This is a genomic window from Pseudoalteromonas luteoviolacea (assembly GCF_000814765.1).
Classification (GTDB): domain Bacteria; phylum Pseudomonadota; class Gammaproteobacteria; order Enterobacterales; family Alteromonadaceae; genus Pseudoalteromonas; species Pseudoalteromonas luteoviolacea_H.
This window is the reverse complement of the sequence record NZ_JWIC01000004.1, coordinates 288,358-346,028: the sequence shown is the minus strand read 5'-3', so window position 1 is coordinate 346,028 and position 57,671 is coordinate 288,358. Positions and strand designations below refer to the sequence as shown.

52 protein-coding genes (2 of these 52 only partly in view) are annotated in these 57,671 nt (G+C 43.0%); 23 read left to right on the top strand and 29 right to left on the bottom strand.

All coding sequences use genetic code 11. The annotated features are described in order from the left end of the window. Both purD and JF50_RS04635 read left to right on the top strand, forming a co-directional pair. Positions 1–1,240, top strand: the 3' portion of a protein-coding gene (gene purD / locus JF50_RS04640; RefSeq protein WP_039608329.1) for a phosphoribosylamine--glycine ligase. The gene continues 44 nt to the left of window position 1, outside the view; only the last 1,240 of its 1,284 coding nucleotides appear in the window; the start codon falls outside the window, past its left edge; it ends in the stop codon at positions 1,238–1,240. Between the two features lie 193 nt (positions 1,241–1,433). After that, a complete protein-coding gene (locus JF50_RS04635; protein WP_039608328.1) occupies positions 1,434–2,246 on the top strand; it encodes a DUF2797 domain-containing protein in 813 nt (270 codons plus the stop codon). Here JF50_RS04635 and JF50_RS04630 read toward each other — a convergent pair. Next, the gene (locus JF50_RS04630) at positions 2,222–4,738 is read right to left on the bottom strand and encodes an EAL domain-containing protein (RefSeq protein WP_039608327.1); all 2,517 of its coding nucleotides are present in this window, start codon (positions 4,736–4,738) and stop codon (positions 2,222–2,224) included. The genes JF50_RS04635 and JF50_RS04630 overlap by 25 nt on opposite strands. Before the next feature lie 77 nt (positions 4,739–4,815). Here JF50_RS04630 and JF50_RS04625 point away from each other — a divergent pair, with 77 nt between their 5' ends. Beyond that, positions 4,816–5,118, top strand: coding sequence for a hypothetical protein (locus JF50_RS04625; protein ID WP_039608326.1), 303 nt, complete (start codon positions 4,816–4,818; stop codon positions 5,116–5,118). 5 nt (positions 5,119–5,123) lie between these two features. On the opposite strand, the gene JF50_RS04620 is transcribed toward JF50_RS04625, so the two are convergent. The 5 genes from JF50_RS04620 to JF50_RS04600 all read right to left on the bottom strand — a co-directional run bounded on the left by JF50_RS04620 (position 5,124) and on the right by JF50_RS04600 (position 9,628). Further along, positions 5,124–6,041 carry a histone deacetylase family protein gene (locus JF50_RS04620; protein WP_039608325.1) on the bottom strand — a complete coding sequence of 306 codons (918 nt, stop codon included), beginning with the start codon at positions 6,039–6,041 and terminating at the stop codon, positions 5,124–5,126. Between the two features lie 98 nt (positions 6,042–6,139). After that, positions 6,140–7,711: a serine hydrolase gene (locus JF50_RS04615; protein ID WP_039608324.1), complete on the bottom strand. Its 1,572-nt coding sequence runs from the start codon at positions 7,709–7,711 to the stop codon at positions 6,140–6,142. A gap of 6 nt (positions 7,712–7,717) precedes the next feature. Continuing rightward, entirely contained in the window at positions 7,718–8,218 is a 501-nt protein-coding gene (locus JF50_RS04610) for a gamma-glutamylcyclotransferase family protein (RefSeq protein WP_039608323.1), read from the bottom strand. Positions 8,219–8,226: 8 nt separating this feature from the next. Next, positions 8,227–8,850 (bottom strand): LysE family translocator, encoded by a 624-nt coding sequence (locus tag JF50_RS04605; RefSeq protein ID WP_039608322.1) that lies wholly within the window; start codon positions 8,848–8,850, stop codon positions 8,227–8,229. Beyond that, complete coding sequence (locus JF50_RS04600; RefSeq protein ID WP_039608321.1) at positions 8,843–9,628, bottom strand: hypothetical protein; 786 nt, start codon at positions 9,626–9,628, stop codon at positions 8,843–8,845. The genes JF50_RS04605 and JF50_RS04600 overlap by 8 nt, the downstream gene beginning before the upstream one ends. A 194-nt stretch (positions 9,629–9,822) precedes the next feature. Between JF50_RS04600 and JF50_RS04595 the strand changes: the two genes are divergently transcribed. From JF50_RS04595 to JF50_RS04580, 5 genes are all read left to right on the top strand, one after another. Next, positions 9,823–10,152 (top strand): 5-carboxymethyl-2-hydroxymuconate Delta-isomerase, encoded by a 330-nt coding sequence (locus JF50_RS04595; RefSeq protein WP_039608320.1) that lies wholly within the window; start codon positions 9,823–9,825, stop codon positions 10,150–10,152. Positions 10,153–10,199: 47 nt separating this feature from the next. After that, entirely contained in the window at positions 10,200–10,910 is a 711-nt protein-coding gene (gene rsuA, locus JF50_RS04590) for a 16S rRNA pseudouridine(516) synthase RsuA (protein WP_039608319.1), read from the top strand. 147 nt (positions 10,911–11,057) lie between these two features. Beyond that, positions 11,058–12,689 carry a methyl-accepting chemotaxis protein gene (locus JF50_RS04585; protein WP_039608318.1) on the top strand — a complete coding sequence of 544 codons (1,632 nt, stop codon included), beginning with the start codon at positions 11,058–11,060 and terminating at the stop codon, positions 12,687–12,689. A gap of 348 nt (positions 12,690–13,037) precedes the next feature. Continuing rightward, the gene (locus JF50_RS27115; RefSeq protein WP_160290451.1) at positions 13,038–13,193 is read left to right on the top strand and encodes a hypothetical protein; all 156 of its coding nucleotides are present in this window, start codon (positions 13,038–13,040) and stop codon (positions 13,191–13,193) included. 25 nt (positions 13,194–13,218) lie between these two features. Beyond that, entirely contained in the window at positions 13,219–13,833 is a 615-nt protein-coding gene (locus JF50_RS04580; RefSeq protein ID WP_200890376.1) for a hypothetical protein, read from the top strand. Positions 13,834–13,839: 6 nt separating this feature from the next. Here the strand turns inward: JF50_RS04580 and JF50_RS04575 are convergent, their stop codons facing one another. The 8 genes from JF50_RS04575 to queA all read right to left on the bottom strand — a co-directional run bounded on the left by JF50_RS04575 (position 13,840) and on the right by queA (position 23,088). After that, a complete protein-coding gene (locus JF50_RS04575; protein WP_235423397.1) occupies positions 13,840–14,637 on the bottom strand; it encodes a substrate-binding periplasmic protein in 798 nt (265 codons plus the stop codon). 215 nt (positions 14,638–14,852) lie between these two features. Then, positions 14,853–16,631, bottom strand: a complete 1,779-nt coding sequence (locus JF50_RS04570) for a bifunctional diguanylate cyclase/phosphodiesterase (protein WP_200890384.1) — start codon at positions 16,629–16,631, stop codon at positions 14,853–14,855. 193 nt (positions 16,632–16,824) lie between these two features. Further along, positions 16,825–17,355, bottom strand: a complete 531-nt coding sequence (locus JF50_RS04565; protein WP_039608824.1) for a hypothetical protein — start codon at positions 17,353–17,355, stop codon at positions 16,825–16,827. A gap of 161 nt (positions 17,356–17,516) precedes the next feature. Then, positions 17,517–18,458, bottom strand: a complete 942-nt coding sequence (gene secF, locus JF50_RS04560) for a protein translocase subunit SecF (RefSeq protein WP_039608315.1) — start codon at positions 18,456–18,458, stop codon at positions 17,517–17,519. Between the two features lie 8 nt (positions 18,459–18,466). Further along, positions 18,467–20,326 carry a protein translocase subunit SecD gene (gene secD / locus JF50_RS04555; RefSeq protein WP_039608314.1) on the bottom strand — a complete coding sequence of 620 codons (1,860 nt, stop codon included), beginning with the start codon at positions 20,324–20,326 and terminating at the stop codon, positions 18,467–18,469. A gap of 21 nt (positions 20,327–20,347) precedes the next feature. Next, positions 20,348–20,686 carry a preprotein translocase subunit YajC gene (gene yajC, locus JF50_RS04550; RefSeq protein ID WP_039608313.1) on the bottom strand — a complete coding sequence of 113 codons (339 nt, stop codon included), beginning with the start codon at positions 20,684–20,686 and terminating at the stop codon, positions 20,348–20,350. A 32-nt stretch (positions 20,687–20,718) separates the two neighbouring features. Beyond that, positions 20,719–21,849 (bottom strand): tRNA guanosine(34) transglycosylase Tgt, encoded by a 1,131-nt coding sequence (gene tgt, locus JF50_RS04545; protein WP_039608312.1) that lies wholly within the window; start codon positions 21,847–21,849, stop codon positions 20,719–20,721. 204 nt (positions 21,850–22,053) lie between these two features. Then, positions 22,054–23,088 (bottom strand): tRNA preQ1(34) S-adenosylmethionine ribosyltransferase-isomerase QueA, encoded by a 1,035-nt coding sequence (gene queA, locus JF50_RS04540; protein ID WP_039608311.1) that lies wholly within the window; start codon positions 23,086–23,088, stop codon positions 22,054–22,056. A 269-nt stretch (positions 23,089–23,357) separates the two neighbouring features. Here queA and JF50_RS04535 point away from each other — a divergent pair, with 269 nt between their 5' ends. After that, complete coding sequence (locus tag JF50_RS04535; protein WP_039608310.1) at positions 23,358–25,865, top strand: EAL domain-containing protein; 2,508 nt, start codon at positions 23,358–23,360, stop codon at positions 25,863–25,865. 153 nt (positions 25,866–26,018) lie between these two features. Beyond that, the gene (locus JF50_RS27495) at positions 26,019–26,216 is read left to right on the top strand and encodes a hypothetical protein (protein ID WP_080760141.1); all 198 of its coding nucleotides are present in this window, start codon (positions 26,019–26,021) and stop codon (positions 26,214–26,216) included. 30 nt (positions 26,217–26,246) lie between these two features. On the opposite strand, the gene JF50_RS04530 is transcribed toward JF50_RS27495, so the two are convergent. From JF50_RS04530 to JF50_RS04500, 7 genes are all read right to left on the bottom strand, one after another. Continuing rightward, positions 26,247–27,152, bottom strand: a complete 906-nt coding sequence (locus tag JF50_RS04530) for a hydrogen peroxide-inducible genes activator (RefSeq protein WP_039608823.1) — start codon at positions 27,150–27,152, stop codon at positions 26,247–26,249. 74 nt (positions 27,153–27,226) lie between these two features. Further along, positions 27,227–28,495: an inorganic phosphate transporter gene (locus JF50_RS04525; protein WP_039608309.1), complete on the bottom strand. Its 1,269-nt coding sequence runs from the start codon at positions 28,493–28,495 to the stop codon at positions 27,227–27,229. Positions 28,496–28,672: 177 nt separating this feature from the next. Then, complete coding sequence (locus JF50_RS04520; protein WP_039608308.1) at positions 28,673–29,350, bottom strand: TIGR00153 family protein; 678 nt, start codon at positions 29,348–29,350, stop codon at positions 28,673–28,675. Between the two features lie 131 nt (positions 29,351–29,481). Continuing rightward, entirely contained in the window at positions 29,482–30,183 is a 702-nt protein-coding gene (gene phoU, locus JF50_RS04515; RefSeq protein WP_039608307.1) for a phosphate signaling complex protein PhoU, read from the bottom strand. A gap of 68 nt (positions 30,184–30,251) precedes the next feature. Then, complete coding sequence (gene pstB / locus JF50_RS04510) at positions 30,252–31,079, bottom strand: phosphate ABC transporter ATP-binding protein PstB (protein ID WP_039608306.1); 828 nt, start codon at positions 31,077–31,079, stop codon at positions 30,252–30,254. A gap of 29 nt (positions 31,080–31,108) precedes the next feature. Continuing rightward, positions 31,109–32,758, bottom strand: a complete 1,650-nt coding sequence (pstA, locus tag JF50_RS04505; RefSeq protein ID WP_039608305.1) for a phosphate ABC transporter permease PstA — start codon at positions 32,756–32,758, stop codon at positions 31,109–31,111. Positions 32,759–32,770: 12 nt separating this feature from the next. After that, positions 32,771–35,005 carry an ABC transporter permease subunit gene (locus JF50_RS04500; RefSeq protein ID WP_039608304.1) on the bottom strand — a complete coding sequence of 745 codons (2,235 nt, stop codon included), beginning with the start codon at positions 35,003–35,005 and terminating at the stop codon, positions 32,771–32,773. 270 nt (positions 35,006–35,275) lie between these two features. Between JF50_RS04500 and JF50_RS04495 the strand changes: the two genes are divergently transcribed. The 3 genes from JF50_RS04495 to JF50_RS04485 all read left to right on the top strand — a co-directional run bounded on the left by JF50_RS04495 (position 35,276) and on the right by JF50_RS04485 (position 39,524). After that, on the top strand, positions 35,276–35,782 hold the full coding sequence (locus JF50_RS04495) for a glycine cleavage system protein R (protein WP_039608303.1): 507 nt from the start codon (positions 35,276–35,278) through the stop codon (positions 35,780–35,782). A gap of 165 nt (positions 35,783–35,947) precedes the next feature. Further along, positions 35,948–38,035, top strand: a complete 2,088-nt coding sequence (ppk1, locus tag JF50_RS04490; RefSeq protein WP_039608302.1) for a polyphosphate kinase 1 — start codon at positions 35,948–35,950, stop codon at positions 38,033–38,035. A gap of 1 nt (position 38,036) precedes the next feature. Further along, a complete protein-coding gene (locus JF50_RS04485; protein ID WP_039608301.1) occupies positions 38,037–39,524 on the top strand; it encodes a phosphatase in 1,488 nt (495 codons plus the stop codon). A gap of 31 nt (positions 39,525–39,555) precedes the next feature. Here JF50_RS04485 and JF50_RS04480 read toward each other — a convergent pair whose 3' ends face one another. Both JF50_RS04480 and JF50_RS04475 read right to left on the bottom strand, forming a co-directional pair. Continuing rightward, on the bottom strand, positions 39,556–40,836 hold the full coding sequence (locus JF50_RS04480; protein WP_039608300.1) for an EAL and HDOD domain-containing protein: 1,281 nt from the start codon (positions 40,834–40,836) through the stop codon (positions 39,556–39,558). Between the two features lie 117 nt (positions 40,837–40,953). Beyond that, complete coding sequence (locus JF50_RS04475; protein ID WP_039608299.1) at positions 40,954–41,790, bottom strand: 23S rRNA (adenine(2030)-N(6))-methyltransferase RlmJ; 837 nt, start codon at positions 41,788–41,790, stop codon at positions 40,954–40,956. A gap of 227 nt (positions 41,791–42,017) precedes the next feature. Here JF50_RS04475 and JF50_RS04470 point away from each other — a divergent pair, with 227 nt between their 5' ends. The 7 genes from JF50_RS04470 (at position 42,018) to JF50_RS04440 (ending at position 47,219) form a co-directional block, all read left to right on the top strand. After that, entirely contained in the window at positions 42,018–42,245 is a 228-nt protein-coding gene (locus tag JF50_RS04470) for a hypothetical protein (protein ID WP_039608298.1), read from the top strand. Further along, positions 42,245–42,532: a cell division protein ZapA gene (locus JF50_RS04465; protein ID WP_039608297.1), complete on the top strand. Its 288-nt coding sequence runs from the start codon at positions 42,245–42,247 to the stop codon at positions 42,530–42,532. Before JF50_RS04470 ends, JF50_RS04465 begins: the two co-directional genes overlap by 1 nt. Before the next feature lie 2 nt (positions 42,533–42,534). After that, a complete protein-coding gene (locus JF50_RS04460) occupies positions 42,535–43,509 on the top strand; it encodes a hypothetical protein (protein WP_039608296.1) in 975 nt (324 codons plus the stop codon). A 90-nt stretch (positions 43,510–43,599) separates the two neighbouring features. Beyond that, positions 43,600–45,099: a transglycosylase SLT domain-containing protein gene (locus JF50_RS04455; RefSeq protein ID WP_039608295.1), complete on the top strand. Its 1,500-nt coding sequence runs from the start codon at positions 43,600–43,602 to the stop codon at positions 45,097–45,099. A gap of 48 nt (positions 45,100–45,147) precedes the next feature. Then, the gene (locus JF50_RS04450) at positions 45,148–45,642 is read left to right on the top strand and encodes an FKBP-type peptidyl-prolyl cis-trans isomerase (protein ID WP_039608294.1); all 495 of its coding nucleotides are present in this window, start codon (positions 45,148–45,150) and stop codon (positions 45,640–45,642) included. 9 nt (positions 45,643–45,651) lie between these two features. Continuing rightward, positions 45,652–46,380, top strand: a complete 729-nt coding sequence (locus JF50_RS04445) for an SDR family NAD(P)-dependent oxidoreductase (RefSeq protein WP_039608293.1) — start codon at positions 45,652–45,654, stop codon at positions 46,378–46,380. Next, positions 46,380–47,219 carry an amidohydrolase family protein gene (locus JF50_RS04440; RefSeq protein ID WP_039608292.1) on the top strand — a complete coding sequence of 280 codons (840 nt, stop codon included), beginning with the start codon at positions 46,380–46,382 and terminating at the stop codon, positions 47,217–47,219. Before JF50_RS04445 ends, JF50_RS04440 begins: the two co-directional genes overlap by 1 nt. On the opposite strand, the gene JF50_RS04435 is transcribed toward JF50_RS04440, so the two are convergent. The 5 genes from JF50_RS04435 to JF50_RS04415 form a co-directional block, all read right to left on the bottom strand. Then, complete coding sequence (locus JF50_RS04435) at positions 47,216–47,998, bottom strand: YggN family protein (RefSeq protein WP_039608291.1); 783 nt, start codon at positions 47,996–47,998, stop codon at positions 47,216–47,218. The genes JF50_RS04440 and JF50_RS04435 overlap by 4 nt on opposite strands. Before the next feature lie 124 nt (positions 47,999–48,122). Beyond that, the gene (locus JF50_RS04430; protein WP_039608290.1) at positions 48,123–48,659 is read right to left on the bottom strand and encodes a DUF1566 domain-containing protein; all 537 of its coding nucleotides are present in this window, start codon (positions 48,657–48,659) and stop codon (positions 48,123–48,125) included. Next, complete coding sequence (locus JF50_RS04425) at positions 48,649–50,355, bottom strand: DUF1566 domain-containing protein (protein ID WP_039608289.1); 1,707 nt, start codon at positions 50,353–50,355, stop codon at positions 48,649–48,651. Before JF50_RS04425 ends, JF50_RS04430 begins: the two co-directional genes overlap by 11 nt. A gap of 32 nt (positions 50,356–50,387) precedes the next feature. After that, entirely contained in the window at positions 50,388–50,720 is a 333-nt protein-coding gene (locus JF50_RS04420) for a hypothetical protein (RefSeq protein ID WP_039608288.1), read from the bottom strand. A 17-nt stretch (positions 50,721–50,737) separates the two neighbouring features. Further along, the gene (locus JF50_RS04415; protein WP_039608287.1) at positions 50,738–51,445 is read right to left on the bottom strand and encodes a DUF2982 domain-containing protein; all 708 of its coding nucleotides are present in this window, start codon (positions 51,443–51,445) and stop codon (positions 50,738–50,740) included. A 228-nt stretch (positions 51,446–51,673) separates the two neighbouring features. Here JF50_RS04415 and JF50_RS04410 point away from each other — a divergent pair, with 228 nt between their 5' ends. Genes JF50_RS04410 through msrA form a run of 3 tightly spaced genes read left to right on the top strand, consistent with a single transcriptional unit; the run spans position 51,674 to position 56,367 of the window. Then, a complete protein-coding gene (locus JF50_RS04410; RefSeq protein WP_039608286.1) occupies positions 51,674–52,723 on the top strand; it encodes an efflux RND transporter periplasmic adaptor subunit in 1,050 nt (349 codons plus the stop codon). A 3-nt stretch (positions 52,724–52,726) separates the two neighbouring features. Next, complete coding sequence (locus tag JF50_RS04405; protein ID WP_039608285.1) at positions 52,727–55,837, top strand: efflux RND transporter permease subunit; 3,111 nt, start codon at positions 52,727–52,729, stop codon at positions 55,835–55,837. Then, on the top strand, positions 55,834–56,367 hold the full coding sequence (gene msrA / locus JF50_RS04400; protein WP_039608284.1) for a peptide-methionine (S)-S-oxide reductase MsrA: 534 nt from the start codon (positions 55,834–55,836) through the stop codon (positions 56,365–56,367). The genes JF50_RS04405 and msrA overlap by 4 nt, the downstream gene beginning before the upstream one ends. A gap of 33 nt (positions 56,368–56,400) precedes the next feature. Here the strand turns inward: msrA and JF50_RS04395 are convergent, their stop codons facing one another. After that, positions 56,401–57,671 carry the 3' portion of a TonB-dependent receptor domain-containing protein gene (locus tag JF50_RS04395; RefSeq protein ID WP_039608283.1) on the bottom strand. The gene runs 586 nt beyond the window's last position, so the window shows 1,271 of its 1,857 coding nt (coding positions 587–1,857); its start codon lies off the right edge, out of view — the gene reads right to left on this strand; it ends in the stop codon at positions 56,401–56,403.

Below are 57,671 nucleotides of genomic sequence, written 5' to 3'. Positions count from 1 at the left end.
TGCGTTCAAAGCCGCTCAAAACCCATCAGTAAAAACTGTATTTGTAGCACCTGGTAACGCAGGAACCGCTTTGGAGCCAAAGTTAGAAAATGTTGCTATTGGCGTTGAAGACTTGGATGCGCTAGTTGCATTCGCCAAAGAAAACAAAGTTGAGCTGACCATTGTAGGCCCTGAAGCACCGTTGGTTATTGGTGTTGTTGATCGTTTCCGCTCTGAAGGTTTGGCCATTTTTGGCCCGACTCAAGCTGCGGCGCAGCTAGAAGGTTCAAAGTCATTTACCAAAGACTTTTTAGCCAGACACCAGATCCCGACAGCTGCTTACCAAACCTTCACTGACATTGAGCCTGCAATTGCTTATGTCAAAGAGCAAGGTGCCCCTATTGTTGTTAAAGCAGATGGGTTAGCAGCTGGTAAAGGCGTTATCGTCGCAATGACCGAAGCAGAAGCAGAAGAAGCAATTCGCGATATGCTTGCAGGTAATGCATTTGGTGATGCGGGTAGCCGTGTGGTGATTGAAGAATTCTTAGAAGGTGAAGAAGCGTCATTTATCGTTATGGTTGACGGTAAAAACGTATTGCCTTTTGCCACCAGCCAAGACCATAAACGTGCATACAATGGCGACCAAGGTCCAAATACAGGCGGCATGGGTGCATACTCTCCAGCGCCAGTTGTGACCAAAGACATTCACGACCGCATTATGAATGAAGTGATTCACCCAACAGTAGAAGGGATGGCGGCAGAAGGCCACCCTTATACTGGCTTCCTATATGCGGGCTTGATGATCACGGCTGATGGCACACCTAAAGTTATCGAGTATAACTGTCGTTTTGGTGATCCTGAAACACAGCCGATCATGCTGCGTTTACAATCAGACCTTGTGTCATTGATTGAGGCTGCAAACCGTCAAGAACTAGATCAAACTGAAATACAGTTTGACCCTAGAGCCGCTGTCGGTGTTGTATTGGCGGCAAAAGGCTACCCTGCTAGCTATCCAAAAGGCGATGCGATTTCAGGTCTTCAGGTCAATTACTCTGAAGGTGAAAAAGTATTCCATGCAGGTACTAAACAACAGGGCGATGACGTCGTGACAGCCGGTGGACGGGTGTTATGTGCAACTGCACTGGGCCATACTGTAACAGAAGCACAGAAGCGTGCTTATGCGCTGGTTAAAGACATTAACTGGGATGGCGTAGAGTACCGTACAGACATCGCTTATCGTGCCATTGCACGTGAGCAATGATCTTTAATCGGAAGACATTGATAAAACGGCTCTCCATGAGCCGTTTTTTATTTAAGATACCAAAACGCAAATAAAAACAAAAACCAATATCAATTTCAAATTATTGAAATATATAATTTTTTTAACTTTACCATTGGTATTTTCAAACTGACTTGCTAGGATCTCCTTTTGTATCATCTTTAGGGGCGTAAAGATGCAGGGCACGTTAAGTAAACTAAAAGCCAGCCTTACCAATCCAATTCAGTACCAGCTGCCAATTGGCGACGAGCTGGTTAATCTCAATGACTATTTTGACAAAGAAATTACCTTAACTTTTACAGGTAATATCTATTGCTGCAGTTGCGGTAAAAAAACCAAAAAGAGCTATTCTCAGGGCCACTGCTTTGTATGTATGAAAAAGCTTGCTAGCTGCGATATGTGCATCATGAAGCCTGAAACGTGTCACTATGATCAAGGCACATGCCGAGAGCCCGAGTGGGGAGAGGCCAATTGTATGATCCCGCACTATGTCTATTTAGCCAATACATCAGGACTCAAAGTCGGTATCACACGACATACCCAGATCCCAACTCGCTGGATAGATCAAGGCGCAACCCAAGCTCTACCTATTTTTAAAGTGCAAACACGCCTGCAATCAGGCTTAGTGGAAGTGGCCCTTGCCAATTTCATCGCAGACAAAACCAATTGGCGCAATATGCTAAAGGGCATTAATCCTGAATTAGATTTGAAGCAAAGTGCACAAGTGTTAATTCCTCAGATCCAAGAAAAGCTCGACGAGCTGGCTGAGCTATTTGGTGCAACTGCGATTGAGCGTTTAGATGAAGAAGTTGTAGACTTAACCTTCCCTGTTGAGAACTACCCAACAAAAATAAGTTCCTTTAACTTTGATAAAGAGCCGACCGTCAGCGGCGTATTAAAAGGGATTAAAGGGCAATATCTCATTTTTGAAAAAGGCGTCATTAATATTCGTAAGTTTACTTCCTACGAAATCAATTTCTCCGCTTGATAAAATTCATACCAAGCCGCTTGCGAAAGCGGCTTACAATACAAATACCCCTGCATCGCATGACAACCCAGTTTTTGTAAAAACCGCATTTGCTCGTGCTTTTCGACGCCTTCAGCGACAACATGTAACTTCAATGCTTTGGCCATTGCCACAATCGCACTGACAATTTCACTGTTGCCATACTCATCAGGTATTTTGGCTATAAAACTGGGATCAATTTTTAAAATGTCGATTGGTAATTTAGTAAGGTAACTCAGTGCAGAGTAGCCGGTGCCAAAGTCATCCAACGCGATACTGACTCCCATTTTTTTCACTTTACTCAGTACCTCTTTCGCTCGTTGGAAATTACTGATGAAGCAGCCCTCTGTCAGCTCTAATTCAATTTGATGTCCATGCAGATCATATTTGGCTAACGCTCGATTGAGTGTCTGTACTAGATCTCCCTGAGTTAGATGCTGAGCCGATACATTAATAGCCAAGTGCCTGACATCAATATTTAATCTCCTCCAATGAGCAAGTTGAGCACACGCCCTATCAATTACCCACTCATCAAGCTTCACAATTAAGCCTAATTCTTCAGCCAATGGAATAAACTGAGCAGGAGAGATCATGCCTAAATTGGGGTCATGCCATCGCAACAAACATTCTAAACTAGTGATGCGACCGCTAACCAGACATTTTAAAGGCTGAAAATAGAGCTCAAACTCACCATTTTCAAGTGCGCTTTGAAATCGGCTTTGCATGGACAACCGCTCAAGTGAACGTGCATTCATAGACGCTTTATACATTTGAAAAGAATTACGTCCTAGCTCTTTTGAACGATACATGGCCACGTCCGCGTGTTTTAACAAGCTCTCACTGTCAAGACCATCATCTGGGTACATCGACGCCCCCAATGACGCGGTAGCGGCCACTGCGATATTGCCAAGATCAAAAGACTTATTAAATTGTAATAGCAATTTATCAGCAAACGACACCACCGAATCCATATCGGCAACTTCGGTCAACAGCACTACAAACTCATCACCTCCTAAACGAGCTAACGTATCCCCTTCTTTTAAAATCCCCTTAATGCGATCGCTCACCTGAGTCAGCAGCTTATCGCCAGCACTGTGACCCAATGTATCATTCACTTCCTTAAAACGATCTAAATCGATAAACATAACGCTGAGTTTATGCTGATCACGATGTGCTGATGCCAAAGCCATAGACAATCTATCATAGAATAACCGTCGATTAGGTAGCCCAGTCAGCTCATCAAAATAAGCTAAACGTGCTATTTTTTCTTCTGCATTTTTACGCTCTGTAATATCACTGAATATCGCGGCATACAGCGTTTCATCGCTATAAGGGTCGTTAATTTCAATGATTGTAAGCCATTCAACATAGATGTCTCCGCTTTTTTTCTTATTACAGATCTCTCCCTGCCACACCCCTTTCTCTTTTAATGCAGCCCACATTTTGTCGTAATAATTTTGATCATGCATGCCTGAACTGAGCAAGCTGGGCTTTTTACCGATGACTTCATAGTCTTGATAACCAGTTAATGCACTAAAAGCCGGGTTAATTTGAATGATTTCCCCGCTCCCTCTTGTGATCATAATACCGTCAAGGGAGGCATCAATAATTCGATTAGCAAGGTACAAATTCTTCTCTGATTTACGCAGGGCAATATCTCGCTGCGCTAAAACATTCTCTAACTCGCTGCAGTAAGCAGTTTCTATTTCAGTCAGTACATTTTTAAGTGCCAATAACCCTGCCACAGCATTTGACACTTTGTCTCTCACCACCAAATGCCGAATAGATTTAGCTGTCATCTTACGATAGGCATCAAATAAACTTTCGTCTGGTGTCATGGATAGCATAGGATAGCTCGCAAGTTCCCAACATGGCATTTGCCACTGCGGATCTAAAATTGCGTATGCAATATCTCGCTGTGTAATTATGCCGTACTCTTGTTGCTGACGATGATAGACCAGCACTGCCGTGGCTTTATTACGGCGCATCTGTTCAATCGCTTCACTCACACATTGCGAACTGTCAAGCACACTCACAGTCTTATCAAAATGATCCTCAATGGGACGAAAATGTAAGTAGTGATCTAATCCCTGATTGCGAACAATGTCAGACAAAGATACAACGCCTGCTGGTGTGTTGTTTAAATCTTTCACGAGTAAGTGACGGATCCCAAGTTGATGCAACTTGATAGTGGCTTCACTGAGGGTCTTATCCAACGAGATATCGTAAACCGGAGAAGTCATTACCTCACCAATGGGCAGCTGAGCGAGGTTAATGTGCTTAAGATCAAGCTTCACACAATCGGATTCTGTCCAAATACCAACAATGTCTCCAGCATGTGTAATAAAAATGGAACTAACACTGTGTTGACGCATTTTTATCAACGCATCATATAAGCTAGTAGACTCATCACACGATAATAAGCTAGCCGAAAACACGTCTTTAATTTTCAGTTGACGTGAATCACCTATCATAAGCACTTTCCTCGCAATCTAACTACCATCTTGAGTATACTTAGGTGCTTGTGGCTAACTTTGACTGAGAACAAAAAATGACGATTAATTCATACCCATTAGTGCTGATATTCGACCAAAGTATAGAATACATTGACAGTGAGGAAGAAATGCAAGAAAGCCTCTTTTACTTGTCTGAAAATCAAATTAAAACAGCTACCTGCATCTTACTTGACGGAACTTTTAAAGCACTTGATGGCGCGCAAAAAACACCTTACAGCTATGATGATTTAACGCTTTTAGTGCAACAAAAGCTTGTCTCTGAAGGACAGTGCTGTACGGCAAAAATACAAATTACAAATATAGAACAAGTGTTTAGCTTGATGGAAGCGACGTTATGAGCCAACTAGAATTCGGCTAAAGTTCGGATATGCGTTTCGACACTACGCCCGAGAGAAGATAAATCATACCCCCCTTCTAAATAAGAAATAATGCCCCGGCAATTAAGCTCATTGTTTAACAGGGCAATTTGTTGGGTTAACCAGGCGTAGTCACTTTCCACAAATTTAAGCCCGCCCATGTCATCTTCCAGATGCGCATCAAATCCGGCACTAATAAATATCAGCTCAGGTTGAAACTGTCGTAACTTAGGAAGCCATTGCTGAGAATATAACGCTCTAAGATCAGCACCATCACTAGCCACAGGCAACGGAGAGTTCACGATCGTATCGGTGTTTTCAATCTCAGTATTGGGATAGAAAGGATATTGAAACAAGGAGCAAAAAAGCACATTAGGATCTGATTTCACAATCGCTTGTGTTCCATCTCCATGATGGACATCAATATCTAAAATAGCGATGCGTTTAACCCCTTTGCTTTGAGCGTATTTAGTGGCAATCGCTACATTATTAAAGACGCAAAACCCGGCAGACTTACCTTTATCCGCGTGATGTCCTGGGGGCCTGACGGAGCAAAACGCCGCATCAAGACGACCATCAAGCACTTCATCAACAGCCATAATACCCGCACCTACAGCACGCTCGATGGCCTTCAAAGAGTCTTTGCATAAAGAGGTATCACCGTCCAAGTCTATCAACCCTTGTTCAGGTATCGACGTTAATACTTGCTCGATATGCTGAGCATCATGTACAAGCGCATAGTGCGATTCATCCGCTTTTGGCGCCATCAAGTGCGTCACTGCAATGTCTAACCCCGATGCCAAAATGCGGTCAGAGATGGCATCCAAACGCTGAGGGCACTCTGGGTGCTCAGCAGTCATTTTATGCCTACGACAAAGCGGGTGAGATATAATGGCTGTGCGCATATCGCTGTCCTTAAAATCCTGAATTGACAGTGTATCAAAGCACTGTATTGAGTGCCTTGATACTTTGGTTTGATATTTTTAGTCAATAAACGGCCACATTACTGTGTTGGCGCCACGGCCACTAACCCTAAGTTATGAAAATCGAAACTAAAATCTGTAATTTTAGGATTTACCCATTCCATATCAGCACTTTTGATTTGTTGTTTATCATCTAATTTAAAATGAATATAAGCATCTGCTTCTAGCAATTTTTCATGCCACTTCACCACAAACGTATTGCCGTCATGATGGTGTAATATACCTTTGAGCGCCTTTGTGTGAGTAAAGTCAATATGTAGCTGCCCTGAGATTTCCTCCACGATAACATCGCCATACCACGGACTTCTCAAAGTACCCGTGTAATGGTTAAGTGGTAAATTTGCGACTTTGGACTCTACCTTTTTTGGACCCAAATCAGCGTATAATGATGTACGCTTTTTGTGATACGCTTGATAACTTTGCGCAACCCACTCTTGTGGCTCCAATCCAAGTGCTTGCTCAAAGACTTCATTGGTGATGGCGCGAATGGCAGGGTAAGCATGCTGATTAGATAAAATCACCACACCTAAGCCTTTTTCTGGGATCATCGCAACCTGTGAGCCCATCCCTAAAATCCCCCCCATATGACCGACACGTTTATAACCAAAGTAACTTTCAACTGCCCAGCCTAGCGCATATCCTTTGAAATCTTGCTCAAATGCGATGCGATCGGCTTCTTTTGGTATACGCATAATTTGTGGATGCCATAGGTACTGGTGTGTATCGCGGCCTATTAACTGCTTACCTATCGGTGTTTGACCTTCATTAACCTGTGTTTGTAACCACTTAGTCATATCCGAGACATTAGACGCGATGGCGCCAGCACCACGAAAGTCTTCTAAATAGTCGCCCACAAACTCTTCTAGCTGACCGTCATACTTAATTGTTCCGGTCGCAAAATTTTTATTCGCTTTATCAATACGAGAAAATGACGCATAGGAATTTTTAATCCCTACTTGGGGGAAAACTCGCTTTTCAATAAACTCTTGCCAGCTGAGACCGCTTACCCTCGCAACCACTTCACCGGCGACCACAAACATCAAATTGTTATAGTGATACTCAGTACGCAATGGTGCGATGGGTTTAATGTGCTTTAGTCCAGCGAGTATTTCTTTTATAGACTTGTCCGTGTCTGGCCAGATCATGAGATCGCCAGCACCTAAAGCAAGACCACTACGATGACTGAGTAAATCACGGATAGTCATTTGTTCTGTGAGCTGTTCGCTATACAGTTGGAATTCTGGTACATGAGAAATAACAGGATCCCCCCAGTTCAATTTACCTTCCTCAACCAACATCGCCAAAGCGGTTGCTGTAAATGCTTTACTGTTAGAAGCGATACCAAATAAGGTATGCTCATCCACCTCGCCAGCCTTACCAAACTGCCTTATGCCATACCCTTTGGCTAAGACGACTTTCCCGTTATTTACAATCCCAATCGCCAACCCGGGGATTGCAAAGCTATCCATGGCTTGTTGCACTGACTTCTCTACTTCAGCCAACTGAGGTGCCGTTAAAGCGACCACGCTACTACTCATCAACAAAGTCGTTGCACAGCACAATGTGCGCCAAAGAGCTTTTTTCATATCCATATTGCCTTATCTGTTATAAATATTTAACTCTGATGCCTGTTTATCTTTATTTGCATCTTTAGTGCTTTTTTGCGCCCTGATATGTTCAATATAAAACTCAGGGAAATCCTGTTCTTGAGCACCGACAAGAACATGGTTTAGATACCAATCAAAAGGTAATTCATCACTTATAAATGTATTGGCCACATAGCAGTATACCTTAGCCGCGCTTGCGTTCTGCATAGTCACATCTAATTCAACACGCTCATATCGCGTACCTTCAATAGCATCTAGTTGATCCATTTCAAATTGAGTGAACTTATACACTGCACCATAAACAATATCCTCTTGTGTTGCTTTTACGATATTGCACTTGGCCGAACCATCAGTACTCAACATATCAAAGGCCAGCCGATACCCATGTAATACTGCACTTGCGACTAAACGAACATGGGGCAGACGCGCCTTAAGTCTAAGTGATGATAGGTTGGAACCATAAGCAAAATATAAATATTCTTTCGCATTCATTAACACACCTATAAAACAACTCGCACAGCCAAAAGCAATAACACCACTCCAATACCACGGTCAAACCAATGTCCTGCACGATGGAAAAAACGTCGAACTTGAGGCTTAGACAAAACCACAGATAAGAAAGAAAACCAGATCCATGTCGCCATCGCCATGTACAACCCATAAAAAATTTGTACTGCCTGTGGTGTGTCTGGATCAATCATCAGGGTGAACAAGGAAAGGAAAAACAAGGTCGCTTTTGGATTAAGTGCGTTAACCAAGAAACCGCGTCGCAAGGCTTTAAAATCAGATTCAACTATCGACGCTGCTTGAATCGATTGCTCTGGATCTGTATTTTTCTTCGCGCGCAGTGCTTGCACACCCATAAACGCCAAATACGCGCCGGCTAAATATTTAAATAGGTTAAATAACTCCGGTGATTTAGACAATACAAGTGCCACTCCCAACAGGCAATATGAGACGTGGACAAAAATCCCCAAACCGACCCCAGCACTGGTAAACAAGGCATTTCTTCTGCCTTGCTGAACACTTTGTTTTAAAACTATAGCAAAATCAGGCCCTGGACTCGCGACCGCTAAAAAATGTGCGATCGCAATAATTAAAAACTCATCTAGATATTCAAGCACGACTTCTATCCTCAAGCGCCAAGAGCATAGGATCTGCCGATGTTTGTAATATCTTCTTTAACTGCTTCTGGGCTTTTTTGTACATGCCTTTTAGATGTGGTTTAAGGTGCTGCCCCCCTTTTTCATCTCCTTTTAAATAACAAACCAAAGCATGCAAAAATATGCTTTCCTGTTCACTGAGCGCCGCTTGTCGGTTCGCATATGGATTATAACAAGATCCGCACCCACCTCTGAAATGATAGGCGGTATTGCATATCATGGTGCCAAACCCCATAAATATAGCCAGCACATCAGCTGCAACAGGTAAGTTTTGTTGCCCGCCTGGTGGTAATTTGCCAACCTGATGAATCAGCATAAGCGCCATACTTCCCGCCATGCTGGCAACTAGATCCTGAGGTTGATTTATTTGATTAGGGTTGTAAGAAAGCTGCACGGGTAAACCTGGAGGATCCATGACAGTAACACTCTCTCCTCGTAACCCGCCAGCTAATGTAAAGTTTGGAAATGACTGCTGCATCGGCATCATATTCGGCGACGTCAGCGCTATCGGCCACTGCGTTAAACCGGCATAACTTCTTACTCTTTGAAAAACAGACTGTGCCATCTCTTCTACACTACTGACACGATCAGGGAAATATTGCTCAGTTGGCTGCACAACTTGAGTGTGTTTTAAAAAGTAGTCACTGTCAAAGTGTTCTACCGACCACAAAAACAGCTCGATCAGAGATTGTGATTCTGATGAGGCTAACAAGGGTTTAGATTTGAAAATAGATAACATGTATACATTCAACACAACAGTACATTAATAACCCAACACCTTAACAAGGGGCATTAAGCTAAAGCAAGGAAGCGAATGATAAAATACAATAATAGAGTGGCTTTTAATAATCCCATATCGAGGTCATTTGTTGCTTGGCTAAGTATGAGTAGCACACTATGATAGAGCTTTGGTAACACATAAAGGATACAAAAATGCCACATATCATCATCGAGCATTCCGACTCACTCAAAATCAGCCTCTCAGATTTAACCAATTCAATTCATCAAAGCACGATAGAGACCGGCTTATTTGACGAAAAGACGATAAAAACAAGGCGAATTGCATTTTCTGAGTCCATTATTGGCGATGGCAGACAAGACTTTGTACATATCCAAGTACATCTATTGACAGGAAGAACACAGCAACAAAAGCAACTACTCAGTGAAAAAATACTTTCTACACTACAAAAGCTACTGCCAGAGACGGTCAGCTTAAGTGTTCACCCCTATGATTTGGATCCTACTATTTATCGAAAAAATTAAATGATTCATAATATGGTTCTTTTCATACCAGCAGTAAGGTTAACCTAATGAAATTCCCATGCCGTATAGACAAATTTGTCAGTCACATAAATGAACTACCACGTAGTAAAGTAAAAATCTTAATCAAAAAAGGAGAAGTGACAATCAATGGCGTGGTTTCAAAGAAAAGTGACACCCAAATTAATGCTGAAGATCACATTGAAGTAAGTGGTAATAAACTGAAATATCTAGGAAAAAGATATTTCATGCTCAATAAGCCTCAAGGCTATGTCTGTGCCAATCATGATGAATTACACCCCACTGTTTTTGACTTGATTGATGAGCCGAACTTAAAAGATTTTCATGTCGCAGGCCGACTCGACATTGATACAACTGGGTTAGTACTGATCACCAATGATGGCGATTGGTCACATCAAATCACCTCCCCCAAAAAAGCCAAATTCAAAACATACCGTGTTGAAACAAAAGAAATAATTACGGAAGATTGTTTAGAACAATTGCGCCAAGGCGTAGCATTACATAATGAAAAACAACTCACCCGACCAGCACTAGCAGAGGCCTTGGATAAATACGCTCTCCAGCTATCTATTTGTGAAGGGAAATATCACCAAGTGAAGCGTATGCTTGCAGCAGTTGGCAATCATGTTATTGAATTGCATAGAGAAAAAATTAGTGAGATCGAACTGGATCCCACGCTTGCTATGGGTGAATATCGCGCCTTAACGCAACAAGAAGTCGACATAATCAATGCAAAATAGGTCGTGGTAGGGTCGTCATATGAGGAAAAATCATCTAATTTTTACTTATATACGGTTAAGCCCTACTTACATAGCGCGCTCAAACATGATAAATCATAAAGGTAAGAGTGCCATAAACTTTTAACTGACTCTGCTAAGGTGCATATTGTGTTTTCGACTCTGACTCTAAGATTAAAAATTATATTTTTTGCAGTAGCAATTTTTATCGCCTTAATTTCCGTTGCGGTGCTCGGGCTTCAATCACTGCGCCACGCCAGTGAAACAGATAATATTGCGCGTATCAACCAGCTAATGAAAAGTACGGTAAATATCGTCGAACAGTTTGAACAATTTGTGAAAGCTGGGGATTTATCCGAAGCCGACGCTAAAAAGTTAGCAGCCCAGATCCTTCGAGAAAACAAATACCATGACTCTGAATATGTCTACGTGGTCGATGAGCAGTTAAACTTTGTCGCCGCTCCTCATGATCCACAACTACACGGCACAAGCTTCAACGACTTCAAAGATGCTCAAGGAAACAGCATTGGAAGATTAGTCGAGCGCAAAGTGGGTAACAAAACCAATCGCATCATTACTTATCATTGGAACTCAGAAAGAAATGGTGAAGTTGTTGACCTAACCTCCGTGGTGCAAAAAACATCTTTATTTGGCTGGTATGTCGGTACGGGGATCAGTTACAAAGAAGTCGATGAAAGATACTGGGAAACAGCTAGTTGGTTATTAACCTTCTCTCTTTTTATCGCAGTTGCACTGACCTTCACGGTAACGCGATACGGTCTATCACTCTCAAATAAGCTCGGTGCAGAGCTCAATGATGTACTGGATATCGTTAGACACGTCTCACATGGCAATCTCACGTCACGCATTGATACCTCAAATGCTAAAGACTACAGCATTATGGCCGCGATGCACTACATGCAAGATGGCTTAAAAGGGGTTGTAAGTGGTTTGATGACTGTTAGCGATAAATTAAAAGAGCAAAGCTATGATGGCGAGGCCCGCTCAAATGACTTGGAAAGCTTAACGTTAAGCCTAAGTGAAGAAACACAGATGGTGGCTTCGGCTATCACAGAACTCACCGCCTCTGCTCAAACAGTAGTTGAACATGCCGAGCAAGCTGCTTTCTCTGTGCAAGAAGCTGAGAACCAAGGTCAAAATGCCGATAGGCTGACATCCAATGCAAGTGAGGCAATTGCCCTACTGGAGCAGCAGATTGACAGTGCTGGCAATAATATTCAAGCATTAGATGAAGAGGTGAATAACATTGCTAATGTGCTGAGTGTCATACAAAGCATTGCTGAGCAAACTAATTTACTTGCACTCAATGCAGCAATAGAAGCAGCCCGAGCAGGTGAACAAGGCCGAGGTTTTGCCGTCGTTGCCGACGAAGTCCGTCAGTTGGCTCAGCGGACACAATCAAGTACTGAAGAAATTCATACGATGATAGGTAACTTGCAAGCGGCGACCCAAGAAGCGAAATCCTCCGTTTCATTGAGCATTGCAACCAGCGAAAAAACAGTAACCATGTCAAATGAAGCCAGTGAGGCTCTGCGTAGTGTCGCCACGTCATTAAGTGCGATTTCGCAGATGAGTGACCAAATCGCCCTCGCAGCAAAAGAGCAATTAACTGCTGGGGAAGATACAGCAAAAAGAGTTGTGATTATATCGGATACTGCATCTCAAACAGCCAGTGTATCGCAGCAAACTCATACCGCAACTGACAGCATTAAGGCGCAAGCAGCCCAGTTAGAAAGTGAAATGGCTAAATTTAAGCTTTAATATCACTGAATTATCATTAAACAACTTTCCAAAATAGAATAGGGACACTTACCCTTTTCTATTTTGGGTAATTTTTTTCACAAATTGGCCTGAATTTAGCATCTTATTTTTTTGTAAAAAAATGTTTAACTCTAAATTATTTGGTGTTAAATTCATTGAGTCAGCCATATAAAAACTACCGTAAAGTACGAGAAAATACATTGAAGTTGGTTCTTTTTAATTATTCTGGCGACACTTCCTTCTGGTAAAGCAGTTAAGGCGATGCGTTGTGCCTTTTGCCATTGGAAATATGAGAATGTCTGACATTCATTTAGCTGACTAGACGATAATGAAATAAGGATAATCACTATGAAGATGATTGCTAACAAACAATGCCGTTTAATTACAGGCGGTTCAGGTTTATTAGGTCCAGCGGACCCTTTTTCAGTAGGGAGAAAGTCCCAACAAAGCATGCTTGTTGCAAACTCCAGTTCAGGGCAAGTAAAGCCCGAACAAAGATCTTAATTTGTTTCTAAAATAAGCATTATTTATGGCAAAACAGTTTGCATTCAAAGATTTACTACTACCATATGTAGTAATGGTAGTGGTGATCTTTATAATCCAAGACGCGACTTATTTCTTTTTTCTAGCCTACATTTCCATTATTTCATTAGTATTTTTGATTGGGCACAGACTAAGGGATGTCAATATATGTTCCATTGCATTTATTGCTATGATCCCCGTGTTATTTGAAAACATTATTTTTACTACCGGATTGATTAGCTTAGTTTCAACACCTGGAGATCGCTTGATCCAAAATAGTTTAATTTATGGTGTTCATTTACTCAAAGAGCTGATCATTTTAGTCCCTCTCACATATCGAGTAGAGATCTCTAAGCGATTATTTCCAAAACATAAAATTAAGTACACGTTCGCAGATAGCATTTTGCCTTGGCTATGCCTAATTAGCGCTGCAATGAGCTTTTTCGCACTGATTGAGAACTATATACGCAACGGTAAAGGGTATGACATGACCTTTTTCTATTATGCATTTGATGTAACAGGATACTTAAACTATTCAATATTCTGTGGTGTGTTAGTCGTCCTTACTTTCCTAACTTATAAAGAAGCTTACGACTTTAAAGTGCCTTCAATCAGACGCTAAAAGGGGTTATTCAAACGGGTTCGATAAGGGCAACATATGGCTATTAGCCAACATATCTAAGTCAAAGTAACGGCGTAATAGTGTATTATACGCGCCATTGCTTTTTAGCTTAGACAAACCGATTTCGAGTTTCTCCGCAAGTTCTACTTTATCTTTGTTTACAAAAAAGTAGAATCTTGCTGGATAAGACAAATAATAATCCGGCACTATCATTAACTCAGCGTTGTTTTGATTAATGATTTCTGACTGCGCTTCGACAATAGACCGTGGAAAATAATCTGCTTTTTGCCCCGTCACCATATCGAACATCGCTTGATAATTAACGATGGGCTTAACGTTCAAGCCATTGCTAGAGAGAATTTTTGTGTCTGGCCAGTCATGTCCTTGCACTGCGGTGAATCGACTCAATTGTTGTAATTCAGTCACACGCTTAAAGCGCTCATATTGCGCTTTGTGAATGATCAGCACCCGTTTACCTATCAACCCATCAAATAATGGGAATTTAACGGCGATAGCGAGTTTTTCTCTCGCAGGGCTAGTCATGCTCCAGTGTAAATCAACTTGTCCTTTACTGAGTGCCATAAGGGTACGCTGTTGATGTGGATGAACTTTAACATGCTCAATATTTACGTCGTAATCAGCCGCATTTAGCGCTTGCTGCAATAGCTCATAGAGGAATAAATCACGATCATAAAGTGGTCGCTGTTCTTTCGCTACGTAAATGGTTTTTTTTACTTCGTCTTTAGCATGGCCAACCCACCCTAAAGTTAACAAGCACAACCCTATGAAATATTTGATCATCATGTTCCCCACACTTGCTAAGTTGCTCGGTAATTACGACGTTATTAATTACTATATATTCACTTAGCCAGAATTTCTCTTCGCCTTAAGTATATATATTTCACAATTTATATTCTTAAAGCAATAAGGTTGCGCTCGGAAACCAAATTAGTTGCAAAAATCGCACAAGTTATTCTCAATGGGTTAAATACCCATACAAGTTACACCCTAATGGTTAATCAACTTTGATTGGCTGCCGTTTCAAGCCTCACCATTGGCGCACTGGGTTTTCGCCTATTACACACAAACAAATAGCTATTGCGATAGCGCTTTGCTTCTTTTTTCGCATCCGTTGCCAGTGCTGCTACCTGATGACTATTCTTACATGACTCAACATCTGGACTTACTAGGCCAATAGATAACGTTAGCAAGGGTACAAACTGTTTTTGTCCTTCCCTATTCGTGGCCCAGTACCCGCCAGATGCAACATGCTCAGGGGTAAACAATGATTTAGATCTTGCCTCAAACTGTTCAATTATCTGGTGACAAAGGGACTCTGCATCAGCGTGATCAAACACAACCATAAAATCATCACCGCCTATATGACCAACAAAGCACTGACTATGCTGACATACTTGCAACGTGACATCCGCTAATAATTTAATGACACTATCTCCACTGGCGTATCCATAGAGATCGTTAAATTGCTTAAAATGGTTAAGATCAACGTAAGCCAGTGAAAATTTATGCTTTGCGCGTAGTCGTTGCTCAATTGCTTCATTGATAGCAACATTGCCTGGTAGCATAGTAAGCGGGTTCGCATGCTGGGCATGGCGTATTTTATCTTCGGTAATGTGTTTGAGAATATCTCTAAGCGGGGCCAAGCCTATATACTCCCCGTCTTTAGTGATCACAATATGCCGTCTGATATCAAACTCATTTTCCGTGATCAGTTGACTAACAAAGTCCAACTGTTGTTGCTCATCGACAATCAAAGGCTGTTTATCCATAAGCTTTACAACCGACTTCTTATCAAACAAAGCATGGCCATAGGGTGCAGCAAACACTTCAGTAAGCTGATCTCTATGCAATAACCCCACAGGTTGCTGCAAGTCATTCAGCACAGCAATGCTAGTGAGGCCTTTATTTTGCTCAAAGCGGCGGTGAGCATCCAAGCATTGTGTACTCATATGAATTGCGGGTACGTCATGAGCAAGCCAACCGATGGCCATTGATTGCTCAAACTTATCCGAAGCCAGCTCCGACTGAATTTGCACGGTCAGGATCTCGCTGGGATTCATGAGTAATTCACTCGATTCACAACTGGGTCTAGCTAGCAAGAAACCTTGCGCATTCACTATTCCCATTTTTTTAAGTAGCTTTAACTCTTCTGCACGTTCAATACCCTCAGCAATCACCGCGGTATTGGTCGCTTTAGCCAGCTCAATAATGGATTTGAGAAACTCTCTTTTTACAATGCTTTGGTCGCAATAATCGATGAAATAACGGTCCACCTTCACATAGTCAGGGCAAAGTTCTGACCACTGTTTCAGCCCAGAATAACCCGCCCCCAGATCATCGATTGCGATTTGAAAACCCAATTGACGATAGTGAGAAATCGTTTTCAACAATAAAAAGCCATCATCCACTTTATCTTGCTCAGTTACCTCAATCACCACCCGACTGCTGTTCAAACCAGCCTCTTCGATCAAGTGTAGCGTCTCACCTTTTGGATGATGAGGGTCAAGTAGTGCCTTAGGGCTAACATTAAGGAATAGTTTTCCGGGTAAATTCAATGCAGCAAACTGTGCAATGGCTTTTTTACGACAAAGTAGTTCCAGTTCAGATAGTCGGTCATATTTACTGGCAGCAGCAAACATTTTATCTGGCTGTACCAATTCATTGTTTACACTGCCGCGACTCAATGCCTCAAAGCCAAGTATCTGTTCTTTTGCAATATCAAAAATGGGTTGAAACATTGGATATACAGCTTCATTTAGCAAAATGTCATCCAACATGACGTATAAGGAGTCCACTGAAACAACCAAACTCAATTCAAGTGTTTAATAATCGAGCAAAATATCAAAGATTTATGACAGTTAGATTGCAATCTAATGGAAATTCCCAATATTGGGGATAAATAGGAAGAGAATTGGTAGATAAAAATGCAAGGAAAGAGATGAAAACAGTGTTTCCACCTCTGTAATCAGCTTATTTCAGTGCCATTTCAACTTGGCCAAAATGTGCAATCACTTCAACAATTTCAAGTTCAGCATCTTCATAGTGCGTTTTCTCAGTGAAGCCAAGTTTAGCAATTGCCTGCACGGTCGCAGGGTGAACCAGTAAGTCTTTCGCATGATAACAAACAGGATCGCTGTACTCTGGTAATTTACCGTCTTCATGGTAACCAGACTCAATCTCTGCTAGCGGTAGCGTAGGAATAATATCGGCGGCTTTATCCAGTGCATCTAGGTAGTCTTTACACTGAGGGTACTTAGTAACAAAATCAGCCAGTAAATCACGCGAGGTAGCCACTAACTTTGCAGACTCTTGCTCAAGATCCGAAGCAGATTTGTGTTCTCTGATATTGGCGAGCAATGAAGTTGCCTGAGTTTTATATTCACCTAGCGCGTTATCACTTGCAGTTGCTTGTGTTTCAGGCTTAGCCGCTTGCGTGCTTGGTTGTTCTGAACATGCAAATAGCGCCAATGCTGCGCATGCAATTCCTAGCTGTTTATACATATAATCCTCAAAATCATTATTATTGATAACAATTCTCATTATACAGTCTTGTCATCATTTTGAAACAGAAAAGGCCACAATAAATGTGGCCTTTTTGATTCAGATCGAAAATTGAATTGTGCGTTCACGCTCAGCTAACAAGCGTAACTGAGTGCACAGATTTAAGGCATTGCGTCTAAATCTGCACCTTCTTTTTCAACTTCAACTGGGATCAGGTCTTCTTTGCTTACACCCATTGCAACCGCAACAGAGCTCGCAACATACACTGACGAATAAGTACCAATGAAAACACCAAATAGTAAAGCTGTCGCAAAACCGTGGATGGTTTGACCACCCCATACAAATAGTGCAATTAATACTAGAATCGTTGTGATCGAGGTAACAAGCGTACGGTTCATCGTTTGTGTCAATGAGATATTGATGATTTCAAGCGTGTCATCAATACGCACTTTACGGAAGTTTTCTCGAATACGGTCAGATACAACAATGGTATCATTCAGTGAGTAACCTATTACCGCCAACACTGCCGCCAAAATGGTCAAATCAAATTCAAGCTCAAGTAGAGAGAACAGACCCATCGTTAAGATCACATCATGGAAAAGGGCCGCAACAGCACCAACGGCAAAACGCCATTCAAAACGAAATGCTACGTAGACCAAAATACACAGCAGTGCAGTCAACATAGCCAAGCCGCCATCTTCCTTTAGATCTTCACCCACACTTGGGCCAACGAACTCAATTCGACGCATTTCAACACTGCTATCAGCCAGTTTAAGTGCATCAATTAATTGGTTACCTATGGTCTCAGCTTTAGCATCGTCACGAGGGGCGATACGTACCAAGACTTCTTGGCTTGAGCCAAATAAAGTGACCGCAGCATCAGCAAAGCCGTTCTCCGCCAACACTTTACGGATTTTAGGTAAATCCGCAGGTTGTGAGAACCCTACTTCAACGGCTGTGCCCCCCGTAAAATCTAGGCCAAAGTTTAAACCTTTGACCATAAACGATGCGATAGACGCCAAGATCAAGAACGCTGAAAATGCCATCGACAACTTTCTTGCCGACATGAAGCGAATAGTGCTCGATAATTTTAATAATTGCATGCTCGCTCCTATATCGACAGTTTGTTGATGCGTTTACCGCCAATGAACGCGTTGATCACGGCACGTGTACCAATGATCGCAGTAAACATTGAGGTTAAAATACCGATCGCAAGGGTTACAGCAAAGCCAGCAATCGGGCCTGTGCCGACCGAGAACAAGATAACCGCTGCAATGAGTGTTGTAATGTTCGCATCAAAAATTGTACTGAATGCACTGTCATAACCATAATGAACCGCTTGTTGAGGGCTTCTGCCATCAGCGAGTTCTTCACGGATACGTTCAAAGATAAGTACGTTTGCGTCAACCGCCATACCTACGGTTAATACAATACCCGCAATACCAGGTAGGGTCAGCGTCGCGCCGCTGATCATCGACATTACACCAACAATCATCACCAAGTTGGCCGCAAGCGCTAGGTTCGCAACAATGCCAAAGCCCTTGTAGTACATCAGCATGAAACCAAGCACAAATGCGAAGCCTAGTACCACCGCAGTCATACCCGCTTCGATATTTTCTTGACCCAAGCTTGGACCGACCGTGCGCTCTTCCACAATTTGAATAGGCGCAACCAATGCACCAGCTCTTAGCAATAAGCTCAGGTTATGTGCTTCAGCCGGATTATCAATGCCAGTAATACGGAATGAGTTGTTCAAACGAGACTGAATTGTCGCGACGTTAATGACTTCTTCCACCTTGATAGGTGGTAGCGCTTTGCCATTCTCATCGACTTTGCCAGACGGCTTGTATTCAATAAATACCGTTGCCATGCTCTTACCAACCGCGCGTTTGGTAAAGGCACTCATCTTAGCGCCACCTTTGCTGTCAAGATTAATACTTACTTGCGGGCGTTGATATTCATCCATACCCGATTGTGCACCGGTTATGTGCGAGCCAGATAAGATAATACGCTTTTTCAATACAACAGGGTAACCGTCTTTGTGATACAGCACTTCACTGCCCGCAGGTATACGGCCTTGCGACGCTGCGCGTGAATCCGCTTTATCGTCCACTTCACGGAACTCCAGTGTCGCGGTTGCACCTAAAATTTCTTTTGCGCGCGCCGTGTCTTGTACACCAGGTAATTGTACGATGATGCGCTCAGCACCCTGTCTTTGTACATTTGGCTCAGCAACACCTAACTGGTTGATACGATTACGAATAATGGTTTCATTCTGCTTGATAGCATAATCACGTAATTCACGCTGCTTCAAGTCACTTAAACTTGAATAGAATGCGAGTTCATTACTGCTGTCGTTGATAAACACATTGCCAGGGTAACGCTTTTTCAAAAAGCGCTCAGCGGCTTTTTTGTCTTCCACAGAGCGCATCACCACCTGAATGCGCTCACTATTGGCAACTTGACGAATAGAACGATAACGCAACTTCTCACCACGCAAGTCGCTCTTGTAATCTTGTTCCATCTGCTCAAGCGCTTTTTCCATTGCCGTCGCCATGTCAACTTCCATTGTGAAGTGAACACCACCACTGAGATCCAGACCCAACTTCATTGGGTTTGCACCAATGCTCTTGAGCCAATCCGGTTGTGCTGGAGACATGTTAATAGCAGAAATGTAGTCTTCGCTCAGTGAGCCACGCAGGATATCCTGTGCTTTAAGCTGATCTTCTACATTCTTGAAGCGAATGAGAACCTGCCCTTCTTCTAGGACAGCAGATTTGATAGGTAGATTATTGTCTTGAAGTGTTTTATTTGCTTGATCAAGCACGCTTAAATCGGCGCTGGCCCCTTTCTTACCTGAAATCTGTATGGCCGGATCCCGACCATACATATTAGGGGTGGCATAAAGAATGCCAACGGCCAAAACAGCGAGCACAAGCAAGTATTTCCACATTGGATACTTGTTTAGCACTGGATTATCCCTTTGTTATTGTTATAGCGACTTCATTGTACCTTTAGGTAAAACTGCTGCCACTGCTGACTTCTGTACTGTTACTTCAACTTGATCATTCAAGGCAATTACCACGAAATCTTTGTCTTCAGCAACCTTCGAAACTTTACCCACTAGACCACCTGACGTAAGGATCTCATCGCCTTTGCCAAGTGCACCCATTAGGTCTTTATGCTCTTTAACACGCTTAGCTTGCGGGCGGTAAATTAAGAAATAAAATACCAAACCGAAAATAGCCAACATGATAAGCATTTCCATACCGCCACCTGCTGGTGCGGCTGCCGCTGTACTTGCATGGGCGCTAGATATAAATAAGCTCATTGCTTTTCCTCATTTAATTTTTATAAAAAAGTTTATTCTGCTTCTACGTCGGCAAGTGGCGGCACTGGCAGCCCTCTGCGCTCATAAAAGTCAGCGACAAATTCATCAAATGTCCCTTCTGATAGGGCATTTCTCATACCTTCCATTAAACGCTGGTAATAACGTAAGTTATGGATGGTATTTAAACGCGCACCTAAAATCTCATTACACTTATCTAAGTGATGCAGATACGCACGTGAATAATTTTTACATGTGTGGCAATCACACTCCGCATCTAGCGGGCTTGTATCTGTTTTGTGAACAGCATTACGGATTTTAATCACACCATCGGTAACAAACAAGTGTCCATTTCGTGCATTACGCGTTGGCATCACACAATCGAACATATCGATACCGCGACGAACGGCTTCTACCAAGTCTTCTGGCTTGCCAACGCCCATCAAGTAACGCGGCTTTTGCTCTGGCATTTTGTACGCGCAATGGTCAAGGATTTTAACCATTTCTTCTTTTGGTTCACCAACCGATAAGCCACCTAAGGCATAGCCATCAAAACCGATGTCTTCTAACCCTTTTTGCGATTCAGCACGTAATTCAGGGTACATACCACCTTGAATAATGCCAAACAACGCAGACGGATTATCACCATGCGCCTCTTTTGAGCGTTTTGCCCAACGAAGCGATAGCTCCATAGAATCTTTTGCTTCTTTTTCCGTTGCAGGATACGGTGTACATTCGTCAAAAATCATGACGATATCAGAGCCTAAATCACGTTGTACTTCCATTGCTTTTTCAGGAGACAACATAATTTTTTCACCGTTTACAGGTGACTTAAACAATACACCTTCTTCAGATATCTTTCGCATCGCACCTAGGCTAAATACCTGGAAACCGCCTGAGTCTGTCAAAATGGGCTTATCCCAGTTCATGAAATCATGCAGATCGCCATGCTGTTTAATAATCTCGGTACCTGGGCGTAACATCAGGTGAAATGTGTTACCCAAGCAAATGTGTGCACCAGTGTCTTTTAGCTCATCTGGCGTCATACCTTTTACTGTGCCGTAAGTACCTACAGGCATAAACGCGGGTGTTTCAACCACACCACGATCAAATACTAAGCGTCCGCGGCGTGCTTTGCCATGCGTACAATCTAATTCAAATTTCATAACTACCTCGTGTCGGAAAAACAGTCCAACAAAACTCAACCGATGGTCCAAATCCATAAATGGGCCATGTAAACTGTCAGATTCTATCAATAAAGCCCGAGCAATTCTAATATTGGGGCTAAAAAGGAATAAATAAAGTCACAATCAAAAAAGTTGAGTGTAAATATAAAAAAACCGGCATTTAGCCGGTCTTAAAATTCTATATTACTGTTTTTTAGTTAAAAACATTGCATCGCCATAACTAAAGAAGCGATACTTCTGCTCAATTGCTTCATGGTAAGCGTTCATGATGTGTGCTTGCCCTGAAAAGGCACTCACAAGCATAATTAATGTTGACTCAGGTAAATGGAAGTTGGTGATCATCACATCAACAACATTAAACTGATAACCCGGATAAATAAAAATGTCCGTATCACCATAGAAAGTCTTTAACTCTCCACCGTGAACCTTTGCAGCAGACTCTAAAGAGCGGACCGACGTTGTACCAACCGCGATAACACGGCCTCCACGTTGCTTACACTTAGTCACAGCATCCACAACTTCATCAGGTACCTCGATATATTCAGAGTGCATGTGATGATCATTCACATCATCAACACGGACTGGCTGAAAAGTACCAGCACCAACATGTAAGGTCACAAAGGCCATTTCAACGCCTTTGTCTTTGAGCTGAGCCATAAGTGCATCGTCAAAGTGCAGGCCCGCTGTTGGTGCCGCTACCGCGCCTGGCTTTTCTCCATACACGGTCTGATAACGCTCTTTATCACCCTCTTCATCTGGGCGATCGATATAAGGCGGCAATGGCATGTGGCCAATTTCGTCCAAAATACTCAATACCGAGTGCTCACCTTTAAACGCTAATTCAAACAATTCGCCGTGGCGTGCAACCATGGTTGCTTGTGCTTTGTCTTCAAGGATCAATTCGGCACCTGGCTTTGGTGACTTACTTGAACGCACATGTGCAAGTACACGGTGTTCATCTAAAATACGCTCGACCAAGACTTCAACTTTACCGCCCGTTGACTTCTGACCAAACATGCGAGCTGGAATAACCTTGGTATTATTAAAAATGATCAAATCTTCAGGTTCAATCAGATCAATAATATCCTTAAATACTTTATGCTCTAAATCACCATTAGTGCCATTCAATGTTAAAAGGCGGCTACTCGAACGCTCCGCTTTGGGGTGGCGGGCGATCAATTCATCAGGAAGTTCAAAATTAAAGTCAGCAACGCGCATATAAGACCTCATATTCGTGCAATTAGGCGGCAAGTCTAGTGCTGCGAGATAATGAAATCAAGCAACAAGCTTGATCTATTCATACTTTTTCACCTCTTGTCAGCGGTGCTAAATAGCTTTACTCTACTGGCTACTTTGCTTGTATTCATTCTTTTAAATGCAAAACTTGCTCTTCAGGTATATTGAGTAAAAAGCAATATAAAACATGCAAATAACGATGAATGTGCACTATCTAAATACTTAAAACATGGGTTTGGGGTCGTAACACCATGGCTAAACAGCTTACTTTATTACTTGTCAATGCCGATCATGGTGAGCGTCAAACCGTAATAAGAACGTTACAAAAGCTCAATGTATTTCAAATAATAGAACTCAGTGATACACAAGAAGCCCTGCAGTTATTAAAACAACGCGCCGTTGACTTAGTCATTAGTGGTCTCAATGTGGGGAAAATAGATGGCTGGCGGTTTTCTCGCATGATCCGTTCAGGGCTATTAAAAACCCCAAAAAACACCCCTATTGTATTGATCCCACCGACATACTGTGAGCGCATTGCGGAAACTACCGCGCGAAGTTACAGTATTGATGCCGTGCTGCCGCTAGAAAGACATGATGTATTGCCTCAGGTCTTGGCCAATGTTTTATCGACACATTTGGAAAAAAGCAGCCGCCTTAATTTACTGCTGTTGGAGCCAAATGGGAAAAAAGCAGACGATATTAGCGATCATCTTGCTTTGAGCTTCAGCTGCAATACTGTTTCGACGGAAAATGCAGCGCTCTCCGAGTTTTTACAAAACGATTACTCCATCGTCTTACTGGACGCAACATCTACGCGTGCAGAAACAACTAAAGAACTCGTTGCAAACATACTTCAACACAAACCAAGCCAAGCTATCGTAACAATAATCGACAATCGAAACGCTGATTACGCCGAGCAACTCTTACTACTGGGGGTCACAGATTTTATTCGCGCCCCTTATAATTTATCGCTATTGAGTAAGGTGTGTGACCATGCCGCGAGGCGTGAAGACTTTATGGTCAGCTACGCTGAGTTTGCTAATAAAGTGGAGCAGCTAAGTCGAAGAGAACAGAGTTACAAAGAGCTTTTCTCTGCACACCAGCGTATTTTACTGCATTTAAATACCGTTGTACTAGAACTGGATGCTGTGGGCTGTATTCGTTTTATTAATCCTGCATGGGAACAATTAACAGGTCATAAGCTCAAATCCACACTTGCAACCCAACTGTGTGACTATGTGCATCCCGATTACTTAACCAGTTTGCATACAGCCATAGAGGATGTACTCAATGGATCACATGCTTCAACAGTCGAGCTCCAGCTGAGTCATCATTCAGGTACTTCTATTTGGGTTGAGTGCCGTTTTCAGCTCATAAAAAATCAAACGAATAATGCGTCGATCACGGCGACGATTGACAACATACATGAGCGTAAAGAAGCCGAATTACAATTGCGACACTTAGCGTTACATGACACTCTGACAGGCCTGCATAACCGTTATTATTTTGATCAGCAGCTTAACCTCTTTTGTAAAGAAGCCAAGCACAACCTCGATACCGAACATGCGCTGATTTATATCGATTTAGACCACTTTAAAATCATTAATGACAGTAAAGGCCATCAACAAGGTGACATTGTCCTGCAAGAAGTTGCACAGCTATTTAGAGCACATATTTCACAAGAGCACCTGATATTTAGAATTGGCGGGGATGAGTTTGCTATTTTACTCAAGCACACCCGCTTGCTCGATGCCCATATGATGGCCGAGAGCATTTGTAGTGCGATTGAAAACCACCAGTTTCACTCTGAGGAAGCCAGTTATACAATTAGCTGCTCGATTGGCTTAACCCTTATATCAGCAGTGAATTGCGACCCGAATGAATGCTTGAAACAATCGGACATCGCATTGTACATAGCAAAAAACCTAGGCCGAAACCTCGTTCATTGCTACACCAAAGAAGATGCTAAAAACAGCACCTTACAGACAGGGTTAGAATGGGGACACAGCGTTCGAGAAGCGCTGAAAAACAATCAATTTGAACTTCACTATCAACCTATCTGGGACTTTAAAAACAGCCAAATCGCTTATTTTGAAGCGCTGCTTCGCCTAGTCATTGATGATAAAATCATATATCCAAATCAGTTTATTCCTGCCTTGGAATTACTTAATGATACTTTTTTAATGGATCAGTCCGTCATCAAAGAAAGTATCCGTGCGGTATCTAAACACCCAGAGCTACATCAGATATCAGTAAACTTGTCGGCCCAGTCATTTCTAGATGAGCGACTGATGCCACATATCCAAACTTGCCTGCGCGATTTTCAAGTTCCAGCACACTGCATTATTTTCGAGATCACAGAATCTGCAAGCATCAACAATTTAAGTGCCACGCAAGCGATGATTACACAGCTTAATCAGCTGGGGTGTCATTTTTCTATTGATGATTTTGGCACCGGTTTTAGTACATTTAGCTATCTTAAACAATTGCCAGCTCAGCATGTAAAGATAGATGGCTCCTTTGTCCGAGATATGCTCAACGACCCAATTGATCTTGCGCTAGTAAAAGCGGTCAACGATATTAGCCACTCTTTAGACAAATGCTCTGTGGCAGAGTATGTTGAAAGTAAAGAAATTTTTGATGAGCTTCAAAGAATAGGCGTCGACTATGGACAAGGGTATTTCATCTCTAAGCCGCTTCCAATTGAGCAATTAAAAAATCAATTAAAAACTATTTTATCCCTAAAAACAGCATGCTAATCCAAATGGGGAAAAAAGTCGCTGCAGTCGACTAAAAACTCAACTATAATAAAACTTCGAAGTGAATGTCTTCTTTTTTTACTTATATGCTTATAAGTAGAAGACATACAATGGATTTGAGTACATCTCGTAATGGAATTCGGGGAGATAAGTATGTTTCAGTTTATTCTGTTTCTATCAATGGTACATTGTTTAATCACATTACAATGCTACCGCTGCGCCAAACAAAAAGGGTATCCAACTAAGCTGTTTACAGTATTAGGGTTTGTACCGTATTTCAACTTAGTGGTGTGGGTATACTTATTATTTCTACCCAATCTTATGTCACAGAGCAAGCTCAGTTCGACTTAAGCAATGATTTCATGCTACTCAAAAGCAGTGCTATTGGCACTGCTTTTTAATGAACTCTCCAACCTCGTTACTAAATAACCTGAAGTCTCGTATTCGCCCAGTGGTTTTGCGCCATAGCAAGCCTATTTCTCTATAAGCATTCGCTTGAGGCGACAAAGTCACCATAGGCTTTCCATCTAAGATACCTGCATTGAGTGCCATCTGAGGTAGAAAAGTCACCCCATTCTGATATTCAACCATGCTAAGTAACGTGTGTAAATTCGCAGCCTCAAATGGATTAATACACTCACTGCGAGTCAGGTTACATGCGCTCAGTGCATGCCCTGTCATACAGTGTTCGCGCTCGAGCAAAAATACACTGTCTTTAGGCAGCAAATTAAAGTCCTCTAATACTTCAGGGATAGCATAGTCTTCATGGTGAACCAATGAGAAATGGTCTTTGGTTAAAATCTGCGTATGAAACTTATCTGTTCTGTATGGCAGCGCCAATATGCCCATATCAATATGGCCATGCTCCAACTTATCGAGTAGCCTATCACTGGTATCCTCAACCAATACGAGTTGAAGGTTTGGGAAAACCTCTTGGCAGTACTGGTACAAGGGCGCAGCAATAAAGCTCGCAATCGTCGGGATTAACCCCAGTACAAGCTTGCCAGACAATGGGTTTTTAAAACTTTTCGTTAACTCAACAACGCTAATTGAATCATCAATGATTTTCTTCGCTCGCGCGACAACTTCTTCACCCACATCCGTAAACATGAGACTGCGATTTTCTCGCTCAATTAACTGGCAGCCAAGTGTTTCTTCTAAATTTTGAATCGCACTACTTAACGTCGACTGGCCAACAAAGCACGCCTCTGCCGCTCGACCAAAGTGCTGCTGCTGATGCACTGCAATTAGGTATTGTAATTGTTTTATACTTGGTAAGTTATTCACTAATAAACCCATAAATAAAAAGACCCCAACACCAATGATGCTGAGATCTTTTCAAGCTAAAAGTCTGATTTTTACTAAACGCCGAACACGCTTCTTAAAATATAGAATATAACAATAGCAAGGGCTGCGCCGACTGGCAATGTGATTACCCAAGAAACCACAATGTTTCTGATCACACCCATATTAAGTGCCGCGATACCACGGGCCATACCCACACCTAAAACGGCACCTACCAATGTTTGTGTCGTTGAAATAGGCAAACCAGTACCAGACGCAATAACTACCGTCGAGGCCGCCGCAAGCTCAGCTGCAAAACCACGGCTTGGTGTTAAATGCGTGATACCTTCACCAATAGTTTTAATTACTTTTTTACCTAATACCGCAAGACCAACAACGATACCTAAACCACCCAGCGGTAAAATCCACCATGCAAGCTCAGCTTTTTTCGCCATCTCACCGTTGTTTTCTACAATATTTACAACCGCAGCTAGTGGACCAATCGCATTGGCTACGTCATTTGAACCATGTGCAAACGCCATACAACACGCTGTTAGAACCATTAATACGGCAAACACTTTTTCAACATTATTAAATTGCATTTGCTTATCGGCATTTGGATCCATTTTCATGCGTGCAATAAACACTTTACCAATTAAGCCAATCAACACAGCGATACCAATTGCAAGTGCATAACCTTCAAAAGTACCTAAGTTAATACCAATGTGCTTCAAGCCTTTTTTGATAGTCACCAAAGACATGACAAAGCCGGCTAGACCCATGTAGAAAGGCACAAAACGCTTTGCGTTAGTGAGCGGTTTATCAGTATCAAAAATCAGCTTCTGTGCACTCATAAAGATAAGGTATGCAATGAAGCCTGAGATTGCAGGCGTTACAACCCAGCTACCTACGATGCCAGCTACTTTGCCCCACTGGATAGCTTCGCTACCTACAGCCACCAACGCAAAGCCGATAATCGCACCAATGATTGAATGCGTCGTAGATACCGGCCAGCCCAATGCTGACGCTAACAGCAACCAAGTACCTGCAGCAAATAGTGCCGAGATCATACCTAACACCATTAATTCAGGGATGTCAGCAAACGGGGCTGCATCAATGATCCCTTTGCGGATCGTCGACGTTACTTCACCGCCCGCAAGGTAAGCACCTGCGAACTCAAAAATCATCGCAATGATGATTGCCTGCTTGATTGTAAGGGCTTTTGACCCCACTGAAGTACCCATGGCGTTTGCAACATCGTTTGCACCAATACCATAAGCCATAAAGAAACCAACTGCCGCTGCGATGAGTACTAACATCGAGCCATGAGAAGCAATGATATCCATTGAAAAACCTTTAGTGTTTTTTAAACACTGATTATGTATTTATACGTTTATCTCTTCACACTCTTGATTATGAGAACACATATAAATAGCTATTAAACAAACACAACACCGCCGCTCTCTAGTCTAGCTTTGAGAGTAACAACGGCGTACTTCTTTATAAACTATCGCTGATAAAAATCAGCGTGCTAACATTACCTCGAGGCGAGCACCAACACGCTCAGCGATATCAGCTAATTCCCCTACCCATTCGATGATCTTGTATAAAAACATCACATCAACCGGATTAAGATCAGCTTCAACTTGACGAAGTTCTTGGCGAATTCTAATTTGCATGTCATCGGTATCTTGCTCAATGGCGTCAAGCTCACTCAACATTTTTTCGACTAATACAACTTCACGACCTCTGAAGCCTGTTTCTAACAGTTCATCCAGTTCGTTAATCGCTTTTGAGGCCTGTTTTGTCGCGTCTACACAACGGCTTAAATACGCAACAAACTCATTTTGAATAGATTCGGGGATCACCATTTCACGGCCAACGACTCGACCTGCGATATCTTTGGCTTTATTGGCGATTTTGTCTTGATGGGTAATAAGTTCCAGTAAATCAGTCCGTTCAACTGGCATAAATAGGCCGCGAGGCAGCTGAAGACGTACTTCTCGCTTAAGCGCATCGGCTTCACGTTCTAGGTTACGAATATTAACGCGAAGGGCATCCGCTTCAGTCCACTCCCCTTTGAAGACATGTTCAAAGAACGGGATCAAGCTTTCACTGGCTTGATGCACTATCTTAATGTGCTCTTCAATCGGCTTAATAGGAGATTTTGCAAAGACTCCTAAAAACGCATTACTAGGCATAACTGACCCTTAAATCATAATAATATGCATGTGCAGAGGCCAAGTTTACAGCATTAACCGAAATTGTGAACGATTTTTATCATGAACTTGGGATTAATCGTTCGATTTATTCCGATTAATCCCAGGTAAACCTATAAACTCTTTTCGATATCTTCTTGAGAAGTATGGCGAATATCTTTACCGTTTACAAAATAGATGACGTATTCCGCAATGTTTTGACAGCGATCGCCAATACGCTCTAGTGAACGAACTGACCAAACTAAGTCCATAATTTTTGGGATAGAGCGTGGATCTTCCATCATGTAAGTCATGATTTGGCGAGTAATTGCCTCATATTCTCTGTCTACTTTGGCATCTTCTTTGTGCACTTCGAATGCACGTTGTGCATCCATTCGCGCGAAAGAGTCCAACACGTCATGCAACATTTTAGATACTAGGCGACCCATGTTTTCTACGTTCACCAACAGGTGTTGTTGATCTTTGGTGAATGAATCAAGCGCGACTTTTGCGATACGTTCTGCTTCATCACCTATACGCTCTAAGTCAGCAATCGTTTTAGCAATGGCCACGACCAATCTTAAGTCACTGGCTGCTGGCTGTCTTTTAGCGATAATACGCGTACACTCTTCATCAATATTCACTTCCATCGCATTGACTTTGTAATCATTCTCACTGACTTTGCGTGCTTTGTCCGCATTGCTTGTGCTCACAGCATCTAGTGCAAGGTTCAGTTGCTGCTCAACCAATCCACCCATACTTAATACGTGATTTCTTACGTTTTCTAGCTCTTCATTAAAGCGGCCAGAGATATGCTTATTAATATTGTGTTCCATCTAAAACCCTACCTTTGAAAACAACCCCAACAAGTTGCCCAGTACATGGGCAACCACACTGTTATAAATTAACCGTAACGACCTGTGATGTAGTCTTCAGTTTTCTTCTTCGTCGGTGTTGTAAATAGTGTATTGGTATCTGAGTACTCAATAAGTTCGCCCATATACATGAAGGCTGTTTGATCAGATACACGTGCAGCTTGTTGCATGTTATGCGTAACAATAACAACAGTATACTTATCTTTTAAATCATTGATGAGTTCTTCGATAACCAGTGTAGAAATCGGGTCTAGTGCCGAGGTTGGCTCATCCAACAGTAATACTTCAGGCTCAATCGCAATTGAACGGGCAATAACAAGACGTTGTTGCTGACCGCCCGAGAGACCAAATGCACTGTCGTGAAGACGATCTTTCACTTCATCCCACAATGCTGCACCACGTAATGAACGTTCTACAACTTCATCCAGTTTACGCTTATCTTTAATACCTTGCAGGCGAAGGCCGTAAACAACATTCTCGTAAATAGACTTAGGGAAAGGGTTTGGTCTTTGGAATACCATACCCACGTTGCGTCGCAGTGCTGCAACATCAACGCTTTTATCATAGATATTTTGCCCCTGAAGGTTAATTTCACCTTCAATGCGACATGTATCAACTAAGTCATTCATCCGGTTGATACAACGTAACAACGTTGACTTACCGCAACCTGATGGACCGATAAACGCGGTTACTTGACCCTTTGGGATCAACATGTTGATTTTACTCAGAGCTTGTTTATCACCATAGTAAAGGTCAAGGTCTTTGATCTCTAAAGCGGTTTGCTCTGGGCTCAAGTTGGCAAGATCTAATTTCGTATTAGCATCTGCATTATTTACTTGTGGCGCTACTGTAATCATAAAAGGATACCTATTTCAAATCTGTACTATTAGTGCTCTAGAGCTCTGAATTTTTCGCGTAAGTGGTTACGAATGCCAATCGCTGTAATATTTAGCGCAATGATCACCGTAACAAGTAAGAAGGCGGTTGCATAGACCAATGGACGTGCCGCCTCAACATTTGGACTTTGGAAACCAACATCATAAATATGGAAACCTAAGTGCATAAACTTACGATCTAAATGAATATAAGGGAAGTTGCCGTCCAGTGGTAAGGTTGGTGCCATTTTAACCACGCCCACTAGCATCAGAGGTGCAACCTCACCCGCTGCACGCGCAACCGCTAAAATTAAACCGGTCATGATCGCAGGACTGGCCATTGGCACGATAATACGCCATAGCGTCTCCGCTTTTGTTGCACCCAGTGCTAATGAACCATGACGAACGGAACTTGGAATACGTGACAAACCTTCCTCTGTTGACACAATCACAACAGGTAATGTCAAAATAGCCAGTGTCAGTGCTGACCAAATTACCCCTGGCGTACCAAATACTGGACTTGGCGCAGCTTCTGGGTAGAACAATTGGTCGATAGAGCCACCAAGCATATACACAAAGAAACCTAAACCAAAAACACCGTATACAATAGATGGGACACCTGCCAAGTTAATCACCGCAATACGGATCATCTTAGTCACAGCGTTTTTCGCTGCATACTCGTGTAAGTAAATTGCTGCTACCACACCAAATGGCGTAACAATCACCGCCATCAACATCACCATGAAAACAGTACCGAAAATCGCAGGGAATACACCGCCCTCGGTATTCGCTTCACGTGGGTCGTCACTGATAAATTTACCTGTTTGTGAGAAGTAATGGCCAACTTTTGCAAAGAAGCCCATATTATTTGGGAACCACACATCCAGTACTTGGTAAAGAGGTAAAGTCACTTCTTCACCACGCATATCACGCACAACGACGTAGTCACGCTTTGCATCACCGCGCAGTTCAAACAAACGCTTTTCAAACACTTTGTAGTCTTCACGAAGCTGTGCACGCTGCGCTTCTAAGTCCGCTTTAACGTCTGCTGTTAGCTCATTATCAAGTTGATAACCACGCTCCTTTAAGCGCAATCTTTCAAGCTCATAGTTAATATGGCCAATATCGCCATTTTGAAGATCTAATGCTTCTTCATTTAAATCTACGGCACGTTCGACTAACTCTTCTAAACGCGCAACAGGGTTTTGCGAGACCACCTGACCATCTTCGATGACGCGAACGACATAACCATAAAAGTTACCGTTTTTACTACGTTCAAAAACCGCCATCTCTTCTGGCACTGATTGGCTTTGAATATCCGTGGTTAAAATCCAACGGAAATCTAGCTCAACAAACTCACGGTTACCGGTTTTAACTAGAAGGCGCTCTACATACTCGTCTTGATAATCTGACAAATCATACCCAGCAGCGACTAATCGCTCTTTAGGCACCATTTCACGGTCGTAGATTTCACCTATCACCGTTTGCTTCGCGACAGACCCTTCAAGCTCAAACTGCACAACTTCAGTTGGCCAAAAGAAGCTCAACCCTTTCCATGCGATCATTGCCAATAGGCCAATCACCGAGATTAAACTGATGCTAACTGCACCACCTGTCATCCAGATCCACGGAGATCCTGACTTAAACCATTGTCTTACCATGTCATCACTCCATTACATCGAGCTGTATTTATCACGTAACTGCTGGCGAACAAATTCAGCAACCGTGTTAAAGATAAATGTAAAAATAAACAGTACAAAAGCGGCTAAGAATAGAATTCGGTAGTGAGAACTACCCACTTCTGACTCCGGCATTTCCACAGCAATGTTTGCGGCAAGTGTACGCATACCTTGGAAGATACTCCAATCCATAATTGGCGTATTACCCGTTGCCATCAGTACAATCATGGTCTCACCCACAGCACGACCTAAGCCCATCATGACCGCTGAGAAAATACCTGGGCTCGCCGTCAATAGAACCACGCGAACCAGTGTCTGCCATTGTGTTGCACCCAATGCTAAGGAGCCGTTTGATAAATGCTTTGGCACGCTGAATACCGCATCTTCCGCAATAGAGAAAATAGTTGGAATAACCGCAAAGCCCATCGCTATCCCCACAACCAAAGAGTTACGTTGGTCGAACGTGAGGCCTAATTCATTAGTTAGATACTGACGAACATTGCCGCCAAACATCCACACTTCAATGCTGTCACTGATTGCAAAAGACAACCAACCGATGAAAAGCACAACAGGGATAAGTAATACTGAATGCCAACCATCTGGCAGCAAGTGACGGATCTGCTTCGGTAATTTAGTCCAACCAAACGCCGTCGCAAGGATAGAAATTGGCAACAATATCAGTAAGGCAACGATGGCCGGTAAATGCGCTTCAATCAGTGGCGCTAACCAAAGGCCTGCTAAAAATCCCAAGATCACGGTTGGTAAAGCTTCCATAATTTCGACGGTTGGTTTAACGACTCGGCGTAGCTCCGGCGACATGAAATAAGCGGTATAAATGGCTGCTGACAGCGCAATTGGTACTGCAAATAACATCGCATACATCGCCGCTTTGATCGTACCAAACGAGATAGGTACCAAAGAGAATTTAGACTCGAAATCATCACTTGCTGAAGTTGACTGCCAAGTATATGCAGGCTCAGGGTAACCTTCATACCACACTTCTTGCCACAATGCAGACCAAGTCACTTCAGGGTGTTCATTGTGAAGCTCAACGACGCTCAAAGTTTTGTCAGACAATATCAGCGCGGCATTGGCTCGAGGTGATACTGCAAATTGCTCAATCGCACCTTGAGTGACTTTACCTTGCCAAAGGTGCGCTTCACTGGTTGTGTAATACAAACCCAGTTCACCAGTATTGGTTGTCGTAAAGAAAGTGCGGCGATAAAACTCACTGAAAATATCGACCTGTGCACCCGCGATACTCTCAAATGCGCGGATCTTGGCAAACTGACGACCATTATCTGTATTCACTTCAAACCACTGAGATACTTCACCATTATCATTGCTGATCATCAGTGAATTAGCACCCGCTAACAAACTGATATTAACTAGGTTTGCATTTTCTTCGTTTGCGGCAAGCAACTGAATTTGCTCAACCTCATCGGCAAAGCGCGTATCAAATACATAAATCTGGTTTGCAGAGCGAATAAATACACGCGTCGTGTCTGGCGATATCAACATTTCGTCAATACGCCCTTCAATCGGTAATAAACTACGCTCAACTTGCCACTCTATTTCACCAGAAAACATATTCTCTTCTGCGCTGAATGAAGCAAAAATAACGCGCTTATCTTGCGTTTGTGCAATAACAGCCGTTTTATCTTCATAGTGACTAAATGCAAATTGCTTAATCGCTTGCGCTTGCTCATCGACCACCAGCTGAACGCCATCTAACGGATAACTCAAGCGTGGCTTCATCACTCGCTCATTGCCTGGGAATGAGATCAAAAAACTTGGCTTAACTAACTGAACTTGACCATTATCTAAGCCGTAGGCATATATCCCTAAAAAAGGTGCGCTCTGTGCAAAACTGCTTACCTGACCCGCTAAGTCAACAGGCAGTGAGCTAAGTAGCTCTCCGGTTTTATCGCCTTTAATCTGATAAAAATCAACTTGGCCTGTGCTATCTAGCAAATAAGCAATTTCAGTTTGCTCTTCCATACCTAGACCAAAATACGTTTTATCACTTTGAAGGGCTAATTCAGTACGTTTTGTCACATTTGCTGATTCAAAGATCGGCTGTACGACATAAAGTAAATAGAAGAAGATCAAGAGCAAAGCAACCAATACCATCACCCCACCCGAGGTAATGCCAAATTGGGCAAAGCGGTCTTTAAAGAGACGGCTTCTATCCGTTTTGAAGGACGGTTTTTGCGGATTGGAAGTCATCAAAACACCTTTTTATTATCAAGTTGCGGCGCATTATATTTCATCAAGATGACAGTTATGTTACATCAGGCGAGAGGAATGTGTCCCTTTTTTTAACTTTTAATACGTATTGGCAAATCGTATCTCAAATGCACCGCGTTTTCATTTGCATTTGTTTACAAAGCAAACGTCATCTCATTGGAAAAATCCCCCACATTTACTAGGCTTAACAGGCGATAATTCGCTTTTCCACCACCGCCAAAAGGCATTTAATAATAAGAGACATGTGATATGAAGCAGTTAGTATTAACACTTTTAGGTAAGGACCGACCTGGTCTCGTTGAAGAAATATCTGCCACAATTTTACAGCACCATGGTAACTGGGCAACTAGTAATCTGAGCCATTTAGCTGGCCAATTTGCAGGTATAGTACTCGTTGAAGTGGCTGAAGAGCACTTGCAAACACTGCAAGATGCACTTCATGCGTTACCAGAACTTGAAGTCCGCATAGAGCACGGCGAACAAAGCAAGCCGGAGACTCAAATTGAAAAACTCAACTTGGTGATAACTGGCAATGATCGACCTGGTATAATCCAAGAACTTTCAACTGTGATCCGCCACAAAGGCGCCAATATCACTCATTTGAATTCTAGACAGCAAAGCGCACCTAATTGGGGATTACCCATATTCAGTGCTTTTGCCACCGTGAGCTTACCTCCCGGTATGGATAAAGAAAATGTCGTAGATGCACTAGAAGCAATCACCAGTGATCTGATTGTGGATGTTGAACCCGATTAACGTTTGATCCTAATTAAATTAATTCACTCAAAATATTCTACACTCTTATGGCAGCGAGGTTTTACCACTGCCATATTCCTTTTTCCCTCGGTTGTACCTGCTGTCATATAAGTGTCACATTCTGGACATACTCTAGAATAAGCTATCGTTACTATGGAATGTAAAATGCACGCACTATCTAGCGACCCTAAAGCCATTAGCTTTTTTGCCAAAGAGCTCAGTTGGCTCTCATTTAATGAGCGAGTTTTGCAAGAAGCTAAAGACAAAAATAACCCAATCATCGAACGTATAAGGTTCTTAGGCATTTTCTCTAACAACCTTGATGAGTTTTTTCGTGTCAGAGTGGCTGATGTCAAACGCCGGATATTGCTCAGTAACTTGCCCGATGCCAACTTCGACGAAAACGAAGCGTTACTGAATCAAATACAAAAAAAAGTATTGTCTTTAGGGAAAAAGTTTAATCATATCCATAATCAAATCTTTAATGACTTAAATGCGCATAACATTCACGTAAAGCAACCAGAAGCCTTGTCTGAGTTCCATAAACAGTGGTTACGAGATTATTTTAACGATCAGGTTTTACAGCATCTATCCCCCATTTTACTCTCAGAAAATAGGGACTATTCAGATCTGATCAACGATACCATGACCTACTTGTTTGTCGAAATGCGTAACGATAATGACAAACATCAGTACGCCCTACTTGAACTACCAACAGATAGGCTAGATCGGTTTGTTATTTTACCGCCAGAGAGAACACGCCGACAAAAAACGTTAATGCTGCTTGATGATGTCGTGAGATATCACCTGCGCGAAGTCTTCAGTAACTTCCTTTCGTTTGAACACATCGAAGGGTACGAGATAAAGCTAACTCGGGATGCTGAATATAACCTAGATGACGAGCTTGAAGAGGGCTTACTGGATAAAATGTCTAAAGGTCTAAAACAGCGCTTATATGCAGAGCCTGTGCGCCTCACCTACGATGAAGCCATGCCTGAAAGCATTATGAAAGTGATGAAAAAACGCTTAGGTGTGACGCACCAAGACGCCCTGATCCCAGGCGGAAGCTATCGTAACTTTAGAGATTTTATCGCCTTTCCAAATGTAGGCAGAGGGTATTTAGAAAACAAACCACTGCCCCCTTTAAAAAGCAGTGCGTTCGATAAACACGAGAGTGCCTTTAAAGCCATTTCTGAACAAGATATTTTACTCTACTATCCATACCACACGTTTAACCACATGTTGGAATACGTGCGCCAAGCAGCGTTTGATCCCAAAGTAACTCAGATCAAAATCAATATTTACCGAGTGGCCAGTCGCTCTCAGCTGATCGCGTCGCTTATCAATGCCGCCAAAAATGGCAAGAAAGTGACCGTTATGGTCGAGTTAAAAGCGCGCTTTGATGAACAAAACAATATCGAGTGGGCAAAAATGCTCAGTGAGTATGGCATCAAAGTCATGGTTGGCTTACCTGCACTGAAAGTACACAGCAAACTGTGTGTGATACACCGAAAAGAAAAAGGCCAAATTGTTAAATATGCACACGTAGGTACTGGTAATTTCCATGAAAAAACAGCGCGCATCTATACCGACTTTAGTTTATTCACCAAGCACTCAGAGATTTGCAATGAGTGTGACGATGTCTTTAAATTCATCGAAACCAGCTATCGACCATTTAACTTTCAACATTTAATGATATCTCCTCTCAATGCACGAGAAAAAATATACTCTCTCATTGAACAAGAAGTGGATAACGCGCGCGCAGGTAAAGCAGCACGTATCACAGTAAAAGTGAACAACTTGGTCGATAAGGAGCTAATCGAAAAGCTCTATAGTGCCGCTATGGCCGGTGTCAAAATTCGTATGATCATTCGTGGTATGTGCGCACTTGTTCCCGGCCTTGCAGGATTCAGTGACAATATTCGCGTGATCAGTATTGTCGATCGCTTTTTAGAGCATCCACGTGTCATGGTATTTGAAAATGGGGGGAAACCACAGGTCTATATTTCTTCTGCCGATTGGATGACCCGTAACCTAGATCACCGTGTCGAAGTGGGTGTACCTATTTATGATGAATCGTTGAAACAGTTGATCATTGATACATTAGAACTACAATTTCGAGATCGCGTAAAAGCGCGATTAATTGATAGTGAACAAAAAAATAACTATGTGAATCGCGGCAATAAGAAGAAGATCCGTTCTCAAATCGCCATCTATGATCACATTAAAAAATGGGAAAGCACTAGGACTTAACATGACAACATACCCATCTTTTGCAGCCGTTGATTTAGGCTCAAATAGTTTTCATCTTGTGGTTGCAAGGGAGGTAGATGGTCGATTACAAATACTACACAAAGAAAAGCAACGTGTTTATTTGGCCGCTGGGCTGGATCAAAATGATCACCTCAGTGATGAAGCCATTGCACGCGCTTTGCATGTGCTTTCTCAGTTTGCCGCCACACTGAACGGTTTTGAGAAAAAGAACGTCGAAGTTGCAGCAACCTATACATTGAGAAAGTGTCAAAATTTACACCACGTTTTAAAACAGGCCAAGGCTGTTTTTCCATATAAAATCAATGTCATTTCTGGACAAGAAGAAGCGCGTTTAATCTATCAAGGTGTCGCTAATTACATACACGGCGATCACAACCGCCTGGTGATAGACATCGGCGGAGGTAGTACAGAAATGATCATTGGTAAGCACCAATACCACAAGCTGCTCACTAGCCGTGATATTGGGTGCGTTACCATGAGCCAACGGTATTTTGCCGATGGAAAGCTCACTAACAAGCGTTTTCAAAAAGCCATTATCCATGCAGAGCAAAATATTGAAGCCATTACCGCTAACTATCAAAAAGCAGGCTGGCAAACCTGCTTGGGCACATCTGGCACCATTAAAACCCTCACCGCAATCAACGAAGAGTTATTTGCCAGCAAAACTCTGACATTAGCGTCATTACAACAGATCCGAAATCATTTTGTTGAAGCACAAACATTAGAGAGTATGGACCTCAAGGCGCTCCCACCGGAGCGCCAGGCGAGCATTGCTGGTGGGCTTGCTGTGCTAATCGGCGCTTTTAATCAGCTTAATATAACGGATATGACGTATTGTGACTTTTCACTGCGGGAAGGGTTATTACATGAATTAGCGCAAAATAACGAGTTTGATATTCGTGCCCGTACTATTTCCTCATTCGCAGAACAGTACGCCGTTGATACGCCACATGCCAACCATATATGTCAAACCCTTGCACAACTATTTAATGTAGCAAAAACAACATGGCAGCTTGAAGAACTTGATTTAGAGATCCTGCGCTGGGCTGCACAATTACACGAGGTAGGCATTGCAATCAATTCTTCAGGCATTCATAAACACAGTGCATATGTGGTGAGTAATAGTCAGCTCCCAGGCTTTACACAAGAACAACAGCAGTTGCTTGGGGCCTTGATCCGTTTTCATCGCAAAAAAATTAAAGCAGTCGATCTCAATGCACTGATTGAAGAAGAATCTCTTGGGCAATTTTCAAAATTACTCACGCTATTACGTTTAGCGATTTTGTTCCATCAAAAACGTCAAGAGAGCCAACTGCCTAAATATCGTTTTTCTGTCACCAGTAAAAATGTTGAACTCTCGTGTGAACGCATGTGGTTTGAACAGCATTCACTGTTTGCAGCAGACTTAGAACAGGAGCAAGCTTATTGGAAGAATCTCTCTTTGTCGCTCGACATAACAACCTACTAATGTCAGTGCACAAGGTCGACATGTAAGCTGGCTACTGCTCGACATCTTCCCTTGCTACAGCAAACATTTCATCTCCATATGCTCGGCTTTTTATAATTAAGTCAAAAAGTACTTGTATCTCTGACGCCGGGCGAATCGCATTTAAAATAAGTTCAGCTTCAGTTAGATTGTTTCGCTCCACTTCAATTGCCAAGCGAAGTGCACCGCCAATTAACCCTTTATAGCTTAATAATGCACTGCTTAAATCAGGGTCCAATGAAAACTCATCCACGACCACAGAGAGCTCCACATCTAAAATGGCATCAAGTACCGACATCAGACCAATTAAATAGCCCTGCTCTGCCATTTCATCACCACCTGGAGCCAAAAAAAGCTCCAAGAATTTGGCACGATTCAAGCCAAGCTTAGTCAATTCTGTCGGCTTATCTGCGCCCAATTCACTCAATGCCAGTACTTTAACAAACTGGCGAATGGCATCCTCACCAAGGTATATCACAGCCTGTGAAATTGAGCGGATCTCAATCCGATCTTCCCCTGCTTTGGCATTGGCCAGCCGGAGTACTCGAGCAGTTAAGCTTAAATCTTTCGATACACGATCTTGCACCTCTTTGAAGCAGAGGGACTTTTTCGCAGTACAACGCAATAAATCAAATACCGCAAGCTTAGAGGGTTCCACATTGCCATGATTGAGCATCTCAGGCTTGGCAAAGAAAAAACCTTGAAAATAATCAGCCCCTGCGGCGCGGATAAAATTAAATTGCTCTTGCGTTTCAATTCGCTCCACAACTATTTGCAAATGTGGATATTGACGTTTGAGCTTTTTCACCATCATGGTGGTTTTGATGATAGGGAGTTCAACTTCCAGCTTCACGAAGTCAACTAAATCTAAAAGAGGCTGCCAGCGTGGATCGCCATCATAATCATCTAGGGCAAAACGATAGCCCACATTTTGTAATTTACTGACTGTTGCAGTCAAACTCTCGATATCTTGTGAGCGCTCAACAATTTCCACTACAAGCCCCTGTGGGCTTAATAGCTTAGGAAGTTCTTGTATGAGTGTTTCATCTGAAAAATTAACAAATGCCAAAGCGCCCGCAGCGAGCCTATCTAAACCAATAAACAGTAAAGAATTAAAGAACAGACGCCCCGTTGCAAGCCCATCACTTACACCGCTTGGAAACACATTATTGTGTGAGTCACGATACAGTAATTCATAGGCATGTACTTGCAGTTCACTATTTAAAATAGCTTGGCGGGCGATATACTGAACGGCGTTTTTCTTTACCTTAGCAGTTTCACTACTCATTAACATCCTTCACTCTTGCACGCATTACTGGCATCCATAGCTTCAGCATATGAAATCTTCGCCAGTGGAGCAAATAAAATACAACCTGAACTTAGTTAAGATCAGGTTGGAACACAACTTTAATTATTCCGCAACCAACTCAACACTGCGGAAAAAGCCATCATCATCTGCAAGCTCTTTCACTAACTCTGGTAACACTGCATCCATGATATTTTTCAGGACATAAGGTGGATTAATCACGATCATGCCTGAAGCCGTCATACCACGTTCATCAGTATCTGCCGAAGTCGCTAACTCAAACAATTGAATGTTGCGCACACCAGATGCAATCAACTCAGCTTCCATTTGCTCAATACGATCTCTATCGACCACTGGGTACCAAATCATATAAGTCCCTGAGGTAAAGCTTTTATGCGCCTTTACAATGGTTTTTACCGCTTTTTGATAGTCTGATTTTATTTCATAAGGCGGGTCCATTAGCACCACGGCACGGCGTGATAAAGGCGGCACTAATCCTAATAACCCTTTAAATCCATCCTCCCCTTTGACCCGCAAAGAGCGCTTATGAGCAGTATTTTTTTGCAACAGAGGTAAATCTTGCGGATGGAGTTCAAAAAACCAGCCTTTATCCTGTTTACGCAGATATTGTTCAGCCACTTTTGGAGAGCCTGGATAAAAAGCCAACGCTTTATCATTGAAACTCTTTACCATGTCGATATAACGGAGGATCGCTTCATTTTCCCCCTCATAGTGCATCAGTCGGCCTATCCCCTGCTCAAACTCTTGCGTTTTTTGCGCATCGCTTGATGCTAACTCAAAGAAACCTGCGCCGGAGTGCGTATCTATATAGTCGAACGGCTTATCCTTACGCGTCATGTAAGAGAGCACTTCAGCTAAAACTAAGTGTTTGATAACGTCTGCTGGATTACCAGCATGAAAAGAATGTCTATAACTGAGCATAATGGCCTTTATTCACTGACGATAGTGGCTTTTTGCAAATTCGTCTCAATTCAAAACGGCCAAAATCCGACCACTTTCATGAATAACAAATGAACAAAATAAGAAGTTATCAGAATTATCTCTTAAAACGGCGCAAAAATCAGTATAAAGCTACGCAAATACTGGTAATAAAGCCCGCTTTGCTTTACATTTGCATGACAAAACACAGTGATAAGAGCGCATTTAAAATGAACGATATTCTTCCACAACTCGAACAACTGGTAGATCAACTGATTGGTAAGAATGAGCAGCTAGAGCAGCAAATTACCCTACTAAAAGAGCAAAATGGTAAATTAGTTGATGAAAACGAAACATTGCAGTTAGAACTACTGGAACGTGAAGAAAAGCAAAAAGAAACCAGCACAACGCTAAGCAGCTTACTGGATAAACTTCAGAGCGCTCATCAGGCGAGCTAATGACGGATAAAGTAAGCCAGGTGGCGGTTACCCTTCTCGGTAAAAGCCACCAGTTTTCATGTGCTGAAGGACAAGAGCAAGCACTCATTGATGCGGTAGAATTATTGAATTCTCGCGTTGATGAAATGAAACGTAGGGACACGGTTCGTACAGATCAAAACGCACTTTTGATGGCTGCTTTACACCTGTGTCATGATTTTCAGGCACTGGAAAAAGAACATCTAATGGCGACCAATAAAAGTACTCAACTGGTAGCACGTTTAGGCGAACACTTAGAGGCTAAATAATCATGCCAAATCAGATTGCGTTTGGCCTCTTTTTCGCGCTGGTGCTCTCCCCCATCTATGCGCAAGCTGCAAACTGGCATCAAGTCGATAAACACACTGTGCTCATTGAGCCGGCCAAAGAAGCACGTTACCTCCTTCCCAATCAAGCCATTATCCAAGGTAATGAGTGCGCAGCCTTAATAGACAGTCACGGAGACTTCGTTGCCCTTGAATTATTAGTCGCGCAAATACGTTCAAAACTCACCGTGCCTGTGTGCTATATCGTCGCCACAAACTTAGACCCCAAGCAGCTATCTGGTATCGCGTTACTCAAAAGCGCTTTTCCAAATGCAACCATTTACACTCCAACAAATAGCACATCTATAACAAACTCGATAAGTAATTCGATAAAACAGGAGTTGGAACAAAAGCTTGAAGGGTTTGAGCAAAGCCTTTTGCTGAGCCAACAGCGTATTTCTAAAGTCCCCAAGTCCGAGCAGTTAGCTTGGCACGCAAAGTTACAACAAGCCAAGCAACGCTTGAGCCGCTGGCATAAAATATCTCCGCCGACAGTTACCCCAGTGCCGAAAGCCATTACTCTTGATTTAGGTCGTTACTCACTATCGGTCACGCCCATTGAAGGCTATAAAGGTGCTGCACTATATGTTTATAGCCATAGCAACCAAGCCCTTTTTGGTGGCCATACAACAAATACCTTGCCATATGTTGCCCAATCCGACAGTCAGGGCTGGCAAAGAACTTTGCATACTCTTGAGCACTCCCAAAAAATAAAGTGGGTACTTCCTGGATTTGGTAAACCCTATAAAAGCGAAAAACTCCGTCTACCCACTCAGTTTTTATCGCTATTAAATTCAACATACAGCTTGCAGGAAGTTGATCAATTACGGCAGCAATATCAACAAAGTGGCTTTTCAAAAAATCAATTTGATGCCCACTTTGAGCAAGCCACAAAGCAAAAAAAACACACTAGCTTTTGAACAAATAACCACCAGAAGGTATAGTACGACACATGAGCTATGCTAATTTATCTGTTGATCACCCATCGTGTTTTCCAGTATTAAGCGCCTATGATCCGTAAAAACACTTATATACAGCTTTGTTGCTGCATCATTTTTTTAAGCATATTAGGATGTAAGCAAACACCTATTCAACGTGCTTCGCTTCAGGATGTATTGCAAGACCTATTAACGACAAAAGAGCCTGAACCTGTAGTTAAAACTGTGCCGCAGCGCGCGGTGCAAGAACAAGCGCCACCAAAGCCTTATCGCTCACCAGACATATGGCAGCACATTGCCCAGAATCTTCGCTTTGAACAAACGCCGCATCAACGCGTCAAAACCAGAGTCGAGTGGTATTTATCACAGCCAGAATATCTGCTTACCGTAAACCAGCGTGCTAAACCGTATCTGTATCATATTGTCAAAAAAATAGAGCAACGCGGACTGCCTCTAGATCTTGCGCTGTTACCTTTCGTAGAAAGTGATTTTCGCCCTCAAGCTGTTTCCAAGCAAAGCGCCGTAGGCATATGGCAGTTGGTAGATGCAACCGCCTACCATTTTGGCTTACAAAGCAATGACTGGTACGATGGTCGACGTGATGTACTCGCATCCACAGATGCCGCACTTTCGTATTTAGCATATTTACACAAAACATTTGACGGTAACTGGCTACATGCAATCGCAGCCTATAATACCGGTGAAGGCCGTGTCAAAGCCGCAATCAAGCGTAATCGCAGTGCGGGAAAAAGCACACATTATTGGCATCTAAAACTCCCAAAAGAAACCGCAGATTACATCCCCAAACTGCTGGCATTAAGTTACTTATTGAAGCACCCAGAAACAGGATTTAAACGACCAGAACTTGCCAATCAAGCTTCCACCACGATTTTAGATGTTGGACAAGCATTTAACTTTGGCGTCTTGTCACAACTGCTTAATATCGATAAACAACAATTGCATCACTTGAACAGCGGTTATCTGCGGCATCAAACGCCAGAACAAGGTCCTTACAAAGTGTTAGTACCACTCACGGATCAAGCGTTAATGCAAAGCCCATTTTACCGCGAGCAATTTAGCAAAAGCTATCAAGTCAAACTCAATGACACCTTATATGGTATTGCACGCCAGTTTGGGACCTCAGTAAAAGCAATAAAGCAATTGAATAATAAACAAAACAACTTGATACGGGTTGGTGAGACGCTACTAATTAATCAGGCGAATATTAACCGCTCTCTCACTGTAAATTATCAGATAAGCCCCTACTTAGAACAGCTTGCAACCCCTAAACAATCGACTATAGAGCACCATCACACGATTATCGCAGGGGACTCTTTGTGGGATTTAAGCCAGCACTATCAAGTACCTTTGAAAGACTTACTCGATTGGAACAACTTACAATCAGCAAGTATTCTATCTCCCGGTAAAGTACTCATTTTACATTTACCTACAAAAGTTAAAGCACAACCAAAGCATCAAGTGACGACACCAAGCTATCTCGATGTTCTTGAGGAGGCAATCCAACTGAAAGAAGTCCCGAGCCCCGCTGAACCTAGCTTGCCCCCAGACTAGGCCCTAGCGTAGAATATAAGACCACATTCAAGAGACAGAAGAATACATATGCAAATTACAAAAGATTCAGCGGTAGAATTTCATTACACGCTAACAGAAGGTTCAGAGCAAATTGAATCGAGCAAAAATGGTGAGCCGCTTAACTACTTGCATGGCCAAGAGGGCATGCTTCCTGGTCTTGAAGAAGCCCTAGATGGAAAATCTGCCGGCGACAAATTTTCCGTTACACTAGAACCAAAAGACAGCTATGGTGAATACCAAGAAGGTTTAATTCAGCGTATTCCAATCAAGCACCTGCAAGGCTTAGGTAACAACAAAGTTTGGAAACCTGGCATGACAGCCATCGTTGAATCAAACCAAGGGCGTCATCAAGTAAGCATCGTAAAAGTCGGTCGCTTTAATGCAGATTGTGACTTAAATCACCCTTTTGCTGGCAAGACACTGACCTTTGATGTTGAAGTAATTAATGTGAGAGCAGCGACAGCCGAAGAGCTATCCCATGGCCATGTGCACGGCGCAGGCGGCTGTGGTCACGACCACTAAGGAAAATATATGCAACCTGTTGCCATCATTACTGGTGGCAGCTTTGGCATTGGCAAAGCCATTGTCGACAAGCTGCTAAATCAAAACTACCGAGTATTTAACCTCGATATTGTGCATAGCGACCTCGGTGAATACCGTCAGTGCGACGTAAGCCAAGTGGAGCAAGTTAAACAGACCATCTACAGTATTGTCGAAGACACTGGTCGCGTAGATGCTTTAATATCAAATGCAGGCAAACACCTCAGTGCGACTATTGAAAACACCGATGAAGCAACGTTAGACGCATTATTCGCGCTCAATGTAAAAGGGGCGTATGCAGCCATACAAGCAGTCCTACCAGCGATGAAAACACAACGCGATGGTAAGATAGTGCTGATCTCTTCAGACCAAGCGCATGTAGGGAAACCGAACTCTTTTGCCTATAATCTCAGTAAACATGCACTGGCCTCGATGGCAAAAACCACCGCTCTAGATTATGCCCAGTATAATATACGCGCCAATGCGGTCTGTCCGGGCACAATCGAAACGCCGCTGTTCCACAATGCAATTGACAGGTATTGTGCACAAAGCGGTGCCGACAAAACAGCAGTGGTGGCCGAAGAAGCCGCTCTACAGCCGCTGGGCAGATTAGGTCAACCTAATGAAATTGCCGCGCTGGTGGCATTTTTACTCAGTGATGATGCTGCGTTTATTACTGGTAGTTTGCAAACCATAGACGGTGGTTATACGGCACGCTAATGAAGATTATCGACCCACATTTGCATTTTTTTGATCTCGACAAAGGTAATTACAGCTGGTTAAAGCACAACCCTCCAGCTTGGCGTAACTTGAGTGAGATCCAACAAAACCATTTGCCATGTGCATTGCAAGGTGATGCAACTTTTCAAGTTGCAGCTTGCGTGCATATCGAAGCAGGGTTCGATAATATTCATCCAAGCAAAGAACTACAATGGTTAGCGAATATCGTACCTCCATTGCCTTATAAAGCCGTCGCTTATGCCCAAATAGACAGTCCACACGAACAGTTTCGCAATGCGCTAGAAAAACTCCAACACCCCAGTCTAATTGCCATTAGGGATATCACCGAAGGTGATGATGCCCAGCGACTACTGTCCCAGTATACCAAGCAAAACCTCCATTATTTAGCAGAGCAAAATATACATTTTGAAGCGCAATTTGAAGTACACAACAACGATGTCTGTCGCCATATGTATGAGATTTACAGCGAACGACCAGAAGCCATTTTAGTGATTAATCATGCGGGGTTCATGACTGAAAACCATGCATGGCAAGAGAATATTGAATTGCTTTCGCAATTAAAAAACTGCCACATCAAGTTTTCAGGGCACGAACTGTTAGATGCACCTATGGTACCTCGCTATCAACTTCAAGCGCTATTAACCTACTTTGGCCCAGAGCGAGTGATGCTGGCATCTAACCACCCGGTTTGTCTCATCCATCGTGATTACCAGGCACAGTGGCAGCACTATTATGAGCTTATTCAACATGTTGATAGCAGTGTATGGCAAAAGCTTAGCTTTGAAAACGCCAAGCGTGTGTATAAACTAGCTGTTTAAGAACGGATCTGTACTAGATCAAATGCAGCTAAGCTTGGCACAATCACTTGTAAGCGTTTTTCAGTTTCATCCAGAGTATTCAAGCACTCGCAATATTCGTTTGCCTTGACTTCTAGCTGCGCGGCTTTTTGTTGTAGGGATTTGTCAATTTCTTTAGAAATGATCTCCATGCGTTGCCCCATGTCAGAAAAGCGACTTTCTATATTACCCTCTCTCGATTTAAATGCATCGCCAACCGACACAAGGATCGCGCCAAGAGAACCGTGCACCGCAGAGTGGATTTTACCGCTTATCTCTTTGGTAAAAAAATCATCAATTTTAGACAGCGATTGCGGCGCAATATAATAAAAATCTTCGCCACGCTTAAACTTATCCATAAGCGCACGCTCCACATATTGCAGCTGCGTTTTTAGGACTTCAGGGTTACTATCAGACATACCTTCCACCACTTGCTCTATGGCGCTAAGCCCCAAGTTGACCCCATCCGTTGCTAAATTAACGAGCTCAGGTACCGTATCTCGGATCCCTTTTGCATACTCTTGCAGAACTTGAGTTTCTTGCTCATTAAGCTGAACCCACATACCGCGCACCAATAGCTGGTTATCATTATTAATTTGTACTCGGGTTTGACCGTTATCAAGTATGCGGATCACAGAATCAGTGATGATTAAACCATGCCCTAACTCCACATCACATTTATCATCAGCATGCACAAAACTCGACGCACTGAGTAACAGTGACAAGAACACAGATTTAGTGCTAGATATAGACAACTTCATACTACCCCCATACGTAATAGCATGAGGGTAGCAAATTTTATTTTTCAACCAAACTTATTTTTAACCCAAGCGAGATAAGCTGCATACATTTCAGATGTACAACACCCTCTACCTGCTTTGCAATTTATTGCTCAGATTTTGGGCAGAAGGTATATCGCATTAATCGTACAAACGCATCTGATGTTTTTATACTTGAACTGTCATTCAAGCCATCTGAAAATTGATACGTCCACGCACGTGAGATGTCTTTGACATTAGTGGTATTGGTCCAGTAGTTACCGCTATGGTTGCCTAAAAATACCGTCATATTGATGGCGGGATCTTCACAGCTTCTCTCTACCAAGGTTGCGAGCTCTTTCACATTTGGTAACTGCCAATCATCATAGTCACCCAAACGGCTGTTATTTGCAGCGGCCAGTGCTTGCTGCCAATTCAATTGTTGCTCTTTATTATCGCAACTCTCGGTTTCGGCGTTATACACAAAACCAAATGTACATCGCTGCCACATAATGTCCGTTTTAGTATCACACACGGTACCATCCGTATTTATGATAAAGCGATCATCCGGTGTTGAAAGCGGCACCGAGGTACTGGACGCACACTGCTGAGCAATTGCAAAAGGACTGAATAATGCAGCGGCCAAAATCATCTTAATTTGCATTGGTATTACCTCGTACTAGCCTCACGTACGCAGTTTGCGCTTTTGCCCGAGGCACATCATTACCTGTTTCCATATCGATCACATAAGCGCGAGTTAAATTGCCATCACTGCCATCAGTTCCCCCAACAGCGGTCTGAATGGTCCAATAATACAAATGCCCTTGCAGTGACGTTTGTGGCACATTTGGGAAGAAAGTGGGATCGAGTACATGCACGCCTACACGGCCAAAGTCTACAATACTCATAAGCTCGGTATAACTTGGCAAGCGCCAAGTATTACCACCACAGTAGCCACCCGACTCACTATTTACACGAGTGATAAAAGCTTGCACGCCACATCGATATGTATCGTTAATGTGAGGACAGGGGGCTGGATCTATCACCGGGTACTCGCTGCCAATTAACTCTGTACCGTCGGGGTTTAGAGCCCAAGTATAGTGATTTTGCGCATTGCGCGTTGACGTATTAGGTAGTGTGCCTGCGGTGGCTTCTTTTACTTCCCACACTAATCCCGTGATATTGTCTCGCACACAACTAAATGTGGATGCATCATCACGTAACTCTTTGCCATCGGCGTCTAGCTTGGTAAAGTCAAAGGCAAGGCTACCGGTGCCCTCTTTAGAAATAACTTTAGCCACACTGTCTCGGCCGAGCTCAGCATCTTGGCGTGGAAACTCAGTATTATCACAGTTAATGATGGCAGAGTCGTTATAGCAAGCACTGGCTCCACTGTCGTTCAGGTTGCTCAACGGCTTGGGCAAGATATCAATGCGGACTTCGTCATCGCCGGTGCGATTAGACGAGTCAGTCACAGTGACTTTAAATGTTGCGAACGTTTTGTCGTCTTTATCCGGCGCTTGGAACGTGGTTTTACACGCGGTGCTATCGGCCAAGGTAATGCTATCTCCAGTGCTGGATTGCTGCCATACACAAGTATATTCGCCATCTACAGTCACACTCTTAGTCGCATCCAAGGTCACAGTATCGAATTCCAATACTTGCTGGTCGTCCCCTGCATTGGCCAACACCACTTTGTCATTTTTTGCCAGTGCAACGCTAAAATCAGTAGTGGTGCTTCCCCCCTCATCATCTGTCACGGTTAAGCGCCACACGGCCGTCTGAGTATCGGCAAGCAGAGGATGTACAAAACTTAAGGTCACACTGCCACTGTCTTCAACAGTGATATTACTGGGTCCTGATATCAGCTCCCACTTATAACCTACAACTTGGCCGTTTTCGTCAGGGTCGCTCGAATCAGCCGCGGATAACACCACGGTATCCAAATACTTTGAAGGCGGCGTTTCAGGGCCTGTTTGAGTCACTTTAGCAACCGGCAATTGATTATTAGACGTGATATTGACATTGAGCGTGTCTGACACGAGTTCACCTGATGGTGCCAGATAATCTACTTTTAATACGGCGATACTATCCCCTTTAACATCGGGAGCCGTGACAGTAAGTTCTTCGCCTGTTTGAGGAAAACCTTCGAATGAGGGACCTGAAGTCACTTGCCAATTGAACGTCCCACCGGTTGGTGACGCAGTCGCTTTGAGTGTAAATTCATTCTTTTCTATGACAGTGACATCTTGCCCTGCATTGATGCTGGCTCTGACAACTTCTTCATCTGAGCCACCAGAGCCCCCACAGCCACTCAAAACAACAGAGACGGCTGTGACAATAAGCGATTTTTTTAGCATTACAACTCCTAACTGACTACCTCAGTGTCAAGTTAGAGGTAGCTATCTTGGTGAATCCGAACAAATAATTTAGTACCAATTTTACTGTAATCAACTTTGTATTCACGACCATCTAATGACTGAATAAATAGCAGCCGTTTTACTTCACTGAATACGTCCGGACTTGATATTTGCACCACCTCTAAATAACGCTCTTTAGCTTCCCGACGGTTTCTCGGCAACTCCTCTTTGAAAGGTATCAAACCAGTCGCAGTTACCTTAATTCTCGGATGGGCTTCCCCGTTTACGATCACTAAATCGAGCTTTTTATCTTTATGGATGATGGTATTTCGACCACTTTTAATAAAGGCTTTATCGAAGCTCATGTATATATCCTGTTACTTCATCTAGCGGTGGCTATTTGCTCATGCAAATCTTTGACCACCTTTTCTGGATTTAATTTCCAGTGGTTTAAAATAGTAGCAAATTGCCATATATCCCTATCCAAAACATTCGCAGGTAACAATAAATCGTACCCTGTGACCGTTTTTAAGTTTTGCATCCGGTTTGCAAACATAGCCATTAGGCCTGTGTAAACTCGCCCGTCCGGCGACTCATAACAGGTTTCCTCAACCAGCCATTCTGATGGACAATTGCCATTTGCGCAATGTATTTTAACAGCTTGTAAAAAAACATGCCGTTGTTCAATTAGCAACTTACCAGCCAAACGGGGGGTAAGCTCAGCTAAAAACTCATCAATATTGTTTAGTTTAATACCTACAGCATTTAACTCAAGGTTTTCAACTCCTTGAGTTACAAAAGGGACTCCGCTGGAGTGAAAATTGCCATGAGAAACGTGCATAACGCCAAATTTATGTACATAGTTAAATGCTAACGTGCTCAATTCGACGCTGTAGAAAGGCTGCTGACTTTTCAAAAATCCCAGTAATATCGAGCAGATAGCCGCTGCCGCTAGGGCCAGCTCCAATATCGTAGGTGGCGTAGCACGCAACGTCACGAATAAAATAATCACTCCTAAGCAAATGCCACCAGCGAGCATAAACTCTATACTATGGCGATTTGCAGAGGCACGTAATGAAACTTTATGCATAATAAAACCACCAATAAAATATCAGCATGGCAATCAACCACACGAATAACTTTCTCAGTTGTAAGCACCTTTTACAGGGTTTTGCTTTACGCATGTCAGTAACCTTTTAGGTACACATTAATCTGTTCTGTTATATTTTCGTTTAATACACAAATATACAAGATATCCGTGATTTTCTCTCGTAAGAATTTTTGTACACTAATCATCTACAAATAGTGAGATTAAATTATGCGTGCAAAACAGTCGGGCAAAGCCCTTTTTCCTACTCTCATTTTAATGCTATTCGCATTATGCGGCTATCTCTATTTTCCTGCGTCACAGGGAGAGCAAACAAATCGTTCGGCGAGCACCGTCGAAGTGTCAGTGCATGAGGTTGTTGCCGAACAACGCGCCATCACCGCAAACGCCATCGGCTCAGCCCGAGCGAATCAAGCTGTTGATATTACTAGTTCACACAGCGATTACATCAGTGATATCTCATTTGTGGATGGGCAAGTGGTCTCTCGCGGTCAAAAGCTTGCTCAACTCAATAATAAAGAGGAACTTCTGGCTGTCAAAGAGTTGACTATTAATTTAAAAGAGCAGCAAAGGCAGTTGACTCGCTTAACAGAACTTGCCAAAACACAATCAGCAGCACGTTCTCAGTTAGACGCACAGCGCTCAAAGGTTGACGCATTAACCACACAACTGCAAACGACGAAACTCAAATTATCAGAAATGAGTATTCATGCGCCTTTTGATGGCGTACTTGGCAAACGTTTGGTATCAATCGGCAGTTATGTCAAAGACAACACCCCACTGACCACACTCGACGATATCAGTATCATTAAAGTTGATTTTCAGTTGCCAGAAAAGTACTTAGCGAAGCTGGCATTAGGCATGACAGCCAATGTGACCAGCGACGCTTATTCTGGTCGTGCGTTTTTAGGCCAGATCTCACATATTGACCCCCGTATAAACGAAGCGACACGTAGTATTCAAGTTACCGCCAGCTTTAACAACACTGACCACGCACTGCGTCCAGGCATGTTATTGAATGTCGCAGTACAATTGCAGCAACTTGACGCCTTAATGGTACCGGAAAAAAGTTTAATACCACGACAAGATAAGCACTTTGTCTATGTCGTCAAGGATAACAAAGTACAGCAACAACAGATCACTTTGTTAAACCGCTTTTCAGGCTGGGTAGCCGTCACAGGACTCCAATCTGGTGAATTAGTTGTGACTGAAGGCACCACCAAAGTACGTAGTGGTAGCCAAGTGTCTGTTAAGGGGTAAAATGTGAAAATCACGGATATGGCTGTTAAGCGGCCCACTTTTGCCATTGTTATCAATTTACTCTTGCTCACATTCGGTATCGTTGCATTCACCATGCTACCTTTGCGAGAGTACCCGGATATTGAAACACCGATCGTTAATGTCAGCACCGATTATACTGGCGCGTCGGCAGCTGTCGTAGAAGCTAAAATTACCCAAGTGTTAGAAAACCGTATTTCTGGAATTGAAGGCATAAAAAGTATCAATTCATCAAGTCGAAATGGTCGCTCTAATATCACCATAGAGTTCAATGTCGACCGAGATATTGATGCGGCAGCGAATGATGTGAGAGAGCGTGTCTCTCGCGCTTTAGATAGATTACCTGAACAAGTCCGCCCACCTGAAGTATCAAAATCAAGTGACGATGAAAACGCCATAGCGTGGTTTGTCCTTAACAGCACTTCAATGGACACGCTGCAACTTTCTGACTATGCACAGCGCTATGTTGTTGACCGACTTGCCGTTGTTGATGGTGTATCACGCGTGCAAATAGGCGGGGAACGGAGGTATGCCATGAAAATCTGGCTTGATCGTCAAGCCATGGCCGCCAGAGGTATAACAAGTAGTGATATTGAAACCGTATTGCGTCGCGAAAACGTTGAACTGCCCGCTGGTGAAATTGAGTCTCTAGACCGTGACTTTGCCGTGCGTATTGCCCGTAGTTACACCTCACAACGTGATTTCAATGAACTGGTTGTTAAACGCGGCGAAAATGGCTATTTAGTTCGCTTAGGCGAAGTCGCCAATGTGTCTTTAGAAGCACAAGATGAAGAAAGTACCTTCCGAGGAAACGGGAAGAATATGATTGGGCTTGGCATTGTAAAGCAGGCTAAAGCCAATACATTAGATGTTGTTGATAATGTGAGAAAAGAGCTTGTTGCCATCAAGAGAAACCTACCTGAAGGCACCAAAATTGAAGACAGCTATGACTCATCTATTTTTATTCGAGAGTCTATTTCTGAGGTCTATCGCACACTCGCCATTGCCATGGGGCTAGTTGTACTCATTATCTTCATCTTCTTGGGCAACATTCGTGCAACGCTTATCCCTGCTGTAACAGTGCCAGTCGCACTCATAGCAACATTTATGTTTTTACTCGCAATGGGCTATTCAATCAACTTGCTCACCTTACTGGCCTTGGTACTCGCCATCGGTCTAGTGGTTGATGACGCCATTGTCATGCTTGAAAACATTCACCGCCGCATTGAACAAGGCGAACCAAGATTACTGGCAGCTTTTAGAGGAGCCAGGGAGGTTGGTTTTGCAATCATCGCCACAACACTGGTGTTGGTGTCCGTATTCGTGCCACTGATCTTTATGGATGGCCGGATCGGGGCCCTATTCACCGAGTTTGCACTGGCGGTCAGTGCCGCAGTGATCTTTTCAAGTATCACAGCGCTTACTCTATCGCCCGCGCTGTGTTCTAAAGTACTCAAACAAGAACAAGAAGGTCGCTTTTCAAAATGGATGAATCATCAATTTGGTAAGCTAGAGCAACACTATCAAAATGTGTTAAGCCGCAATATACAAAGCCGTTATGGACTCTTGTGCATGTTACTGCTCTCAATGGCCGCGAGTTATGGTCTATTTAAACAAATCCCATCAGAGCTGACACCGAAAGAAGATCGCGGTACGTTTTTCCTAATGATGAGTGGTCCAGAAGGCGCCAGCTATGAAAATAATGCAGCTAATATGGCACAAATTGAACAGCACCTCATGCCGTATGTTGAAAACAATGAACTCAGCCGTGTACTGATCCGCGTACCTGGCTGGGGAAATATGGGGGGCGTTGCCATTGTTGGAATGCCGGATTGGGATGAACGAAAGCGTTCCACTTGGCAAGTTATGTCAGAGATCAGTGGCAAAATGCAGCAGGTGACCGATGTCAGAGCATTTGCAATTATGCGCCGAGGTATTGGCGGTGGAGGCTCTTCACGACCCATTGAGTTCGTATTGCAAGGCAATGACTACCAAGAACTTGCCGCTTGGCGAGACCGAATTTTTGAGCGAGCAAGAAGCAACCCTGGTTTAGTTCGGCTTGATCATGATTACAAAGAAACATTTCCACAATTTTTGATCAGTATTGATAAACTCAAAGCGGCTGATTTAGGTGTATCCACCGACGATATCGGTCGCACGTTAGAAACCATGCTTGGCCAGCGCCGTGTCACCACCTTCATTGACAGAGGTGAAGAGTATGACGTGATCCTCAAAGGCACTAAGGCTGACTTTACAACGCCATCAGATGTTAATAACGTATATGTGTCTTCTCGAACAGGTCAACTCATTCCTCTCGATAGTCTGATCACCATCAAAGAAGAAGCCACAGCAGCAAGGTTAAACCGCTACAACCGTATGCGTGCAATCACCATTTCAGCCAACCTTGCAGAGGGCTACACTCTCGAGCAGGCATTGGACTTTTTGAACACCGTTGCCAGTGAAGAAAATCAGATTGACGGCGCCATCGACTATAAAGGTGAGTCCCAGCTCTTTTATGAAGGCGCATCGGCAATGACCTATGTCTTTATCCTTGCACTGACAGTCACCTTCTTGGTTTTAGCGGCACAATTTGAGAGCTTTGTGCATCCATTTGTCATTATGCTAACAGTACCACTGGGGTTAATTGGCGCCATGTTAGGTTTGTACTTTAGTAACAACTCAATCAACATCTACAGCCAAATTGGCATCGTTATGTTGATAGGACTCAGCGCCAAAAATGGGATTTTAATCGTGGAATTTGCCAACCAATTACGCGACAAAGGTTTGGCGTTCGAACACGCCATCATCACCGCCGCGACGCAGCGTCTGCGCCCTATTATCATGACGTCTTTAACCACGGTTATGAGCGCAATTCCCTTAGTAATAGCGACGGGACCCGGCGCTGAAAGCAGAATGGTAATTGGTGTCGTCGTATTCGCGGGCGTTAGCTTAGCAACGATTCTTACCTTGTTTGTGATTCCAACTGCCTATAGCATATTAGCTAAACGAACCAGCTCACCTGAGCATACTGCTGTTGAGCTGGGGAAACAGCAGCAAGCTTTTCCTCATCGTGAGCAAAACGAAGGAGTTGAATAATGAGTAAATCACAGCTGGCCACGTTTGGTGGCGGGTGTTTTTGGTGTATCGATGCTGCTTTTCGCAGAGTAAAAGGGGTCACACAAGTGACGTCTGGTTACTGTGGCGGCAGTACGCTCAATCCAACATATAAAGATATTTGTTCAGGCGCAACAGGCCATGCAGAAGTGGTGCAACTGGCGTTTGACCCAAATGAAGTATCGTTTGAGACGCTACTTGAAATGTTTTTTACACTACATGATCCCACGCAACTCAATCGCCAAGGTAATGACATTGGTACACAGTACCGCAGTGTCATTTTTTATCATTCTGATGCGCAGTTACAGCTAGCGCAAGCTCATATAGCGAAGCTGCAACCTGAGTACCAAGACACCATTGTCACTGAACTAAGTGAAATTGATACATTTTATAGTGCCGAGCAATATCATCAAAACTACTTCGATGAGAATCCTAATCAAGGCTATTGCAGCATTATGATTGCGCCCAAAGTGGCGAAGTTTGAGCAGCGATTTAGCGCCTACTTAGAATAAAAAAGGTGAGCACTCGCTCACCTTTTTTACAGCTTAAAAGCGATATTGTAAATTAACAAAGAAACGTCTTTCAGGTGTGTTGTAATAATTCACGCCTGTCACTTCGCTTTGCTCATTCATTACAAGGCTGGATGCAACCGCACCATACTCTTTGTCGAGTAAGTTTTCTATTCGCGCAGATAACTTCAGTGCATCAGACAAATTATAATTTGCCGCTAAGTTCACCAAAGTATATGAGTTTAATCTAAATGCTTCGCCAGTAGGTAAAGCTGCCGTGCTGTCTCGACGACCACGGAACTGCAGCTCAGTGATCACTTCAAAATCATCCCATTGTTTATCGAGTTGCCAATTGACAGTGCTCTTTGCAACCTGAGGAAGTGGCTTACCATTGGTCTTATCTTTAGCATTGACGAATGCGAAATTTAAGTCTGACTCGATACCATACAGCCACGTATTTGAAATACTCAGCTCTAAACCTTGATGCTGTGCATTCTCGACATTATCAGGTCCCCAATTGCCGTTAGCATTAGGTCGCCATACTATCTTATTTGTGTAATCCGTTTGATAAATAGCAAAATCTATCACAGTGTCAGCCATCGCTGCCTTTAAGCCAAGCTCAAAGTTATCTGACTCTTCCGGTAAGAGTGCCGGGTTTCCAGATGAAGGAAAGTACAGATCATTGAAAGTCGGTGCTTTATAGCCCGTATTATGGGCTAGTCTAAATGTAGCATCGCGATGCACTTTATATCCCAATGCGAGACTGTGCGTCACTTCACTACCAAACTGATCATCGTCGTCATAACGAACCGTTGCCTCTACCAAAGCTTGATCATACTCGTAAACAGTACCTACAAATACACCCAAGGTATCACGCTTACTCTGCACATAAGTAGAAGTTGATGCAGATACATCATCTTCTGTTGCATTTACACCGCCCAAAACAACCCAGTTTTCTTGCACATCAATATGGCCATCGTAGTTGAATATATTGCGTTTAGTCACTGTTTTGCTGGCACCAAACTCACTCACATCAACTGATTCGTCTTGCGATTTCGTTGCTGTCAATGCATGCGATACATTACCCAGCTGCGTCTCAAAACCAATGCTTAAAAATTGATTGTCGAACTTATCTTGGTACACAGTCGAATTACTAGAACCGAAGCGGCTATCGTAGCTTGTATCCCCTTCACTGCCTTGAAAAGCCGCAAACGCTTTACTCTCAGGGTTAATTTGGTACTCAGCTCTGAGCCCATAGCTGGTGTTGTCATGGCCATCAGAATCAGGCTGCGTTCCTTGCAGAACGT

What these genes read in the sequence shown, in the direction of transcription:
- JF50_RS04635 (WP_039608328.1), top strand. Translation starts at nt 1,434, where the DNA reads ATGCAGGGCACGTTAAGTAAACTAAAAGCCAGCCTTACCAATCCAATT.
- JF50_RS04630 (WP_039608327.1), bottom strand. Translation starts at nt 4,738, where the DNA reads ATGATAGGTGATTCACGTCAACTGAAAATTAAAGACGTGTTTTCGGCT.
- JF50_RS04625 (WP_039608326.1), top strand. Translation starts at nt 4,816, where the DNA reads ATGACGATTAATTCATACCCATTAGTGCTGATATTCGACCAAAGTATA.
- JF50_RS04620 (WP_039608325.1), bottom strand. Translation starts at nt 6,041, where the DNA reads ATGCGCACAGCCATTATATCTCACCCGCTTTGTCGTAGGCATAAAATG.
- JF50_RS04615 (WP_039608324.1), bottom strand. Translation starts at nt 7,711, where the DNA reads ATGGATATGAAAAAAGCTCTTTGGCGCACATTGTGCTGTGCAACGACT.
- JF50_RS04610 (WP_039608323.1), bottom strand. Translation starts at nt 8,218, where the DNA reads ATGAATGCGAAAGAATATTTATATTTTGCTTATGGTTCCAACCTATCA.
- JF50_RS04600 (WP_039608321.1), bottom strand. Translation starts at nt 9,628, where the DNA reads ATGTTATCTATTTTCAAATCTAAACCCTTGTTAGCCTCATCAGAATCA.
- JF50_RS04595 (WP_039608320.1), top strand. Translation starts at nt 9,823, where the DNA reads ATGCCACATATCATCATCGAGCATTCCGACTCACTCAAAATCAGCCTC.
- rsuA (WP_039608319.1), top strand. Translation starts at nt 10,200, where the DNA reads ATGAAATTCCCATGCCGTATAGACAAATTTGTCAGTCACATAAATGAA.
- JF50_RS27115 (WP_160290451.1), top strand. Translation starts at nt 13,038, where the DNA reads ATGAAGATGATTGCTAACAAACAATGCCGTTTAATTACAGGCGGTTCA.
- JF50_RS04580 (WP_200890376.1), top strand. Translation starts at nt 13,219, where the DNA reads ATGGCAAAACAGTTTGCATTCAAAGATTTACTACTACCATATGTAGTA.
- JF50_RS04575 (WP_235423397.1), bottom strand. Translation starts at nt 14,637, where the DNA reads ATGATGATCAAATATTTCATAGGGTTGTGCTTGTTAACTTTAGGGTGG.
- JF50_RS04570 (WP_200890384.1), bottom strand. Translation starts at nt 16,631, where the DNA reads ATGTTGGATGACATTTTGCTAAATGAAGCTGTATATCCAATGTTTCAA.
- JF50_RS04565 (WP_039608824.1), bottom strand. Translation starts at nt 17,355, where the DNA reads ATGTATAAACAGCTAGGAATTGCATGCGCAGCATTGGCGCTATTTGCA.
- secF (WP_039608315.1), bottom strand. Translation starts at nt 18,458, where the DNA reads ATGCAATTATTAAAATTATCGAGCACTATTCGCTTCATGTCGGCAAGA.
- yajC (WP_039608313.1), bottom strand. Translation starts at nt 20,686, where the DNA reads ATGAGCTTATTTATATCTAGCGCCCATGCAAGTACAGCGGCAGCCGCA.
- tgt (WP_039608312.1), bottom strand. Translation starts at nt 21,849, where the DNA reads ATGAAATTTGAATTAGATTGTACGCATGGCAAAGCACGCCGCGGACGC.
- queA (WP_039608311.1), bottom strand. Translation starts at nt 23,088, where the DNA reads ATGCGCGTTGCTGACTTTAATTTTGAACTTCCTGATGAATTGATCGCC.
- JF50_RS04535 (WP_039608310.1), top strand. Translation starts at nt 23,358, where the DNA reads ATGGCTAAACAGCTTACTTTATTACTTGTCAATGCCGATCATGGTGAG.
- JF50_RS27495 (WP_080760141.1), top strand. Translation starts at nt 26,019, where the DNA reads ATGTTTCAGTTTATTCTGTTTCTATCAATGGTACATTGTTTAATCACA.
- JF50_RS04525 (WP_039608309.1), bottom strand. Translation starts at nt 28,495, where the DNA reads ATGGATATCATTGCTTCTCATGGCTCGATGTTAGTACTCATCGCAGCG.
- JF50_RS04520 (WP_039608308.1), bottom strand. Translation starts at nt 29,350, where the DNA reads ATGCCTAGTAATGCGTTTTTAGGAGTCTTTGCAAAATCTCCTATTAAG.
- phoU (WP_039608307.1), bottom strand. Translation starts at nt 30,183, where the DNA reads ATGGAACACAATATTAATAAGCATATCTCTGGCCGCTTTAATGAAGAG.
- pstB (WP_039608306.1), bottom strand. Translation starts at nt 31,079, where the DNA reads ATGATTACAGTAGCGCCACAAGTAAATAATGCAGATGCTAATACGAAA.
- pstA (WP_039608305.1), bottom strand. Translation starts at nt 32,758, where the DNA reads ATGGTAAGACAATGGTTTAAGTCAGGATCTCCGTGGATCTGGATGACA.
- JF50_RS04500 (WP_039608304.1), bottom strand. Translation starts at nt 35,005, where the DNA reads ATGACTTCCAATCCGCAAAAACCGTCCTTCAAAACGGATAGAAGCCGT.
- JF50_RS04495 (WP_039608303.1), top strand. Translation starts at nt 35,276, where the DNA reads ATGAAGCAGTTAGTATTAACACTTTTAGGTAAGGACCGACCTGGTCTC.
- ppk1 (WP_039608302.1), top strand. Translation starts at nt 35,948, where the DNA reads ATGCACGCACTATCTAGCGACCCTAAAGCCATTAGCTTTTTTGCCAAA.
- JF50_RS04485 (WP_039608301.1), top strand. Translation starts at nt 38,037, where the DNA reads ATGACAACATACCCATCTTTTGCAGCCGTTGATTTAGGCTCAAATAGT.
- JF50_RS04480 (WP_039608300.1), bottom strand. Translation starts at nt 40,836, where the DNA reads ATGTTAATGAGTAGTGAAACTGCTAAGGTAAAGAAAAACGCCGTTCAG.
- JF50_RS04475 (WP_039608299.1), bottom strand. Translation starts at nt 41,790, where the DNA reads ATGCTCAGTTATAGACATTCTTTTCATGCTGGTAATCCAGCAGACGTT.
- JF50_RS04470 (WP_039608298.1), top strand. Translation starts at nt 42,018, where the DNA reads ATGAACGATATTCTTCCACAACTCGAACAACTGGTAGATCAACTGATT.
- JF50_RS04465 (WP_039608297.1), top strand. Translation starts at nt 42,245, where the DNA reads ATGACGGATAAAGTAAGCCAGGTGGCGGTTACCCTTCTCGGTAAAAGC.
- JF50_RS04460 (WP_039608296.1), top strand. Translation starts at nt 42,535, where the DNA reads ATGCCAAATCAGATTGCGTTTGGCCTCTTTTTCGCGCTGGTGCTCTCC.
- JF50_RS04455 (WP_039608295.1), top strand. Translation starts at nt 43,600, where the DNA reads ATGATCCGTAAAAACACTTATATACAGCTTTGTTGCTGCATCATTTTT.
- JF50_RS04450 (WP_039608294.1), top strand. Translation starts at nt 45,148, where the DNA reads ATGCAAATTACAAAAGATTCAGCGGTAGAATTTCATTACACGCTAACA.
- JF50_RS04445 (WP_039608293.1), top strand. Translation starts at nt 45,652, where the DNA reads ATGCAACCTGTTGCCATCATTACTGGTGGCAGCTTTGGCATTGGCAAA.
- JF50_RS04440 (WP_039608292.1), top strand. Translation starts at nt 46,380, where the DNA reads ATGAAGATTATCGACCCACATTTGCATTTTTTTGATCTCGACAAAGGT.
- JF50_RS04435 (WP_039608291.1), bottom strand. Translation starts at nt 47,998, where the DNA reads ATGAAGTTGTCTATATCTAGCACTAAATCTGTGTTCTTGTCACTGTTA.
- JF50_RS04430 (WP_039608290.1), bottom strand. Translation starts at nt 48,659, where the DNA reads ATGCAAATTAAGATGATTTTGGCCGCTGCATTATTCAGTCCTTTTGCA.
- JF50_RS04425 (WP_039608289.1), bottom strand. Translation starts at nt 50,355, where the DNA reads ATGCTAAAAAAATCGCTTATTGTCACAGCCGTCTCTGTTGTTTTGAGT.
- JF50_RS04420 (WP_039608288.1), bottom strand. Translation starts at nt 50,720, where the DNA reads ATGAGCTTCGATAAAGCCTTTATTAAAAGTGGTCGAAATACCATCATC.
- JF50_RS04415 (WP_039608287.1), bottom strand. Translation starts at nt 51,445, where the DNA reads ATGCATAAAGTTTCATTACGTGCCTCTGCAAATCGCCATAGTATAGAG.
- JF50_RS04410 (WP_039608286.1), top strand. Translation starts at nt 51,674, where the DNA reads ATGCGTGCAAAACAGTCGGGCAAAGCCCTTTTTCCTACTCTCATTTTA.